This is a genomic window from Polaromonas sp. P1_F8 (genome assembly GCF_056405635.1).
The window spans coordinates 1-56,761 of the sequence record NZ_JBFUBS010000010.1 but is presented as its reverse complement, the minus strand read 5'-3'; the positions used below and the strand labels follow the sequence as shown (position 1 = coordinate 56,761).

The window sequence follows — 56,761 nt, the reverse complement described above, 5'->3', positions numbered from 1 at the left end:
CCAGGCGCATCGACATGCCGCTGGAATAGGTCCGCATAGGCAAGTGGAGATAGTCGCCAATCCCTGCAAATTCCGCAATGTTATCTAGCCGCTCTTCAATCTGCTTGCGGGTCAAACCCATGATTCTGCCGCGTAGATAGATGTTTTCAAGCCCGGTAACTTCAGAGTCCATGCCCAAAGTGATGCCCAGCATGGAGGTTACCCGTCCGTGGATTTCGAGGCTGCCACTCGTGGGTTCGTAGATGCCGGCCAGCGCTTGAAGCAAAGTGCTCTTGCCGCTCCCGTTATGACCGATCAGGCCAACCCTGTCTCCCTCGCGAAACTCGAAGTTTAGCCCGTCGAGAGCGCGAACCAGCACGCGATTTGCCGCATCTTTGGCCAATACGCCGCCGGTGGCAATATTCACCAAACTTTTCTTTAAAGACCGGTTACTGCTCATCCCGTAGATCGGGAACTCGACAACCAGATTACTCGCTTTAACAATGGTCATTTTTGATTTTCGGGCTGGTCAGCGCCGTTAAAGCCAATAGGCGACGCGGGAGCGAAAACGCGTGAAAGCGAGCAGGGTCAAACCAAATCCGACTACCAGGAGCCCTGCCGCCACTGCCCAGCTGATCAGGCGGATTGGCTCAGCCAGCAAGGGTGCCCGCACAATTTCCATGAAGTGGTATAGCGGATTGAAATCCGACAGAAACCTGACTCGCGGGCTCAGCATTTCCGGGCGCCAGAGAATGGGCGACAAAAAGAATGCAACCTGAACAATATTGGCGATCAGTTGGGGAATGTCGCGAAAGCGCGTGCTCAGTACGCCCAGCAAGAGCGTGAACCAGAACAGGTTGGCAATGATGAGAACCAGCCCGATAGGCACCATCCACAGGTTTTTGAGTGTGGCAGGTGGGAAAACATACAGCACGACCACAATGATCAGGGCGTTGTGTGCCAGCATGATCAGGTTTTTGGCCAGGCCTCTAAACACGAAAACTGACAGTGGCAGCGGCACCTGCTTGATATAAGACTCAGCGCCAATGAATACTGTGCCGGCATCGTTAACGGAGCTGGAGATGAATGTCCACAAGATCAGGCTAATGGCCAGATGCTGGACATAATTCCCGACAGGTTGCCCGAGCAGTGCACCATACAGCGGCCCCATGCCTGCCACCATCACACCCGTACTCAATGTGATCCAGAAAGGTCCCAAGAGAGAGCGCCTGTAGCGTTGTTTGGTATCCAGCCAGGCCAGTGCTCCCCACAATGAGTACATGGTCAAACCGCGCTTGATGTCCAGGATTGCCTTGGCTCGCTGGGAGAGTTGAGAAATAGGCATCGCAGCGCTCAAAACTGAACTCCTGAGTTTGAAGAAGGATCGACTGGTCTGCGTGTCATGCCCCTGAACAACCGACCCAGATCTGAACTGCTGCATGCCTGGCTAAACGGCGTCCACATGTGGGCGTTCGTTTGGGAACCAGAATCGTTGTTGGTAAAGCAAGTAGCGCCAGAGGCTGGCGTTACTGCTCTTAAAGGCTTGTTCACCCAGCTCCTCAAGTTAAATCTCCGGCTAAAAACCTGCAGATTTCTATCCGCGGCATCTTATTCAAGGGGGAGGGGAGGGTAAACGGCAGGCTTCACGAAGCCACCGCATCCCTTGCAAGGGCACTCAAAATAATCAACAATTATAACGCTGACTTCTGCGCCGCCGCCCTGAAGCACTGGCGCGTGCGCGACCCCTTTACACGAACCCACATTCATCGTCCGATCGGCGAGAGCAGAATCAATGCGCCTTATTATTCTGCAGGCTGTGTCATCAGGGCCAAAGGGTGATGATCTCCGGTGCGCCTGGCTTCCAGGCCCCCATTTCAATAAATTTCCTGAATTTAGAATTGTGAACTTGCCAGTTGCGCTGATGCAGGGAAAACCGCAGGAAATAACAGTTGGAAAATTCGGACGATCTACTAACCGGCAAAGTATGCATATCAGTGGTAAGCCATGGGCATGGAAATGAGGTCTTTCAACTCATTTCCACACTGGAGGCTTTGTGCATTGAAACGGTAAAGCACGTGGTGCTGACAATCAATATTCCGGAGCCTGACTTACTCAATTTGATCAATGCGAGAAGCTGGAAATTCAAGCTGTCAGTCGTACAAAATTTGACGCCAAAGGGTTTTGGCGCCAATCACAACTCTGCATTTTTGAAATGCGACTGCGAATACTATTGCGTGGTCAATCCGGATATTGTTTTAAGTAATGACCCCTTTCCGGCGTTGATCGGCCAATTCAGGGATGCAGCAGTCGGATGCTCGTTTCCAGTGCAACTTGCAGAATCGGGGGCGTTACAGGACTACGCAAGAAAACGTCCGTCGCCGTGGGCTTTGCTTTCACGTTATGTCGGGCCTGATCGGCAACAGGCGACATCTTCGCAGCCGGAATGGGTGAATGGCGCGTTCATGGTTTTTCCCACGAAAATATTTGAAGAGCTCGGGGGGTTTGATGAACGGTATTTTATGTACTGCGAAGATGTTGATATTTGCCTCCGGCTTCAGATCGCGGGGTACAGGCTTGGACAATCGAGAGTTACGGTAACGCATCCTGCCCACAGAAATAGCCGAATAAATTTCAAACACCTGGCATGGCATATGACCAGCCTTTTACGTCTTTGGTCAAGCGATTCATACCGAAAATTTTCTCGCCTCAATGGGGCTCCCCAAAGCGTTGACAATGGATAGTGCGTACCGTTGGTGCAGGAACCGTTAGAGGCATATTTATGGTGGCTTTGCTATTTTGTAGCTTTCTCGTGTCCCTGCTGGCGACTATCTTTGTCATACGCGCGGTGCGGGGGCGTACGGGCCACTATGGCGAAGCCAAGCCCCAGCGCTTCCATGCGGGGGATGTCCCGCGCTTGGGCGGTGTGGGCGTACTGGCTGGCATAGCGGTGAGCTGGCTCGCTGCAGCTCTGGCTGAAAGCGTCGGCGTTTCCATCAATGTCGGCGTCGACTGGAAATTTGCTGTGAGCTGGATTGTGGTCGTGCTGCCGGCCGTGTTGGGCGGGGTCTATGAGGACGCAACACAGCGTCTGTCGGTGCGTTACCGGCTCGTGCTGACAGGCATCTCGGCTGTGCTGGCCTGTGGACTGTTGGGTCTGTCACTCTCGCGTCTGGGCTTGCCCGGGATTGACAACTGGCTGCTGGCAATGCCCTGGCTCGGTATCGCGCTTGCGGTATTTGCGATCTGCGGCTTGCCCCATGCGTTCAATATCATCGACGGCTATAACGGGCTGGCAGGAACGGTTGCCCTGCTCGTGTGCATGGCGATTACCCATGTGGCATTGCAGCTCGGCGACAGGCAACTGGCCGCCATGCTGATTTGTCTGGTCGGTGCGACCGCCGGATTTCTTTACTGGAATTACCCGAGAGGGCTGATTTTTGCGGGTGACGGTGGCGCCTATTTGTGGGGTATCGTGATCGCTGTGGCGTCCATCCTGCTGGTTCAGCGCCATGAGTCTGTTTCGCCGTGGTTCCCGATGCTGTTGCTGATTTACCCGGTTTGGGAGACGATTTTTTCGATCTATCGCAAGCTTGCGCGCGGCAGTTCCCCGGGCCTCGCCGATGCCTTGCATTTTCATCAGCTTATCTTTCGCCGTATTGTGCGTGGTGTGTTCCATGATGATGCTTCGCGTCGCATGCTGATGCGAAACAACCGAACTTCACCATATCTGTGGAGTTTCACCCTGATGACGGTGGTGCCTGCGGTCCTGTTCTGGCGAAATACGCTGGTCCTCATGATGTTTTGCGCGCTGTTTGTGCTGTCGTATGTCGGTTTTTATATCGCGATCATCCGTTTCAAGGTTCCGCGCTGGCTGCGTCGCTGAGGCTGGCACGCTGGCCGCAGCGATGCGGCACAATTCGGGCAATATTTCCCGGCAATACCTGCTCCCTGTGTTCCTGTTCCCTGTTTCATCCTGACAAGGCCCCGCGAATGACCACCAATACCGCCAACGACCCAGACCTCTCCCATGTAGGCCCGCGCGACAAGGCCGAGATCCTGGCCCAGGCGCTGCCCTACATCCGCAAGTTTCACGGCAAGACCATGGTCATCAAATATGGCGGCAATGCCATGACGGACCCGGCCCTGCAGGCTGATTTTGCGGAAGACGTGGTGCTGCTCAAGCTGGTGGGCATGAACCCGGTGGTGGTGCACGGCGGCGGCCCGCAAATCGAGGCGGCGCTGAACCGCCTGGGCAAAAAGGGGCATTTCATCCAGGGCATGCGCGTCACCGACGAAGAGACCATGGAAGTCGTGGAATGGGTGCTGGCCGGCCAGGTGCAGCAGGACATCGTCGGGCTGATCAACCAGGCCGGCGGCAAGGCCGTAGGCCTGACGGGCCGCGATGGCGGCCTGATCCGTGCGCAAAAGCTCAAGATGGTCGACAAGGATGACCCGACGAAGGAGCATGACATCGGCTTTGTGGGCGACATCGTCAGCATTGACCCCAGCGTGGTCAAGGCGCTGCAGGACGATGCCTTCATTCCGGTGATCAGTCCGATCGGGTTTGGCGAGGAAAACGAGAGCTACAACATCAATGCCGACGTGGTGGCGGGCAAGCTGGCCACCGTGCTGAAGGCCGAGAAACTGGTGCTGCTCACCAATACCCCCGGCGTGCTGAACAAGGCCGGGGAGCTGCTGACGGACCTGAGCGCCCGCGAAATCGACGAGCTGTTTGCCGACGGAACGATTTCCGGCGGCATGCTGCCCAAAATTGAAGGTGCACTGGATGCCGCCAAAAGCGGCGTGAATTCGGTCCACATCATCGACGGCCGGGTGCCGCATGCCATGCTGCTGGAAATCCTGACCGACCAGGCCTACGGCACCATGATCCGCTCGCACTAGATACCGTGATTGCGCGCCCACCCCCCTTGCAAGCGGCCACCGTGGAGCCGGCTTTGCCGGGCCACAGGTGGCGCCCCCTTGAGGGGGAGGTGCCGAAGGCGCCTCGGGGGGGAGTCTAGATGCGACTCTTACTGGTTGAAGACGACGTGATGGTGGCCAGCGGCATCAAGCTGGGGCTCAGTGACGCCGGCTACGCCGTCGACTGGGTCGGCAGTGCCGAACGCGCGGAGGAAGTGCTGCAGGGCGAGACCTTCGATGCGGCGATCATCGACATCGGGCTGCCGCGCATTGACGGGCTGGAACTGACGCGCCGCCTGCGCCGCGGCGGAATGGCCATGCCGGTGCTCATCCTGACGGCCCGCGACGCGCTGCAGGACCGTGTCCAGGGGCTGGACCTGGGGGCGGATGACTACATGGTCAAGCCGTTTGAGCTGCCCGAGTTGCTGGCGCGCCTGCGCGCGCTGCTGCGCCGCTCCCAGGCCGCCACCAGCGCCACACTGAGTTTTGGAGCGCTGGAACTGGACACGGCCAACCGCGAGGCGCGCGCCAACGGCCAGCTGATAGAGCTCGGACCGCGCGAATGGACGGTGATGGAGTACTTGCTGATTCACGCGCCCAAGCCGGCCAGCAAAGACAAGCTGCTGCAGGCCATGACAGGCTGGGACAAGGAGATCACGCCCAATGCGATTGAGGTGTACATCTCGCGTCTGCGCGGCAAGCTGGAGCCGCACGGCATAGCCGTACGCTCCATTCGCGGCTTTGGCTATCGACTGGAGCTGGTGGAAGTTTCCCCGGGGATGCCGTCCAGCGCTGGCGCTGAATAGGCAGCGCAGGCATGAACCCTTTCGGCCGGTCCTGGGCCGTTCGCCTGAAAAATCGCCTGCGTGCGCTGGCTGCGCGCACGGGCGGCAACGCGTTCGTGCCTGCCGCCATGAAGTCCGGCCTGCAGCGCCGGCTGCTGCTGCTGCTGCTTTTCCCGCTGGGGACTTTTGCGCTGGTGAGCATTTACTTTGACTACCAGACGGCCGGCGATGTCGCCCTGCAAAAAGACCAGCAGCTGCTTCGGCTGATTCCCCTGCTGGCCGATTCGGTTGTGGCGCCGGGCGCCACCCCGGAAAGTGCGCCGGTGCTGCTGATGGCCCCCGCCGTGGATGATTTCCTCAAGGGCCGGCCTGGCTTTGCCGGCTTTCGCCTCGCCGATGCCGGAGGCGACTTTCTGGCCGGTGAGCCCTGGATTCCCGAGTTGCTGCCGGCCACGCACGAGCCGGAATTCCACAGCATCGAATACAACGGCGTGACCTACCGGATTGCCGCGCAGCGCATGAAGACTGCGGTGGGTGAGCTGATCGTCCAGCTGGCGGATGGATCCGATCCGCGCCAGCAATGGGTGCGCTCCGTGTTGTTCAAGGTGCTGCTGCCGAACCTGATCCTGGTCGTGGCGGCAGGTTTTGCCGTCAACTGGGCCGTCACGCGCGCACTCAAGCCATTGATTGAACTCAAGGATGCGGTGGAGCGCCGCAACCCGCGCGACTTGAGCGCCATCGACCCGCTGGCTACGCCGGCAGAGGTGCAGCCTCTGGTGAGTGCCTTGAACCGCCTTTTTGGCCTGGTGAACGACCAGGCGGAGGGGCAGCGCCGTTTTGTGGCCGATGCCGCGCACCAGCTGCGCACGCCTCTGGCCGGGCTGCAGGCCCAGGTCGAGGCCTGGGCACAGGCGGCCAAAGTGGCTGAGGCCGCGGGCTCGGACGGGGCGGTGACCTTGCCGGCTGAAAAAATCATCAAGCTGCGCAATGCCACACGCCGGACGTCGCAGCTGGCCAACCAGCTGCTGGCGCTCTCGCGCGCCGACGCGTCAGCCGCCGGCGCCCAGCCTATGCAGCGGGTAGATCTGAAAGACCTCTGTGAATCCATTCTGCCGCTGCATCTGGATGCCGCCATGCGCAAGGGCATTGACCTGGGACTGGAAACCCGGCCTTCACAGGTCAGTGGTTACGAGTGGCTGCTGCGCGAGCTGCTCGGTAATCTGGTGGACAACGCCGTCAAATACACACCGCCCGGCGGCACGGTCACGATCCGCTGTGGCCCGACGGCTGGCTTCGAAGCGCCAGGCACGCCAAAACAGCCGGGTCCTGGTGGCGCTGCCGCCGAGCACCAGCGCTGGCGCGTTTTCCTGGAAGTGGAAGACGACGGCCCAGGCATAGCCCCGGACGAGCGCAGCATGGCGCTGCAGCGCTTTTACCGCGTGCAGGGAACGGCGGGCGAGGGCAACGGCCTGGGCCTGGCCATTGCCAGCGAAATCGCCCGGGTTCACCATTCGCAGCTGGAGCTGGACCACACCGGAACTGGCCCTGCCGGACCGTACGGATTGCGGGTTCGGTTGAGTTTGTAGCTCGCCCACCACAGTAAGCGCTTGCTGTTACGGAACAGAACGTTGCGCCTTCGCCTCATGGGCGAAAACCCGGGCCTGGTGAGAGACGAACTGTCACTTGGCTGTGCGAGAATCAATTGCAACGATTCCCGGTTTTTTGAAACATTTCCTACTTCATCGCCTATGTCCGACTTAGCGTCTGAATCTGAACTGAGCCCGCACGCCACGCCAGCCGAGCCTGCGGTGCGCAAGCGCCCCAAACCGGGTGAGCGCCGGGTCCAGATCCTTCAGGCGCTGGCCACTATGCTGGAGCAGCCGGGCGCCGAGCGCATCACGACGTCCGCCCTGGCAGCCAAGCTGGATGTGAGCGAAGCCGCCCTTTACCGCCATTTCGCCAGCAAGGCGCAGATGTTCGAAGGCCTGATCGAATTCATCGAGCAAAGCGTCTTCACACTGATCAACCAGATTGGTGAACGTGAACCCGACCATTCAGCCCGTACCCGCAAGCTGGTGGTCATGATCCTGCAGTTTGCCGAAAAGAACCCCGGCATGACGCGTGTCATGGTCGGTGATGCGCTGGTGTTTGAAAACGACCGCCTGCAAGAGCGCATGAACCAGTTCTTCGACAAACTCGAATCCAGCCTCAAGCAAAGCCTGCGCGACGCAGCGGCCGCCAGCGGCGCGGCGACTCCCACGGTCGACGCCCAGGTGCGTGCCTCGGTCATCGTTGCCTTCATGGTCGGCCGCCTGCAGCGTTTCGCCCGCTCCGGCTTCAAGCGCCTACCGTCCGAGCACCTCGAAGCCAGCCTCGCGACGATCCTGGCCTAACGCCGCCTCAAGAGAGGGGCCTAATTCTTCTTCAAGCGGGGGCCGCGGAACGGGCTTTGCCCGGCCGCAGGTGCCAGTCCCCTGGAAGGGGAAAAGGCGCGACACGAAGTGCGCGTCCGATAGGGGTAAGTCAGTCCCTACCAATTCCAGAGGGTGCCGTCGTGCTGCAACCGGTTCACCGGCAGGTAGGCGCGCTGATACGGGTATTTCGCGGCCAGCTTCTCGTCGATTTCCACACCATGGCCCGGCGTTTCGCCGCAGTGCATAAAACCTTTGTCAAAACGGTAGCTGTGCGGAAACACCTCATCGGTCTGCTCGGTGTGGCGCATGTACTCCTGCACGCCGAAATTGGGCACCCAGGTGTCGAAGTGCAGCGCTGCGCCCATGCAGACCGGTGACAAATCGGTCGCACCGTGGCAGCCCGTGCGTACCTGGTACATCGCCGCAAAGTCGGCAATGCGCCGCAGGTGGGTAATGCCGCCGGCGTGCACCACCGTCGCGCGGATGTAGTCGATCAGCTGGTTCTGGATCAAGTCCTTGCAGTCCCAGATGGTGTTGAAAATTTCGCCCACGGCCAGCGGTGTGGTCGTGTGCTGGCGGATCAGGCGAAAAGCTTCCTGGTTTTCGGCCGGCGTCGCGTCCTCGATCCAGAACAGGTGATAGGGCTCCAGTGATTTGCCCAGCCGGCCCGCCTCGATGGGCGTCAGGCGGTGATGCACGTCGTGCAGCAAATGGATGTCCGGCCCGACGGCGGTACGCACTGCGTCGAACAACTTTGGCGTGTGCAGCAGGTATTTTTCGCTGCTCCAGTCGTGTTCGCTGGGCAGGTCGGCATCAGCCGGTTCGTAAAACAACGTGCCCTTGCCGACGCCATAAACCTTGTCCAGGCCCGGCACGCCGCTCTGCGCGCGTATGGCCTGATAGCCCATCTCCTTGTAGCGCAACACCTCTTCCACGGTCTGCGCAATATCTTTCCCATTGGCATGCCCATAGACCATCACGCCGGTGCGGCTCTTTCCACCCAGCAGCTGGTACAGCGGCATGTTGGCGGCCTTGGCCTTGATGTCCCAGAGGGCGGTGTCGACCGCGGCGATCGCGCTCATGGTGACCGGTCCGCGCCGCCAGTAGGCGCCCTTGTACAGGTATTGCCAGATGTCCTCGATCTGGTGCGCATCACGCCCGATCAGGCAGGGGATGACATGCTCGGTCAGGTAGCTCACGACAGACAGCTCGCGCCCGTTGAGCGTTGCGTCGCCGATGCCGGTCAGGCCTTCGTCGGTTTCAATTTTGAGCGTGACGAAATTGCGGCCGGGGCTGCAGACGATGACGCGGGCGTTGGTGATTTTCATGGTGTTCAGATGGGATGGGAGTGAAGTTGGTCCAGGGCGGCCAGCATGCCGCGCTGGTTGATCTGCGCCAGCCAGTGGGCGATGCGGACCAGCCATTGCGCTTGCTGCGGCAGGGCCTCGCCCCAGATGGCCGGCAGCGTCCCCAGGGCCTGCACCGTCGCTGTGGCGTCACCGGAATGGGCGAGGGCGAGGGCTTTCAGCGTTTCGGCCATCGGGTCGTTTAAGGCGTAGGGCTGCCCCTGCTCGTCGATGCCGCGCAGGTAGCGCATCCAGGCTGCCCCTGCAAAAGCCAGCCGTTCCACGGGCTGGCCCGCACGCAGGGCATCGACCACCGAAGGCACCCAGCGCTGCGGGATCTTCTGCGAGCTATCGGTGGCGATCTGGTGCACCCTGTGCTGCAACTCGGGGTTGGCAAAACGGGCCAGCAGCGCGTCGCGGTAGGCGGGCCAGTCCGGGCGGTTGAGCTGCGGGCCGATCTCCTGCGTCATCAGGCCGTGAATGAAGCGATGCACCGCAGGCCGCGCGATGCAGTCGCTGACGACAGCCCAGCCCGCTACCGGGCCCATGCAGGCCATGGCCGTGTGGCTGCCGTTGAGCATGCGCAATTTGGCTTCTTCAAACGGCGCCACGTCGTCCACCACCGTGACGCCCGCAGCGGCCAGCACGTCGCCATCCGCAGAGTCGGCAAAGCGGCGTTCAATTACCCATTCCCAGAAAGCTTCGGTGCCCAGTGCGGCCTGGTCAGCCACGCCGAGCGCCTGCCCGGCAGCCGCCAGACGCTCGCCGGTTGCGGCCGGCACGATGCGGTCCACCATGCTGTTCGGGAAGGCGCAGGCGGTGCTGATCCATTGCGCCAGCGCCGGATTTTCCTTTTGTGCGGCATCGATGCACAAAGCCTGCAACTTGCGGCCGTTGTGCGCCAGGTTGTCGCAGGAAGCCAGCGTCAACCCGGGCAGGCCCGCTGTGCGGCGCGCCGCCAGGCCCTGCACCAGCAGTTGGGCCAGTTCCGGGGCGTAGCCTTTTTCAGTGACCGTCAACGTGACCCAGCGGGTAGATGGCGCGGCCAGCGCCTGCACCACCTGCGCCGGCTCGCGGGCGGCCACGCAGGTCTTCCAGATGGCGCCACCGACCTGCCACTGCACACCGGTGCTGCTGGCAACCTGCACGGCATACAGGCCATCTTGCGCGGCCATGGCGTCGGCCAGCTCAGTGCTGCGCATGGCGACGCCCAGCACACCCCAGCGCGTATCGCCGCGCTGCAGCAGGGTATCGAACACCAGTGCCTGGTGCGCACGGTGAAAAGCGCCCAAGCCCAGGTGCACTACGCCCACAGTGCCGCGGCGTGGGTAAGTGGGGACGCCGATGCCTCGCATGGCGATTTCCGGCAAAGCGCGGGTGTTCAGCATCGCACGCTCAGTCAAACTGCAGGCCGCCGTTGAGGTCCAGCACTTCGCCGGTGATGAAGCCGCTCATCGGGTGGGCCAGGAACAGCACGCAGTGGGCGAACTCTTCGAGCTCGCAAAAACGGCCCACCGGTATCTTCTGGCGCAGCTCGGCTTGCCGCTCGGCACTGACCTGTTCGGTCAGCATTTGGGTCTTCACAAAGGTCGGAGCCAGCGCGTTGCAGGTCACACCAAACGCGGCGTATTCGCGGGCAAAGCTGAAGGTCAGCGAGATCACGCCGCCCTTGCTGGCCGCATAGGCGGGCAGCGGCGACAGCCCCCCGGTTTTGGCGCCGTAGGACGACACGTTCACGATGCGGCCGAAACCACGCGCCTTCATGCCGGGCGCCACGCGCTGGCTGACGTAGAAGACGCCGTCGAGGTTGATGCGCAGGGTCTTGTGCCAGAGCTCCGGCGTGGTCTGTTCGCAGTTGGCGTACTGCAGGAAACCGGCGTTGTTGACGCAGACGTCGATACGGCCAAAACGCGCTTCGATGGCGTCGCAGGCGGCATGCACCTGGGCCTGCTCGCTCACGTCCATGGTGAAGCACGCCAAACGGTCACCATACGCGGCAAGCTCGGCGGCCACACGTTCGGTGCCGAGGTCAGTGGCCGCCACTTTGTAGCCGGCGGCCAGCAGGGCACGCACCGTGGCCAGGCCCATGCCGGCATTGGCACCGGTGACAAGCGCAACCTGGTTTTGAATCGTTGGGGTCATGGTTTTCCGGCAAAGTTGATGGTAATTTTGGCCAGTAGACCTTATTCAGCGGGCGCGAGCAGCTACTGATTTGATAGCGTTCGGTGCTCAGTCCGACACACGCACGCCGACCTTCTGGCCGGCTGCGACGATCTCGCGCCAGGTTTCGCCGTCCATTTCAATGCCGCCCTGTTCGCGTTCAAGCCGCGCGCGGCGTTCCGGTTCACCGGCAATCTGCACAGCGTCCACACCGTCGGCCGGCGGGCTTTTGCGCAGCCACTCGACGAAAGCCAGCGCCTCGATTTCCATGGCCGACTGGGTGCCCAGCTTGCCGGGGTCGATCAGGATGGTGAGCATGCTGTTGTAGACCGCACGTGCGCTGCTTGTGGGGTGGTGCCAGGTGCCGCCGCCGGTGAGCGCGCCTCCCAGCAACTCGCATGCCACCGCCAGGCCGTAGCCCTTGTGCTCGCCGAATGGCATGAGCGCGCCAAAAAAACCGTTCGGCTGCGGCACCACCACCACGCCGGGGTTGGTGGTGGGCTGGCCGTGTTCGTCGATCAGCAGGCCCGGCTGGACGGATTTGCCCTGGTTGTGCGCCACGCGCATTTTTCCCTGGGCCACGCGGCTGGTGGCGAAGTCCAGCACAAAGGGCGGGCTGTCCTTAAGGGGTATGCCTATGCAGCAGGGGTTGGTGCCGTAGCGGCCGTCCGCGCCGCCCCAGGCAGCGACGACCGGCCGCGTCATCACGTTCACGAAGTGCAGCGACACCAGCCCTTGGGCCACGGCCATCTCGGCGAAATGGCCTATGCGCCCCAGATGGTGGGACTCGGCCAGCGCCATGACGCAGCTGCCGTGGGTTTTGGCACGTGCCATGCCGAGCGCCATCGCCTGCTCGCCGATCGACTGGCCGTAACCGCGCTGGCCGTTCAGGCTGAGCAGCGAGCCGGTATCGAGCAGGGTTTTGACCTGGGCGTTGGGCGTCAGGCCACCTTCGAGCACCGCATCGACGTAGCGCGGAAGCATGCCGATGCCGTGCGAGTCATGGCCGCTCAGGTTGGCCATGACCAGGTTGGCGGCGATTTTTTCCGCTTCGGCGGCCGTGCTGCCGGCTGCTATGAAAATGGTAGCTGCTTGCGCCCGAAGGTATTGGGCTTGAAGCACTTTTTGCATGTGAAAAGCCCTTACATCACCGCGCCGACTTGCCAGGGCACGAATTCGTTTTGTCCGTAGCCGTGTTTTTCGCTCTTACTGGGCTCGCCCGAAGCGGTGGCCAGCACCATCTCGAAAATGCGTTGTCCCATCTCCTGCACCGTCACGCCGCTGTCGATGATCTCGCCGCAGTTGATGTCCATGTCCTCTTCCTGCCGCTGCCACAGCGCCGAATTGGTGGCGAGCTTGAGTGAAGGCGAGGGCGCGCAGCCGTAAGCCGAGCCGCGGCCGGTGGTAAAGCAGATGATGTTGGCGCCGCCGGCCACCTGGCCCGTGGCGCTGACCGGGTCGTAGCCCGGCGTGTCCATGTAGACAAAGCCGTGATCCTTCACGGGTTCGGCGTATTCATAGACAGCCTCCAGGTTGGAGGTGCCGCCCTTGGCCACCGCACCCAGCGACTTTTCCAGGATGGTGGTCAGGCCGCCGGCCTTGTTGCCGGGCGACGGGTTGTTGTTCATCTCGCCTTCGTTGATCTGGGTGTAGTGCTCCCACCACTTGATGCGCGAGATCAGCTTTTCGGCGATATCGGGTCGCACGGCACGCCGCGTGAGCAAATGCTCGGCGCCGTAAATCTCGGGCGTTTCGCTGAGGATGGCTGTGCCGCCGTGGGCCACCAGCAAGTCCACCGCCGCGCCCAGCGCCGGGTTGGCGCTGATGCCCGAGTAACCATCGGAGCCGCCGCACTGCAAGCCGATGGTGATGTGCGCGGCGCTGCAGGGCTCACGCTTGACGGCATTGGCCTGCGGCAGCATCTCCTTGATCATGGCGATGCCCTTGGCCACCGTCTTGGCCGTGCCGCCCGTGTCCTGGATGCTGAAGACGCGCAGGGTTTCACCTTCGCGCAGGCTGCCGTGGGCCAGCCAGGCATTGATCTGGTTGGACTCGCAGCCCAGGCCTACCACCAGCACGCCCGCGAAGTTGGGGTGCGTGGCGTAGCCCGTCAGCGTGCGTTGCAGGATCTGCAGGCCCAGGCCGTCGCTGTCCATGCCGCAGCCGGTACCGTGCGTGAGCGCGACCACGCCGTCGACGTTGGGAAAATCTTTCAGCGCTGCAGGGTTGTTCTGCCGCGAGAAATGGTCGGCAATCGCCCGCGCGGCGGTGGCCGAACAGTTGACGCTCGAGAGAATCCCGATGTAGTTGCGCGTGGCGACGCGTCCGTCCGGCCGTTTTATGCCCATGAAAGTCGCCTCGCGCCTGGCCGGTGCCGGCTTCACGTCGGCGCCGAATGCGTAGTCGCGCGTAAAGTCGCCCTTGTCGGGGCCCATGTTGAGGTTGTGCGTGTGCACGTGCTCGCCGGGCGCGATGGGTTTGCTGGCAAAACCGATGATCTGGTTGTAGCGCCGCACGGGCTCACCCAGGGCCAGCGCGCGCGTGGCGATCTTGTGGCCGGCAGGGATCAGGCCGCGTACGGTGATGTTTTCGACCTCGGTGCCGCCCACCAGCTGGGCTCGGGCAATCAGGACATCATCGGCGGGGTGGAGGCGAATAAACGGGGTCATGGTCTGAGTTTCTGTGCTTTTATCGGGGGCCATCGCGGAACCGGCTTCGCCGGGCTGCAGGTGGCGCCCCCTCGAAGGGGAGGCGCCGAAGGCGTCTCAGGGTGATTGTTTCACTTTCAGTAAAACATCTTCGGCAACCAGAGTACCAATTTGGGGAAATAGGTGATGATGACCAGGCTGCCCAGCAGCGGGAACAGCCAGGGCAGGATGGCAATGGTGGTCCGTTCCACGGAAAGTTTGGCCACGCGGGCGAGCACAAACAGCACCATGCCCATGGGCGGGTGCAGCAGGCCAATCATCAAATTCAGCACCATCACCAGCCCGAAGTGGATGGGGTCGATCCCCAGCTGCGTGGCGATGGGAACGAGGATGGGCACCAGGATGGTGATAGCTGCGGTCGGCTCGAGGAAGCAGCCCACAAACAGCATCAGCAAATTGGCCAGCAGCAGGAAGACCCAGGCCTCTTTGGTGAAGTCCAGCACCCATTTGGCAATGTCGGTGGTCACGCCGGTGGCGGTGAGCATCCAGCCGAAGATCGATGCCGCGGCCACAATGAACAGCACGGTGGAGGTGGTCTCGACCGTATCAAGGCAGACCTTCACAAAGCTTTTGAAGGTCAGCGTGCGGTACCAGGCAAACCCGAGAATCAGCGCCCAGACGCAGGCGGCAATCGCACCTTCGGTGGGGGTGAAGATGCCGGTGGTCATGCCGCCTATCAGCAGCACGGGTGTCATGATGGGCAACACGGCCTGGAAATTGAAGGCTTTGTCGGCCGCAAACAGCGCTACCAGTGCAACGGCCACGGTGATCTGCGGCGGAAAGTTCAGTTTGCCGATCAGCAGCCACAACAGCAGCGGCCATCCCACGACCACGGCGGTCTCCACCAGCGCCTTGCTCAGGCGGCTCCAGGCGAAGGGGACATCGGCGCCCCAGTTGTTCTTGTGCGCGAAATAGGCCACCGTCAGCATCATCAGGATGGCCATCAGCAGGCCCGGCAGGATGCCCGCCAGGAACAGCGCGCCGACGCTGACATTGGCCATCATGCCGTAGATCACAAAGGGCAGGCTGGGTGGAATGATGGGGCCCAGCGTGGCCGAGGCGGCCGTCACGCCCACGGCAAACTCGGTGCTGTAGCCGTGGTCTTTCATGGCCTTGATCTCGATGGTGCCGAGGCCGGCGGCATCGGCAATGGCGGTGCCGCTCATGCCGGCAAACACCACTGAGCCGACGACGTTGACGTGGCCCAGCCCGCCCTTCATCCAGCCGACCAGCGCCAGTGCGTAGTTGTAGATCCGGTTGGTGATGCCGGCGTTGTTCATCAGGTTGCCGGCCAGGATGAAGAACGGCACGGCCAGCAGCGGAAAACTGTCGATGCCGCTGACCATGCGGTGAACCACCACAAAGGGCGGCGAGCTGTTGGTGAACAGGATGTAGACCAGCGACGCCCCGGCCATGGCCATGGCCACCGGCAGGCCGCCGCTCATCAGGAAGAGAAAAATAACCTTCAACATTCAGCGGTCCTCCATCGTGGATTCAGGGCGTTCCAGCACGCTGTAGCCGCGCTGCAGGTGAATACGCATGACCCAGACCGAGCGCACGGCCATGGCCGCAAACCCTACCAGGCAGACGCCGTACACCAGGTTCATGGGCAGATCGATGATGGTCATCTTGTAGTTGCCCATCTTGTCCATCATTTGCCAGGTCAGCACGACCATGGCGCCCAGGAAGGCGATGCGCAGCACGTCGGTCAGCAGGGCCATGGCCCGGGCCAGCCAGGTGGGCATGAAGCGGTAGAAGAAGTCGACCTGGATATGGTTGTTCTTGGCCACGCCGATGGCGGCGCCGACGAAGACCGTGGCGATCAGCAGGTAGCGTGCGATTTCTTCCGTCCAGGCGGCAGAATCGTTCATCACATAACGCGTGAAGAACTGGTAGAAAACCGTCAGGCCCAGTGCCCAGAAGAAAAACAGCGCCGCCCAGGCTTCAACGGGCGTGCCGGACAGGTCGACGGCTTCATCCGTGGCGTGGAACTCGCCGTCGTCGCCCATGACCTTGGGCAGTGCGTCAATGTCGGGAATGGAAGTCATGATGGTGGAGTAGTGGGTAATGAGGCCCTTCCCTCCGATGGAGGAAAGGGCGGGAAGCGCTAGCCCGGAGGGCTAGGCTTATTTGATGGCCTGGATGCGGTCCCAGTCCTTCCGGTCGTAGCCCATTGACGCCATGTCCACGGCCTTGACGATGTGATCGCGGAACTCGTCCTTGTTGACCGTGATCAGGTTGATGCCCTTTTTCTTGAACTCATCAACCAGCTCGCCTTCCCGCTTCTGGATGTCGGCCGTTGCTTTGGCCGCCGCTTCCTGCATCACATCCGTGAAGACTTTCTTGTCGGCATCGCTGAGCTTGGTCCAGACGTGAGGGCCGATCTGCGTGACCAGCGAATCGAGGATGTGGCCGGTCAGGATGATGTTCTTCTGGACTTCATAGAACTTCTTGGCTTCGATGGTGGGCAGCGGGTTCTCCTGTGCATCGACCGTGCCGTTTTGCAGCGCCAGGTAAACCTCGGCAAAAGCGATCGGCGTCGGGTTGGCGCCGCAGGCGCGCGGCAGGGCCATGTAGGCCGGCACGTCGGGCACCCGCATCTTCAGGCCCTTCATTTCTTCGCAGGTCTTGAAGGGTTTGTTGCTGGTGGAGTGGCGCGCGCCGTAGTAGGTGACGGCGACGGTTTGCACGCCGGTCTTCTGTTTGTAGCCGTCGGTCAGTTCCTTGAAGACATCGCTCTTCGCGTATTTCAGCAGGTGCTCCGGGTCGCGGAAGGTGTAGGGGTAGTAAGCCACGCCGATGCGCGGAAAGCTCCGGGCCGCAAACGATGCGCCCGAGATGATGATGTCGACGGTGCCCAGCTGCAGGCCCTGGTTGATGTCGCTTTCCTTGCCCAGCGTGGAAGCCGGGAACACCTGGATCTCGTAGCGGCCGCTGGTGCGCTTCTTGATTTCGTCAGCTGCCCAGACCGACCACTTGTGGTAGGCCTCGGAGGTCTCGTAGACGTGCGCCCATTTCAGCTTGGTCTGCGCCGACGCAATGCCGGAAAAGCCCACAGTGCCTGCCAGTAGGGCGCAAGCAGCTATGGTTTTGATAGCGAATCTCTTTTTGTCGAATGCGTTCATGTTGTCTCCTCGAGAGGGTGGTTGCTGGCAGGAAAGAAATCGGCGGTGCGCGCCAGCGCGCATGCCGTGAAGCCGAGGTCTTTGCCTCAGTTCTTCAGGTTGAGCTTGGTCACGAGTTGTTTGAAGTTGTCGTTGTCGCGCACCATTTGCGCCTTGAAGGCAGGGCCGTCGGCATAGGCGTAGCCGAGGTTCAGCTTGTCCATCACTTCGCGCATGATGGGCTCTTCGGCCGCCTTCTTGCTGAAAGTCCGGATGGTTTCCACGACTTCAGGCGGTGTGCCTTTGGCCACGCCCAGGCCGCGCCAGGTGCCGATGGACAGGTCGATGTTGCGTTCCTTGAGGGTGGGCACGTTCTCAAAACCCTTGACGCGCTGGTCGGCCATCACACCCAAAATCTTCAGCTTGCCGGCCGCCACATGCACGGCAACCTCAGCCGGGCTCACGCCTACCGCGTCCACATGACCACCCAGCAGGGCCAGCACCGCGGGGCCGGCGCCCTGGTAGGGGATGTGGTTGAACCTGGCACCGGTTTTTTCTTCCAGCGAGGCGGCCGCCAGGTGCCAAATCGAGCCATTGCCGGCGTTGCCAACCTTCACATCGCTGCCGGTTTTTTTGGCGGCGGCGAGGAACTCTTCAATCGTGTTGTAGGGCGAGTCCGCTTTCACGGTGATGGCAGCCGGGTCGGCATTCAGGCGGGCGATGGGGATGAAGTCGTCCTGCGTGATCCTGGTGATGCCCATGTGCGGCAGGATGGTCACCTCCACAAACAGCATGGCAATCTTGTAGCCGTCGGGCCTGGCATTGACCACGTCGGCCAGGCCGATAGCGCCGCTGGCGCCGGGTTTGTTGTAGACCACCAGCGACTGGGTGGTGTATTTCTTGGCGGCTTCGGCATAGGCGCGCGCCAGCGAGTCGGTGCCGCCGCCAGGCTGGAAGGCCACCATCACTTCAATAGGCTTGTTCGGGTAGGCCTGCGCCCAGGCGTTGCCGCAGAGGCTGGTGAGCGCCATAAGGGCTGTTGCCAGCAATTTGCGCGGTGTCAGAAACTTCATGCTTGTCTCGCTTTCGCTTTTTGTTGGAAGGGAAATCCGGGGTGAGGTGAGCGCTGAAAGAAATCGTGGCGACTCATTTCTTCTGCACCTCCTGGTTTTTGGTCCGGCTCCAGCTCACGCTGAAACGCTTGTGCGACTGGTCCATGTGCGCATGCATGGCCGCACGCGCGGCATCCGGGTCATGGTTGCGCACCGCATCAAAAATGGCCTGGTGCTCCGCAATCGCCGAGCGCCAGGATTCAACGGTTTCAAAATGCCCGCCCAGCCGCTCGAACAACGGGCCGCGGCGCGAGTCCCAGAAGCGCTGGATGGTTTCAATCAGCACCACGTTGCCGCAAGACTCGACGACGGCGGTATGAAAAGCGCGGTCGCCTTCGAGCGGCAGCACGCCGCGGTCGGCGTCAAGCTGCATGCTGGCGATGGCCTTGTCCATCGCGTCTATGTGTTTGCGCTTGGCCTGGGTGGCGGCCATGGCGGCGACTTCGCCTTCCACCACACGGCGGGCGCGTATCAATTCCAGAGGACCCCATTCGTCGGGCGAAATCTGCGCGGCCCGCCCATTTCCATTGCCGTCGTGGCTGGCGGGCTTGCTTCGGTCCAGAACATAGACACCCGAGCCGGTGCGTACTTCGACCCAGCCTTCGACCTCCATCGCGATCAGCGCTTCGCGCACCGAAGGCCGGCTCACGCCCAGCTGGCGCGCCAGGTCGCGCTCGGCCGGCAGGCGTGCACCCACGGCCCATTCGCCGGCCGAGATCAATGAGCGCAGTTGCTCGGCGATCTGGCGGTAAAGGCGTTGCGGTTCGACGGTTTGCAGGGGCATGGAGAGAAAAGGGTGAAAGGTGGGGCTTTAAGGGTTAGCCAGAATTGGACAAGTGGTAAGACCAATTGATAATCCCATGAAACCCCCGGGACAACATCCGGCAAAACCCTGTAGGAGTGAAGATGAGACTTGAAGGAAAAAAAGCGCTGGTGACCGCAGCCGGCCAGGGAATCGGCCATGCCACAGCACTGGCGCTGGCGGCCGAAGGCGCGCAGGTCTGGGCCACCGACCTGAAACCCGAACTGCTGGAAAGCTACAAAGGGGCGGCCAACATCACGGCGCTGCCCCTGGACGTGCTGGACAAGGCAGCCATTCAGAAACTGGTAGGCGGCCTGCCGCCCATGGACATTCTTTTTAACTGCGCCGGTTTTGTCCACGGGGGCACTGCCCTGCAGGCCACCGATGCCGATCTGGAGTTCGCCTTCAACCTCAATGTGCGCGCCCAGTTCTGGATGATCCAGGCCGTGCTGCCGGGCATGCAGGCCAAAAAAGGCGGCAGCATTGTCAACATGGCCAGCGTCTGCAGCAGCATCAAAGGACTGCCCAACCGGTTTGTGTATGGCACCACCAAGGCGGCCGTGATTGGCCTCACCAAAAGCGTCGCGGCCGACTTTGTGGGTGACGGCGTGCGTTGCAATGCGATTTGCCCTGGTACCGTGGACACGCCTTCGCTGCAGGACCGTATCAATGCCAACGAGGATCCCGTGGCGGCCCGCAAGGCCTTCATCGCGCGCCAGCCGCTCGGGCGCCTGGCGCAGGCTCATGAGATTGCCCCGCTGGTGGTCTTTCTGGCCAGCGACGAGGCTGCTTTCGTGACCGGCCAGGCCTACAACGTGGACGGTGGCATCACCATATGAACCAGCTTGACCTGAGGGGGCGCCATGCGGTCATCACCGGCGGTGCGGTCGGCTTGGGTTTTGCCGTGGCTCAGCGCATGCTGGCGTCGGGCGGCACGGTGACGCTGTGGGACATCAACCCCGAGGCACTGGCGACGGCCAGGGGCGCGCTGGGCGCCGGGGTACATACGGTGGCCGTCGATGTGGCCAGCCATGCCAGCGTGGTGGAGGCGGTCCAGCAAACCGTGGCGCACAACCCGGCCATCGATGCGCTCGTCAACTCGGCCGGCATCACCGGCCCCAACGTCAAGCTCTGGGACTACCCGCCCGAGCAATGGATGCAGGTGCAGCAGGTCAACCTCAACGGTCTGTTCTTCTGCTGCCGTGAAATCGTTCCGCACATGCGTGCGCGCAACTATGGTCGCATCGTCAATATTGCCTCGGTGGCCGGCAAGGAGGGCAACCCGAATGCCAGTGCCTACAGCGCCAGCAAGGCGGCAGTCATCGCGCTGACCAAATCGCTGGGCAAGGAACTCGCCGATACCGGCGTGCGCGTCAACTGCATCACACCGGCCGCGGTGAAAACGCCGATTTTCGAGCAGATGACACCCGAGTTCATACAGTTCATGCTTTCTAAAATCCCCATGGGCCGCTTCGGCACGCCTGATGAGGTAGCCGCCATGGTCGGCTGGCTGTGCACCGAAGATTGCTCGTTCTCAACCGGCGCCGTTTTCGATCTCTCGGGCGGCCGTTCTACCTACTGATGTAATGTTCATAAATCCGATGATTGGGCGCATGGCGGCGTTACGCGGTGCTCGGAATCCTCATGCACCCAAGTGCATTCCGGTTCCTGCGCTCCGGGCGCCTTGCCCTGCATCCCAAGCATCGAATTTCTGAACACCACATCGCCTCATTTGTCATCTGAAAAAAGGAAAAACCATGAAACTCGTTCGCTATGGCAACCCCGGCAAGGAAAAGCCCGGTCTCATCGACGCCAATGGCAAGCTGCGCGACCTGAGCGGCGTCATCAAAGACATCGGCCCCGACCAGCTGGGTGACGCAGCGATTGCCAAACTGCGCAAGCTCAAGACCGACAAGCTGCCGCTGGTCAAAGGCTCGCCGCGTTACGGCAGCCCGGTCAATGGCGTGCCCAAGTTCATCGCCATCGGCCTGAACTACGCCGACCACGCGGCCGAGTCCGGCTTGCCGATTCCCGCTGAGCCGGTGGTTTTCATGAAAGCCACCAGCTGCATCCAGGGCCCGAACGATCCCATCATGCTGCCCAAAGGCTCGGTCAAGACCGACTGGGAGGTTGAACTTGGCGTGATCATCGGCAAGACGGCGCGTTACGTGTCGCAGAAAGAAGCGCTCGACTACGTGGCGGGCTACTGCACCATCAACGACGTGAGCGAGCGCGAGTTCCAGATTGAGCGCGGCGGCACCTGGGACAAGGGCAAAGGTTGCGACACCTTTGGCCCGCTCGGCCCCTGGCTGGTCACGCGCGACGAAGTGCCCAACCCGCAAAAGCTGGGCCTCTGGCTCGAGGTGAACGGCAAGCGCGTTCAAAAGGGCAACACCAAGACCATGATCTTCAGCGTCGCCAAGATCGTCAGCTACGTGAGCCAGTTCATGACGCTGGAGCCCGGCGACGTCATCACCACCGGCACACCGCCCGGCGTGGGCTTGGGCATGAAGCCGCCTGTGTACCTGAAGAAGGGCGACAAAATCTCCCTGGGCATCGAAGGCCTGGGTGAGCAGCACCAGACTGTCGTTCCCTACAAGAAGTAGCCCCCACGCTCTCTAGCCGCGTATCCAGGGTGGGGTATTCCACCAGTGGGTGCCGAGGGTCCGGCTTCGCCGGCCCCAGGCGCCGCCCCCTGGAGGGGGAACAAGCCACACGCAGTGAGCTTGGACGGGGGTGAGCCAACATCCGAGGGTTTACCCGTGTTGGTCCTAGGCCGAATGCCCTAGAAAAGCCTATGGCCTTTGCATGGTCATCAAAGTGTTGCAAAATAGAACGACCGTTCGTTTTATTTTGTAGCACCTCATGGCCATCACAGAACTACCCGCTAAAGCCTCCCGCGCCCCGGCAACGGGCAGCGCCGTGGCCAAAAGCCAGCAAAAAGGCCAGCAGACCAAGGCCGCCATTGTGGACGCCGCCCTGGGCCTGGCCACGCAGATCGGGCTGGAAGGCCTGAGCATAGGCGCGCTGGCGGAGGTCATGCGCATGAGCAAGTCGGGCGTGTTCGCCCATTTCGGCTCGCGCGAAGAGCTGCAGATTTCCGTCATCCGCGAATACCACGTGCGCTTTGAAGAAGAGGTCTTCTTCCCGGCGCTGCAGCAGCCGCGCGGCCTGCCTCGTCTGGCGGCGCTGTTTCATAACTGGATGAAACGCACCTCGCTTGAAATCGACTCGGGCTGCCTTTACATCAGCGGCGCCGTTGAATTTGACGACAGGCCCGGCCCGGTGCGCGATGCGCTGGCGGGTTCGGTACGAACCTGGCTGGCCGCCATGTACCGCGCCGTGGTGCAGGCCAAAGAGGCCGGTCACCTGCATGCTGACGCTGACGAGCACCAGATGGCGTTTGAAATCCACGGCCTGATCCTGGCGCTGCATTACGAAGCCCGCTTCCTCAAGACGCCGGGTTCCATGGATCGCGCCAATACCGGCTTTGCCAACATCCTGGCGCGCTATGGCAGCGACGCCCCCCTTTCCACCTTGCCGAAGAAAGCTTCCGGCAAGGCATCCCCTTCCAAACCAGTTTAAGCAAAAGGAATCCACCATGCCCCAGTACAGCCCGCCCCTGCGCGACATGCAATTCGTCATGCACGAAGTGCTCAAGGTCACCGATGAATTCAAGGCCATCCCAAAGCATGCGGACGTCGATGTCGAGACCATCAACGCTGTACTCGAGGAGGCCGGAAAGTTTGCCGCTGAAGTGACTTTTCCGCTGAACATCAGCGGCGACGAAGAGGGTTGCAAGCTCGACAAGACCACGCACGAAGTCACGCCGCCCAAAGGCTTCAAGGAAGCTTACGCGCAGTACGTCGAAGGTGGCTGGGCCGCGCTCAGTTGCGACCCGGAATATGGCGGTCAGGGCCTGCCTTTTGTGTTGAACCAGTGCCTCTACGAAATGCTGAACTCGGCCAACCAGGCCTGGACCATGTACCCCGGCCTGTCGCACGGCGCGTATGAAGCCCTGCATGCGCACGGTACTGACGAGCAGAAAAAGCTCTACCTGCCCAAGCTCACCAGTGGCGAATGGACCGGCACCATGTGCCTGACCGAGCCGCATTGCGGCACCGACCTGGGCTTGCTGCGCACCAAGGCCGAGCCGCAGCCCGACGGCACCTACCGCCTGACCGGCAACAAGATCTTCATCAGCGCCGGTGAGCACGACATGGCTGCCAACATCGTGCACCTGGTGCTGGCCCGCCTTCCTGATGCGCCCCAGGGCAGCAAGGGCATCAGCCTCTTTGCCGTGCCCAAGTTCAACATCGGCAAAGACGGCGCTATCGGCTCGCGCAACGGCATTTATTGCGGCGGCCTGGAGCACAAGATGGGCATCCACGGCAACGCCACCGCGCAGATGGTGCTGGAAGACGCTGTCGGCACCATGGTGGGCGCGCCCAACAAGGGCCTGGCCGCGATGTTCGTGATGATGAACGCTGCCCGCCTGGGCGTGGGCAACCAGTCGCTGGGCCTGACCGAGGTGGCTTTCCAAAATGCGCTGGCTTACGCCAAAGACCGCATCCAGATGCGCTCGCTCTCCGGCGTCAAAGCCAAAGACAAACCGGCCGACCCGATCATCGTGCACCCCGACGTGCGCAAGATGCTGTTGACGGCCAAGGCCTATGCCGAAGGCGGCCGTGCACTGGCGATCTATTGCACGCTGTTGCTCGACAAGGAACTGCATCACCCCGACGAAAAAGTACGCAAGGATTCCGGCGAAATCGTCGCCCTGCTCACGCCCATCGTCAAAGCCTTCCTGACCGACAACGGCCACATCTCGACCAACGCCTGCATGCAGGTCTTCGGCGGCCACGGTTTCATCAAAGAGTGGGGCATGGAACAGTTTGTGCGCGACAACCGCATCAACATGATTTATGAAGGCACCAACACCATCCAGTCGCTGGACCTGCTGGGCCGCAAGGTACTGGGCAACAACGGCGCCACGCTGAAGAAATTCGGCAAGGTTATCGGCGCGCTGATCGCCGAGGAAGGCGTCAACGAGAAGATGGCCGAGTTCATCAACCCGCTGGCTTATCTGGCCGACCAGATGACCAAGTTCACGACCGAACTGGGTTTCAAGGGCTTCCAGAACCCCGACGAGGTGGGCGCCGCCGCAGTGGACTACCTGCGCGTGGCCGGCCACCTGGTATTCGGCTACTTCTGGGCATTGATGGCGCAAACCGCGCTGCGTGAAATTGCTGCCGGCAACACGGACAAGTTCTATGTCGCCAAACTGCAGACCGCACGCTTTTACTTCGCCAAGCTCTTCCCTGAAACTGCGACGCTGATGCGCACAGCACGCACGGGCAGCAAGGCGCTGATGGAAACCGACGAGGCACTTGCCTGAACTGTTTGAACAGATCAAGGGAGACACCATGAAACGCAAATTACTGCTGACCGTTCTGGGCTTGATGGCCATCCCGGCGCTGGCCCAGAACACGCCGGTCGGTCTCTGGCGCGGTTTCGACGAAAAAACTGGCGACCCTAAAGTCGAGATTCGTATCGTCGAAACCGGCGGCGTGCTGAACGGTAAAGTCGAAAAGCGCTTGTCACCCGGCGTCAAGCCTGACGATATCTGCACCGAGTGCTCGGATGACCGCAAGGACAAGCCCCGGCTGGGCCTTGAGATCATTCGGGGCGCCAAGAAGTCACTCGATGGCGACGTCTGGGAAGGTGGCAAGATTCTCGATCCGGACAATGGCAAAAGCTACTCCCTCAAGATGACCCCTATTGAGGGTGGCAAGAAGATGGAAGTCCGCGGCTCCATCGGGCCTTTTGGCCGCACCCAAACCTGGGTGCGTGTGCAATGAGCATGCTGAAAGCGAGGACTCGCCATGGGTGAAGCCATTTCCCGTTTGCGGTCACTGCCTTTCGGTGCCGGTGGCAGCACTGTGCCGGCCGCGCGCCGCTGGTATGGCCACCATCTTCTCAAAAAGCCGTTTTTCGGCCGCTTCATGAAACCCTGGCGTTGGCCGGCGGACGTGCCGCAAGAAGGCTGGGAACGGGTGCAGATAGCCAGCCGAAGCACCAGCCAGCTTGAGGCCATCGTGGCGCGTACACCGCTGGCACCGCGCGGTGTGGTGGTGTGCGCCCATCCCATGGGTTTTGCCTGCAAGGGTTTTTGGCTGCGCCACGGCCATGCCCAGGCGCTGCTCGATGCGGGCTTTCATGTGGTGGCTTTCGACTTCAACGGTTTCGGTGAAAGCCCGTCGACCAACTTCGATTACCCCGGTGACGTGATATCGGTGGGCTCCTGGGCGCGTGGCGCTTTTACCGGGCTGCCGGTGCATGCACTGACGGCGTCTTTCGGCGCGATCAACACGCTGAGTGCGATTGACGAAGCGGATTTTCCTTACGACAAGGTGGTGGCTGAAGCTTGCGCGCCCTCGCTGCCCGATTTCTGGAAAGCTTATCCTTTTGCCCATGCCGTGCTCAACATCAGCCGGCGCATTAACCCGCAAGGCGAGTTGCGCCTGCGGCCCGTACACCACCTTGCCAACATGCGCGACGTGGACGTGCTGCTGATCCACAGCCAGGGCGACCGCTGGACGCCGGTGCATTTCGGCGATGCCTTGCAGCAGGCTGCTTCACGTCCTGAACGCATCCAGCGCCTGATCCTTGAACGCGCCGACCACACCCACGGCATGCGCGACGAGCCACAGCGCTACTGGAGCGCCGTGCTTGAATTTTTCAACCAGATTCCCTCAACCAGGTCTTAACCATGTCCCGATTCCAAGTCAAAAAAGTCGCCGTCCTCGGCGCCGGTGTCATGGGCGCGCAGATCGCCGCCCATCTGGTCAACGTCAAGGTGCCGGTGGTGCTGTTTGACCTCGCCGCCAAGGACGGCCCGAAGAACGGCATCGTCATCAAGGCGGTCGAAGGCCTCAAGAAGCTCAAGCCGGCGCCGCTGGGTGTGCCCGAAGACGCGGCGATGATCCAGCAAGCCAACTACGAAGAGAACATGGAGCTGCTCAGGGAGTGCGACCTCATCATCGAGGCGATTGCCGAGCGCATGGACTGGAAGACCGACCTGTACCACAAGATCGCGCCCTTCATTGCCGAAGGCGCCATCGTGGCCAGCAATACCTCGGGCCTGTCCATCACCAAGCTCAGCGAGGCGCTGCCCGAATCCATCAAGCCGCGCTTTTGCGGCATTCACTTCTTCAACCCGCCGCGCTACATGACGCTGGTGGAGCTGATCAACACGCCGACCACCGAACCCAAGGTGCTGGACGACCTGGAGGCCTTTGTCACCAGCGCGCTGGGCAAGGGCGTGATCCGTGCCCACGACACACCCAACTTCATCGCCAACCGCGTGGGCATCGCCAGCATGCTGGCTACCATCAAGGAAGCCGAAACTTTCGGTCTGACCTATGACGTGGTCGACGACCTCACCGGCAAGAAGCTGGGCCGCGCAAGCTCAGGCACCTTCCGCACCGCCGACGTGGTGGGCCTGGACACCATGGCCCACGTCATCAAGACGCTGCAAGACAACCTCGGCCCCGGCAAGGTGGAAGATCCGTTCTCCGACGTCTACGGCACGCCGCCCGTGCTGGCCAAGCTGCTCGAGTCGAAAAGCCTGGGCCAGAAGACCGGCGCCGGTTTCTACAAAAAACAGGGCCGCGACATCCTGCGCCTGGACCCGGAGAGCATGGAATACGTGCCCGCCGGCGCCAAGGCCAATGAAGTTGTCGGCCGCATGCTGAAAAAACCTGCGGGCGAACGCCTCAAGCTCTTGCGCGAAGCCGAGGGCGCGGAAGCGCGCTTCCTCTGGGCCATCCTGCGCGACCAGTTTCATTACGCCGCCGTGCACCTGGAAAGCATTGCCGAAACCGCACGCGACATCGACTTCGCCATGCGCTGGGGCTTTGGCTCCAAACAAGGTCCCTTCGAGCTGTGGCAACAGGCCGGCTGGAAGCAGGTAGCTACCTGGATCCAGGAAGACATCGACGCCGGCAAGGCGCTGTCCAAGGCGCCGCTGCCAGACTGGGTGTTCAAGGGCCCGGTCGCCGATGCCGGTGGCGTGCACACGGCAGAGGGTTCCTGGAGCGCTTCAGCCAAAAAATTCATCCCGCGCCGCAAGCTGCCGGTCTATGAGCGCCAGTTCTTCCCCGAAGACGTGCTCGGCGCCAAGGCGCCTGCTTTTGAGACGGCAGGTACCACGCTGCATGAAGACGACGCGATCCGCCTCTGGACGCTGGACGGTGCGGATGGCGACGTGCTGATCGCCAGCATCAAGACCAAGATGCACGCCATCAGCCCGGACGTGGCCGAAGGCCTGGCGATGGGTGTGGACCTGGCCGAGAAAAGCTACAAGGGCATGGTCATCTGGTCGAATGACGAGATGTTCTCGGCCGGCGCCGACCTGCAGGCCATGCTGCCCGCCTTCATGATGGGCGGCGCCAAGGCGATTGAAGGGGCCGAGGCCGAACTGCAGAACGTGATGCTCAAGCTGCGTTACGCGGCTGTGCCCGTGGTGTCGGCGATTCGCGGCCTGGCGCTGGGCGGCGGTTGCGAAATGGCAGTGTATTCGGCCAAACGTGTCGCCGCGATGGAAAGCTATATCGGCCTCGTCGAAGTCGGCGTGGGCCTGGTGCCCGGCGCCGGTGGCCTGGCCTACATCGCCCGCCGTGCCGCGGAAAACGCCGGCACCTCGACCAACAAGGACATCCTGCCTTTCCTCACCGAAGGCTTCACGGCCGCCGCGATGGCCAAGGTGGGCACCAGTGCCATCGAAAGCCGCAAGATCGGTTACCTGCTCGACAGCGACGTGATCGTGCCGAACAAGGACGAGCTGCTGTTCGTCGCGCTGAATGAAGCGCGCGCGCTGTTCAACTCCGGCTACCGCGCACCGCACAAGCGCCAGTTCCCGGTGGTGGGCCGCAGCGGCCTGGCCACCATCAAGGGCCAGCTGGTCAATATGCGCGACGGCGGCTTCATCAGCGCGCACGACTTCCATATTGCGAGCCTGATCGCGAATGTGGTCTGCGGCGGGGACGTCGATGCCGGCACGCTGGTGACGGAAGAGTATTTGATGACCCTGGAGCGCAAAGCTTTCTGCTCTCTTCTTGAGCATCCAAAAACCCAGGAGCGAATCATGGGAATGATGAGCACTGGCAAACCTGTTCGTAACTGATGACCGGCCAAACCGCCATGAGCGACCACAAGCCCAACCGCCTGGCACGGCAACTGCAGCGGCTCGAGGAAGTACCGGCGTTTGCGCGCGGCTGGTTCCGCAGCGTGGTGCTGCGCCGTGCCGTGCCCTTTACCGGCACCGCCGGCCTGGACTTCATCGAAATGGGGACGGGCCGGGTCGAGATCGGCATCAAAAACGAGAAGAAGGTGCAGAACCACATCGGCGGCGTGCATGCCTCGGCGATGAACCTGCTGGCGGAAACCGCCACCGGCATGGTGGTCGGCATGAATGTGCGCGACGACTGCATCCCGCTGGCCAAGGAACTGAAGATGGCGTTCAGGAAGCGCGCCACCGGCGCCCTGCGTGCGGTGGCCACCTTGAGCGAAGCGCAACGCGCGGCCATGCAGGCCAGCGACAAGGGTGAAGTCACTGTGCCGGTCACCGTGACCGATGAAGCCGGCGTCAACCCGGTCGAATGCGAATTTGTCTGGGCCTGGATTCCCTCCGGCCCACGGAAAAGTTAACCGAGAAATTGAAGGAAACCATCATGGCCAAACAAGTCCAGGAAGCCTACATCGTCGCCGCCACCCGCACGCCCATCGGGCGCTCGGGCCGCGGCTATTTCCGCAACATGCGGCCCGACGACCTGCTGGTCAAGGCGCTGCAGGCCGCGTTGGCGCAAGTGCCCTCGCTGGACCCGAAGGCGATTGAAGACATCATCTGCGGCTGCGCAATCCCCGAAGGTCCGCAAGGCCTGAACGTGGCGCGCATTGGCGCGGTGCTGGCGGGCCTGCCCACCAGCGTGGGCGGAATCACCGTCAACCGTTTTTGCGCCTCCGGCCTCTCGGCCATCCAGATGGCGGCCGACCGCATCCGCGTGGGCGAAGCCGACGTGATGATCGCCGCCGGCACCGAGAGCATGAGCATGGTGCCCATGTCGGGCAACTCGCCGTCGCTGTCGCCCAATATGTTCATGAACGACGAGAACGTCGGCATCGCCTACGGCATGGGCCTCACGGCCGAAAAGGTGGCGCAACAGTGGAAGGTCTCACGCGAGGCGCAGGACCAGTTCGCGCTGGAGTCACACCTAAAGGCCATCAAGGCGCAGCAGGCTGGCGAGTTCAGCAACGAGATCACGCCTGTTGAAGTGACCGACCGCACGGCCAACCTGGAAACCGGCGAAGTCGTCGCCAAGACGCGCACCGTGAGCCTGGATGAAGGCCCACGGCCTGATACCTCGCTGGAAGGCCTGGCCAAACTCAAGACGGTGTTTGCCGCGCGCGGCTCGGTCACCGCGGGCAACAGCTCGCAGACGTCCGACGGCGCGGGTGCCCTGGTGCTGGCCAGCGAAAAAGCCGTCAAGGACTTCGGCCTGAAGCCGCTCGCCCGCTTTGTCAGCTACGCCGCCAAGGGCGTGCCGCCCGAGATCATGGGCATTGGCCCGATCGAAGCCATCCCCGCAGCCTTGCGTTATGCCGGCCTCAAGCAGGAAGACATCGGCTGGTTTGAATTGAATGAAGCCTTTGCCGCACAGTCGCTGGCGGTGATCAATACACTCAAGCTCGACGCCTCCAAAGTCAACCGCATGGGCGGCGCAATCGCCCTGGGCCATCCGCTGGGTGCGACCGGTGCGATCCGCGCCGCGACCGTGATCCATGCGCTGCATCGCCATCAGCTCAAGTACGGCATGGTGACCATGTGCGTAGGTATGGGTCAGGGCGCTGCGGGTATTTTCGAACGCGTGTAAGGCCGTCGGCGGCGACCCCGCTGTCGCGCTTGCGGCAGCGGTTATGGCAGCTGCGGGGCAGACTGGGCTTTTCCTGACTGGAGACAGAAGATGGAGCGAATCACGGTTCTGACCCAGGACTCCTGGGCGCTGGCAGCGACGGTATTTGCAGCGGATCTCGCGGGAGGCGAGGCCCGCGGCGGTGTACTGCTGGCCGGTGCAATGGCCACGCCCCAGCAACATTACGAGCCCTTCGCCCGCTGGCTGGCCGGGCAAGGCTTTACCGTGCTGACGCTCGATTACCGCGGCACTTTTGCCTCCGGCGGTGAGCGCGTGGCGTCCACCGATGCCACCTTCGATACCTGGGGCCAGCAGGACGTGAGCGCCGCTGCCCGGTTCTTGCGGCAACGCGTGCCGGGCCTTCCGCTTTACTACCTGGGGCACAGCCTGGGCGGGCAATTGTTTGCCAGCTCCGAAACTACGCACTTCTTTCAGCGTGCCGTGCTGGTTGCCAGTGGCAGCGGTTACTGGCCGCGCCTGCGCAACGCCGTGCCGCGTTGGGGCCTGTTTGCCGCCACGCAGATCTGGGCGCCCTTACTGGTACCGTTGTTCGGTTATTTCCCGGGCCGGAAACTGCGCAAGGTTGGCAACATTCCCGCAGGTGTGATGCGGCAATGGACGCGCTGGTGCCGCCATCCGGACTACCTGGCGCGTGATGCCCATCAGCGTGAACGTTTTGAACGCGTGCAGACGCCCATCACCTACTTCAACTCAAGCGATGACGAGGTCTTTTCACAGTGGTCGTCAGACCGGTTTGTGGCCTTGTTCGGTGCGCGAAGTGAACCGGTGCAATGCATGACCCTTGACCCGGGAAATCTGGGTGTCAGGCATATAGGCCACTTCGGCTACTTTCGCGACAAGCTGCGTGCCAGCTTCTGGCCGCAGCTTGTGCAACATCTTCACGCCTGATGCGTGTGCCCGAGTTCAGTTCATCCATTTCCAGGAGCATGTGATGCAGATGCAGATCCTCAGTTCAGGCACGGCGCAACTGTCCACTCGCGTCTATGCGCCTTCTTCGCCTGCGCGTGCCAGCGTGGTCATCGGTGGCGCCATGGGGGTGCGGCAAGACTATTACGCACCGTTTGCGCAATGGCTTTCTGCCCAGGGCTTTTGCGTCACCACTTTTGACTACCGCGGTTCGGGCGAATCCTTGCCCAACACCGCCAGCGGCAGCCTGCGTGGTTTCAAGGCCGACCTGCTCGACTGGGCTGCCGACTATGAGGCTGTGGTAGATGCCGCCAAGGCAGCTTTACCGGATGCACCGCTTTACCTGCTGGGTCACAGCCTGGGTGCGCAGCTGCCGGGTTTCCTGAAGAATCAGGACAAGATCGATGGCCTCGTCAGCATCGCGGCAGGAAGCGGTTACTGGCGCGACAACGCACCGCAGCTCAGGCGCCTGATTCTGTACTTCTGGTATGTGCTGGTGCCTTTGGCCACGCGTCTTTGCGGTTATTTCCCCGGGCGCAGGCTCAAAAAAGTCGGCGACCTGCCAGCCGGCGTGATGCTGCAGTGGCGCAAGTGGTGCCTGGATCCGCACTACAGCGTGGGGGCCGAGGGAGAAAGCGCACGGCTGAGTTATGGGCGGGTCAGTTTTCCTGTGACCGCGCTGTCCATGACAGACGACGAGCTGATGACCTGGCGCGGCACGCAAAACCTCATCAACCTGTACACCAATGCACCGCGCAGCTTTGAACGCATCGCGCCGGCAGATCTCAAGGTCAGGCGCATCGGGCATTTCGGCTTCTTCCGGGAACAGTTCAACCAGACCTTGTGGCCGCGCGTCCAGCAGATCATCGACGGCATGACCGGTGCCGCCAAAGCCCCGGTTTGAAACGGAAAGCCCCATCACACCTGCCGACATGACAAGCACGCATACTTTTGACGACGCGCTCAGGCTGGAAGCCGCCGGCAGCGACAGGCCCGACACCTGGCTGGGTCACAGCAGCCCTGAGTACTGGAACATGGTGGGCCCCTTCGGCGGCACTACAGCGGCCACGGCCCTGCGGGCCATTCTGCTGCATCCGGCCCTGCTGGGCGAGCCGGTGGCGTTGACGGTGAACTACGCGGCGGCCATGGCAGAAGGGCCGTTCACCGTCACGGCCAGGCCGGCCCGCACCAACCGTTCCACCCAGCATTGGGTGGTGGAGTTGTCGCAGGACGGCGATGCCGCCGGTGCCGTGATGACAGCCACAGCCGTCACGGCCGTGCGGCGCGAGACCTGGAGCCTCAACGACACGCCCATGCCCGCGGTCACGCTGGCCGACGCTGCGGGCAGGCTGCGGTTTTCAACATCCGCGTGGACGAATCGCTACGACATGCGGCCGGTACGCGGCGTGATTCCGCAGGTGTGGGACGGCAGTGGCGTAGACAGCCTTACGCAGCTGTGGGTGCGCGACGATCCACCGCGGCCGCTCGACTTCCCGGCACTGGCGGCCATGTCCGACGTGTTCTATCCGCGGGTCTGGCTGCGCCGTGCCACACGTGTACCCGCCGGTACGGTGTCGATCACCACGTACTTCCACGCCGACGGGCGGCAACTGGCTGAATGCGGTGAAGGCTATTTGCTGGGGCAAGCCAGGGCTCAGGCCTTTCGCAATGGTTTCTTTGACCAGACTGCGCAGCTGTGGAGCGAAGCGGGTGTACTGCTGGCTACCAGCACGCAGATTGTTTATTACAAAGAATAGGCCCGCAGGGCAGCATGCATGGCTGGCCCCTACACTTGCGTCTTAACGGAAAACACATGAACACTCCCACCCCTATTTCCACCGGCAGCATTCCCGAAATCCTGAGCCACGTCGACGCGTGCGTGATGACCGTCACGCTCAACCGTGTGGACAAAAAAAATTCCATCACCTCCGCCATGTATGGCGCCATGGCCGATGCGCTGGAGTCGGCCCACCACGATGCAGCCGTGCGTGTGGTGGTGATCCAGGGACATGAAACCATTTTTTCCGCCGGTAACGACATCGGCGACTTCCTGAACAAGCCGCCATCAACGCCCGATTCGCCGGTCTTCCGTTTCCTGCGCGGCATCAGCAGCTTTCCCAAACCGCTGATAGCCGCTGTGTGCGGCCCCGCAGTCGGCATAGGCACCACGCTGCTGCTGCATTGCGACCTGGTCTATGCCGGAGACAACGCTGCGTTTTCCATGCCTTTCGTCAACCTGGGCCTGTGCCCTGAAGCCGCGTCGAGCTTTCTGGTGCCGCAGCTCATGGGTTACCCGCGCGCCGCCGAGGCACTGCTGCTGGGCGAACCCTTCATGGCCGAGACCGCACTGGAGATCGGCTTGATCAACCGCATCGTGCCGCCCACCGAAGCCAATGCACTGGCCCAGCGCCAGGCGCAAAAGCTGGTCGCCAAACCGCTCAGCGCGCTGATGGAAACCAAGCGTCTCATGAAAAAAGGCAACGCCACCCTCGTGGCAGAGCGTATGGCCGAAGAAGGCGTGAGTTTCGGCCGCATGCTGGGTGAGCCCGCGGCGCGCGAAGCCTTCTCTGCCTTCATGGAGAAGCGCAAGCCGGATTTCAGCGCCGTCTGAGTTTCTCGCTCCTTCCCCCGCTGGGGGAAAGAGAGGGGACTCGCGACTTTTAGATATCGAACCGGATCCCTTGTGCCAAAGGCAGGCTGCTGCCGTAGTTGACCGTGTTGGTCGCGCGGCGCATATAGGCCTTCCACGAATCGGAGCCCGACTCGCGTCCACCGCCGGTTTCTTTCTCACCACCAAAGGCACCACCGATTTCCGCACCGCTGGTGCCGATATTGACGTTGGCAATGCCGCAGTCGGAACCGCGCGCTGAGGTGAACTGTTCGGCTTCCCGCAAGTCCTGCGTGAAGACGGCCGACGACAGGCCGTGTGCCACGGCGTTGTTCAGTGCGATGGCTTCGTCAAAATTGTCGTAGGGAACCACATACAAAATCGGCGCAAAGGTCTCGTGCAGCATGGGGCCGGCCTGCTCCTTCAGTTCCACGATGGCGGGGCGCACATAGTGGGCTGATCCGTCGCCCGGTTGGCGCTCGCCGAAATGCACCGTGGCGCCCAGCTTCTTCGCTTCGCCCAGGGCCGACTGCATGACGTCAAATGCGCGGCCATCGATCAAGGGGCCGACCAGCGTGCCGTCTTTGAGCGGGTTGCCGATGGGAAGGCGTTCAAAGACGGCCACCAGGCGTTTGACCAGCTCCGGGTAGATCGAGCGGTGAACGATCAGGCGGCGCAGGCTTGTGCAGCGTTGGCCCGCAGTGCCCGCCGCCGCGAACGCCGCGCCGCGCACCACCAGCTCCAGATTTGCCGACGGGCAGACGATGGCCGCGTTGTTGCCGCCCAGCTCCAGCAGCGAGCGTTTGAAAAGGCCGGCGCAGGCAATCGCCACGTTCTTGCCCATGGCGGTGGAGCCGGTGGCGCTCACCAGCTTCACATGCGGGTGCTTGACCAGCACCTCGCCGGTGGCGCGCTCGCCGATCAGCAGCTCGCTCAGTCCTTCGGTGGCCAGGCCGAGGTCTTTCGCCGTTTGCAGCAGCAGGCCGTTGAGGGCGATGGCCGACAGCGGTGTTTTCTCTGACGGCTTCCAGGCCAGCGTGTTGCCGCATACCATCGCCAGCGCGGCGTTCCAGGCAAACACCGCCATCGGGAAGTTGAAGGCCGAGATGATGCCGACCACGCCCACGGGGTGCCAGGTTTCCAGCAGCTTGTGGTCGGGCCGCTCGCTGGCAATCGTGAGGCCGTAGAGCTGGCGCGAAAGGCCCACGGCGAACTCGCAGATGTCGATGACTTCCTGCACCTCGCCCAGGCCTTCCTGCAAAATCTTGCCGGTCTCCAGCGAGATCAGCCGGCCCAGCTCGGTCTTGTGGCGGCGCACGGTTTCGCCAAAGGCGCGCACCAGTTCACCGCGTTTGGGTGCGGGCACATTGCGCCAGGCTATGAAACGCTGGTGTGCGCCGTTCAGTGCGCTGTCGACTTCGTTGGCGCTGTGGATGGCTACGCGCGCCAGGAGGCTGCCGTCGATGGGGGTGACCACTTCGATGGCCGCGGACGCCTTGCTGCCGAGGTCGGCGTTGACGCCCAGGGTTTTAAAGAGGGATGAAACGTCGCTGGAATGACTCATGCGGAAGTCCTTTCGTGGGTTGTCCTGAAATCGGAAGCTGTGTGGGTGGCGAGGCTTTGCAGCCCGCGGCCCAGGCGCTCGGCGCCTTGTTGCAACGCGGCCGGTGATGGGTTGGCAAAACTCAAACGCAACCAGGGTTGTGCGGCGTTGCTGATGCTGAAGGCGGCGCCTGGTACTACCAGCACTCGATGCCGAAGCCCGAAGTCCACCCAATCTTTTGTCGGCAACAGGGGCAAGTCCCTGCGCAGTCGTGCCCAGACAAACATGCCGCCTTGCGGCGCATCGAATTCGAGCAACCCGCCGGCATGCGCGCGCAAGGCGTTGGCCAGCGTGGCGCCTTTGGCCGCGTAGGCTGTGCGCAGCGAGGCCAGGTGCGACGCGAGGCGGTAGGAGCCCAGCATGGTCGCCAGCGTGAGCTGCTCCAGCGAACCGCTGTGCACGTCGGACGCCTGCTTGGCCAGCACCACCGCGCGCAGAATGTCCGCCGGTGCGAGGAGCACACCCAGGCGAAGGGCAGGGGCCACCACTTTGGAGTAGCTGGTCATGTAGGCGACCTGCGCGGGCGAGCCGGCCTGCTGGTTGAGTTGTGCGAGCGGAGGTGGCGGCGCCTCGCCAAACCACAACTCACCATACGGGTCGTCTTCCATCAAGGTCACGCCGTATTGCGCGGCCAGTTCGAGCAGGCGCACGCGCCGCGCCAGCGGCATCACGGCGCCGGTCGGGTTGGCAAAGTTGGGCACCACATACAGCACGCGCGGGCGTTCGGCCTGCAGAATGGATTCGAGCCGGTCGATATCCATGCCCTTTGCGTCGGTTGGGACTTCAATCAGCCGCGCGCCCGCAAAACGAAAAGCCTGCAGTGCCGCAGGATAGTTAAACGACTCGACCGCGATGCCTTCGCCCGGTTCGATGAGTACGCGGGCCAGCAAATCGATGGCCTGCTGCGAACCGGTGGTAATGAGCAACTCGCTCGCCTTGGCCGCCAATCCGCGGTGTGTGAGCAGGGCCGCGCTGGCTTCACGCAGCTCGGGCAGGCCTTCGGTAGCGCCGTACTGCAGGTTGCGGCCTTGCAGTTTGCCGGTCACGTCCTGCAGCGATTCACGCAGCCAGTCGGCAGGCAGCAGGGCCGGATCGGGATGCCCGCCGGCCAGCGAAATCATGCCCTCCTGGCCGGCCAGTGCCAGCATGGCGCGTATCGGTGAGCCGCTGGCCTGTGCGTACAGCGCACGCACAGCGCTCATGCGCGTGCAGCCGTCATGCCGAAAATGCCGGTGGCGTTGCCGGCGTCAAAGGCCAGGTCCAGCCGCGGCGCCTGCACGGGGTCGTTTGCGGCGATGGGTATCAGTGCATCACGTGTGATGAATTCATAGAAGGATCCCGGCACGTCGCGCGTGACGCGGCCCTGCGCGGTGATGAACTCGCGCTGCACCGTGGCCGCACGGAAGGCCGTCTGCCGCACACGCCCGCTGGCCGACACCTCGACCTTGTCCTTGATGGGCCGGCCCAGCGCGCGCTGGCGTTCGGCCACCGCGTCCACGTCACTCACACGGTCGGTGGCATGGTTGAAGGCATTGCCTTCGGTGGCAATCCACGCCATCTCGGCGGATTCGGCCAGCAGCAATTCATAGTCGTCCATGCCAAACACGCCGTGCTGGCGGTCAAAGCATTGCAGCAGCTGTGGTAGCAAGCGCAGTGCCTGTGCCAGGGGCAGCATGCCATCGCGTGTGAGCTGCTCCAGGTCGGCCACGTCCTGCGGGCCCAGTGGATCGCGCGAGGTCGACAGCACGCGTGTCACGGCCGACTGGAAGGGCGTGGAGAACTGCTCGGGGTGCAGTTCAGACACAAAAAACTGCGCGATGTCTTCAGGAAAATCGCGGTGGCTGTAGGCGCGGCCGGTCATCTTCAGGCGCGGCAGCGGGTAGGTGCCCTGCAGTTCAAAACCCAGCGGGCGCAGCACGCGGGTGAAGGCCGCTTCGCCCGCGGGCAGGGCGCCGCTGGCCCAGCGCACGGTACGCAGCGCGCCGTGGTCAAACACCACCTGGCGCTTTTGCGCCACCACGTCGCTGGCGATATAGTCCTGCCCGGCCGGCACACGCTGCACCAGGCCGTGAAACAGCGCCATGTTCAGCGCCTGGGCCAACTCGGCCCGGGTGACGATGCCCGAAGCGGCTTGCTGTAGCGACGGGTGAACGTACATCTGTTCATGGATATTTTTGACGGCTTCGGCTGGCAGGCAGCAGGCGAGGAGCTTCTTAAGATGGGTCATATCAGTCGTGTAATTGGCAGGTGAAAGCCAGATTTTCGGCAGTTTCAGCGCCACGCACAAAGGATGTATTTCGATGGAGTCATGAGATATATTCATGCGATGCGCCGAAAAATCCCCTCCACCCAGGCCCTGCTGGCCTTTGAAGCGGCGGCCCATCGCGGCAGCTTTACGCTGGCGGCGCAAGACCTCTCGGTGAGCCAGAGCGCGGTCAGCCATCAGATCCTGGGGCTCGAGCAGGACCTGGACGTGAGCCTTTTCCTGCGCCTGCCTCGCCAGCTGGAGCTGACCGACGCCGGCCGCTCGCTGCTGGCGCGCGTCAGCCCCGCGCTGGATTCGCTCGAGGCCGCCATGCTGGACCTGGTCTCGTCCAAAGGCGAGGGCGGCACGCTGGAGCTGGGCGTGGTGCCCACCTTTGCCACCAAGTGGCTGATTCCGCGCATGCCGTCTTTCTTGAAAGCGCATCCGCATGTGACGCTGAATCTGGCCACGCGCCTGCAGCCTTTTGATTTTTCATTGACGGGGCTGGACGCCGCCATTCATTACGGTCGGCCCGACTGGCCGGGTACTGAATCGGAATACCTGATGGGTGAAGACAGTGTGGTGGTGTGCAGCCCGGCGCTGATGAAAAAACGCCAGCTGCGCCGCCCGGCCGATGTGTTGAAGTTCACGCTCATCCACCAGAGCACGCGTTCGCATGCGTGGCGCGACTGGTTTCAGCTGGCTGGCATCGACGACGCGCAGGGCGCAGGCACCGGCCCCAAGTACGAACTCTTTTCCATGATCGCGCAGGCTGTGAAGGCCGGGCTGGGGCTGGCGGTGCTGCCGCGCTTTCTGGTGGCCGATGACATCGCCGATGGTACGCTGGCTGTGCCCTTTGATCTCTCGCTGAGTTCAGACTTCGCCTATTACCTGGTCTGGCCTTCGCAAAAAACCAGCTGGCGGCCGTTGGTGCAATTGCGCGGCTGGTTACGCGAGCAGGCTTCAGGGATTGCTGAGCCCTGAAGCTTTTACGCGTTGTCAGTCGGCGCCAGGCTCTGCGCGGGCCGCCGCAACGTACTGTCAAACGGATTGATCTGCGCACTGATCGCTGTGGCCTCCCGCTTGAGCAGTTCCACCACGGTGGGCAGGCGGTCGGGGCTCAGGCGTGACGAGATCGTGCCCACGCTGAGCGCGGCGACGGCGCGGCCTTCGCGGTCCAGCACCGGCACGCCGACGCCGGCCATACCATCGAGCAGGTTGGTGTTGCGCCCGGCGTAGCCAAGCTCGCGCACGCGCTCAATCTCGGTGCGCAGATACACCTCGTCGTACACACCGAACTCGCGCACACGCGGCAGGTTGTAGCGGATCACTTCTTCACGCTCTGTCTCGGGCAAGAAAGCCAGGATGGCCAGACCGCCCTGGCCCATGCCCAGCGCCACGCGCCCGCCGATGTCGCCGGTGAAAGAGCGGATGGGAAAGGGCCCTTCGCTGCGGTCCAGGCAGACGGCGTCAAAGCCGCTGCGCACCAGCAAAAAGATGGTGTCGCCCAGGCTGGCGCACAGCCGCAGCATCGACGGCCGGCACAGGCTGCGCAGGTCCATGGTGTTGCCAGCCTGCGCGGCCAGCGCGAAGAAATCAATGCTCAGGCGATACAGCCTGGAGCCGGTTTCCTGCTCGACCACACGCTCGGCCACCAGGCTTTGCAGGATGCGGTGGGTGGTCGCCTGGGTGAGGCCCGTAGCTTTGGCGATGTGCGTGATGCGCCCACCCTTGGCTTGCGTGGCCGCCAGCGCCCGGATGATGGAAAAGGCGCGTTGCACGCTGCTGGAGATATTGTCATCGTCTTTCACGGCGTCTCCTTTGGCGGAATCAGATTAATCATAAGTGTATATAAATTCCGTTCAACGGAATAAATCAAATAAAGATATCTCTATACGGAATAACCTATTGACGATTTTTTATAGGATGCCATAGCATGAAGTCATCAGGGTGTCATCGTTTGCACATCGTTTTGCATGTGCGGCGTTGGTCCTTCCCCTTGTTGCAGAGGTGCTCCCCATGTCTTTTTTGACCCTGGCGAATGTGAACAAGTCTTACGGCGCCACCCGCGCCGTGGCCGACATGAACCTGTCGGTGGAAAAGGGCGAATTCGTCTCGCTGCTCGGTCCTTCGGGCTGCGGCAAGACCACCACCTTGCAGATGATTGCGGGCTTTTGTGAGGTGACGTCGGGTCAGGTCACGCTGGACGGCCGCGACATCACCCACGCCAAACCCAATTCGCGCGGCCTGGGCATCGTGTTCCAGAGCTATGCGCTCTTCCCCCACATGAGCGTGTACGACAACGTCAGTTTCGGCCTGGAGATGCGCCGTGTGCCCAAAGAAGAACGTGCCGAGCGCGTGAAAGCCGCGCTGGCTCTGGTGCATCTTGAGGCGCACGCCACACGCTACCCGCGTGAGCTGTCGGGCGGCCAGCGCCAGCGCGTGGCCCTGGCGCGTGCGTTGGTCATTTCGCCGCCGGTGCTGCTGCTGGATGAGCCGCTGTCCAATCTCGACGCCAAGTTGCGTGAAGAGATGCAGTTTGAGCTGCGGCAGATCCAGCGCAAGGTCGGCACCACCACCGTGATGGTCACGCACGACCAGACCGAGGCGATGTCTATCAGCGACCGCGTGGTGGTGATGGAAGCCGGGCGTGTGACGCAGATCGACGAGCCGTACCGCCTGTATGAACACCCGCAGACACGCTTTATCTCCAGTTTTGTCGGCAAGGCCAATTTGCTGGAAGGCCGTGTGATGGCCACCGGCCCTTGGGCCACCGTGCATGTGGGCGGCAACGTGCCGCTGGAAGTCGAAGCGCCCGGTGTGTCAGAGGGCGATGCCGTGGTGCTGAGCCTGCGTCCCGAGAAAATCCGCCTGGTGCCTGAAGCCCAGGGCCGTATAGGCGGCACGGTGCATGAACGTTTTTTCCTCGGCAGCCAGTGGCTTTACCAGGTGTCGACGGCAGCCGGCAAGCTCGCGGTGGTCTGCCCTAACGATGGCACGTCGCCCGCCGAAGAAGGCTCGAACGTCGGTCTGGACTGGACCGCCCAGCAGGTGCGCCTGCTGCCCGGCACGCAAGGGGTGCCAGCGTGAACAGTACGGCCGTGGCTGCACCGATGGCACCGGCCCGGGCCAGTGCATCCCGCACGCCCTGGCTGTTGTCAGCGCCGGCCTTCACGCTGTTTGCCTGCCTGTTGCTGGTGCCGCTGGCGCTCACCGCGGTGCTGTCGTTCCAGGTGTTTGACCACGCCACCGGCGTGAAGAACAGTTTCACCCTGGCGCATTACGCCGCCGTGCTGACGGACGACTACTACCACGGCATCTTCTGGCGCACGCTGTGGATTTCGGCGCTCACCACGCTGATCTGCATCGTTGTCGGCGCGCCCGAAGCCTATGTGCTCAGCCGCATGCGCAGCCCCTGGCGCTCGATTTTGCTGCTGGTGGTGCTGGCGCCGCTGCTGGTGTCGGTGGTGGTGCGGGCGTTTGGGTGGAGCATGCTGCTCGGCCCCGAAGGCGTGGTCAACCAGGCCATGCGCGCCGTGGGCCTGCCGTCGATGCGCATTCTCTACACCGAAGCCGCCGTGGTCATCGCGCTGGTGCATGTGATGCTGCCTTTCATGGTGATCCCGGTATGGACATCGTTGCAGAAGCTGGACCCGGGTGTGGAAGACGCGGCGCTGTCGCTGCAGGCCTCGCACTTCACCACCTTGCGCCGCATCATCTTTCCGCAGGTGCTGCCGGGCATCCTGTCGGGCAGCCTGATCGTGTTCGGCCTGAGCGCCAGCGCCTTCGCCATCCCGGGCCTGCTGGGCGGGCGGCGTTTGAAGATGGTGGCGACCGTGGTGTATGACGAATACCTGCACGAGCTCAACTGGCCGCTGGGCGCGGCGATCTCGCTCACTCTGCTTCTGGCCAACCTGGCCATCATGCTGAGCTACAACCGCGTGCTCGAGCGTTCGTACAAGAAATCGCTGGGATAAGGAGCGCGCCATGTCCAAGAACGGTCCTCTCGCTCTGCTCTTCAACGCACTCGTCATCACCTTCATGCTGGCGCCTCTGGTCATCGTGTGCGTGGTGGCCTTCACGCCCGGCAACACGCTGGCCATTCCGACCACGGAGTTTTCATTGCGCTGGTTTCGTGCGGTGTTCGCGCATTCGGACTTTGTGCAGTCCTTCAAGAACAGCCTCTGGCTGGCGTCGATATCTGCGACGCTGGCTACGCTGCTGGCTGTACCGGCCGGGCTGGCGATTGCCCGCCATACCTTCCCAGGCCGTGATTTTCTCAATGGCCTGTTTCTTTCGCCGCTGATCATTCCACATCTGGTGTTGGGTGTGGCCTTGCTGCGCACCTTCTCGCTGATCGGCGCGACCGGCAGCTTTTTCTGGCTGGCGCTGGCGCACGTGGTCATCATCACGCCCTATGTGCTGCGGCTGGTGCTGGCTTCGGTTGAAGGCAGCGACCGCAGCGCTGAGCAGGCGGCCCTCTCGCTGGGTGCGAGCCAGGCGACGGTGTTTGTTCGCGTGACGCTGCCGATGATCCTGCCTGGCGTTACCGGCGGCTGGCTGCTCGCTTTTATCAACAGCTTTGATGAGGTGACCATGTCGATCTTTGTCACTGCGCCCTCCACCGTGACCTTGCCGGTGCGGATGTACATGTATGCGACCGAGTCGATAGACCCCTTGATGGCGGCCGTCTCGGCCCTCATGGTGGCGCTCACGGCTGTGGCCATGCTGGTGCTGGACCGCATCTACGGCCTCGACAAGATCCTGGTCGGACACAAATGAAATCAACCATTGAAATTGCCCGGGTGAGCCACAAGCCTGCAGCCCTGCTTCACCGCCTGGCCGAAGGCAACCGCAAACCGGTGAACTTTGTGCTCAATGGGCAAGCCCTGAAGGCCCTGGCCGGCGACACCGTGCTGACGGCGGTGCTGACGCACAGCGCGCAGTTGCGCTTCAGCGAATTCAGCGGTGAGCCGCGCGCCGGCTTTTGCCTGATGGGCGCCTGCCAGGACTGCTGGGTCGCGACCGAATCGGGCCGGCGCCTGCGTGCCTGCAGCACCTTCATCGAAGAAGGCATGCGGCTGGTGACTGGCGCGGAGGGACCGGTATGAGCACGCAGGCGGTGATTGTGGGCGCCGGCCCGGCAGGCGTGCGCGCTGCCGAGGCGCTGGTGGCGCACGGCCTGCGTCCCGTGGTGGTGGACGAAGCGCCGCGCTGGGGCGGGCAGATCTACCGCCAGCCGCCCGCGGGTTTCTCGCGGCCCAAAGAGGCTCTTTATGGTTTTGAGGCCGGGCGCGCCGATGCGGTACATGAGGCCATGGCCGGCATCCTGGACAAAGTCGATTACCGCCCCGACACACTGGTCTGGAGCGCTGAAGGCGGCAAGCTCGACTTGCTTCATCACGGGGTGATGAGCATGCTGCCCTATAGCCACCTCATCGTTGCCACCGGTGCGGCGGACCGTGTCCTGCCTTTTCCCGGCTGGACTTTGCCCGGCATCTACACGCTGGGCGCCGCGCAGGTGGCCCTGAAATTCCAGGGCTGCGCGATCGGTTCGCGCGTGGTGTTTGCCGGCACGGGGCCGCTGCTGTATTTGATTGCTTACCAGTACGCCAGGGCCGGCGCCAAAGTTGTGGCGGTACTTGATACGGCCAGTTTTGCAGGCAAGGCTGCCGCCGTGCCCGCCATGCTGCGCCAGCCGACGCTGTTGGCCAAGGGCCTTTATTACCTGGGCTGGTTGCGCATGCATGGCATCGCGGTGCACCAGGGCGTGGAACTGGTACGCGCCACAGGCGACGAATGCGTGCAGGCTATGCACTGGCGCAAGGCCGGCCGAACGCACGAGATCGCCTGCGACGGCGTGGGTTTTGGCTACGCGCTGCGGCCCGAGACGCAACTGGCCGATTTGCTGGGCTGCCATTTTCGCTATGACAGCTTGCAGCGTGGCGCATTGCCCGAGCGCGACGCCATGGGCCGCTCCAGCGTGGCAGGTGTTTACCTGGCCGGCGATGGTGCCGGCATCATGGGCGCTGATGCCGCGGAATGGGCTGGCGAGCGTGCCGCGCTGGCGCTGCTCGCGGACACCGGACACAGGATCGATGTGGCACGCGCGGCCTCGCTCGAAAACCAGCTTTCGCGTACGGCGGCCTTCCGGGAAGGACTGGAGCGGGCCTTTCCATTTCCCGCTGGTTGGGCTGCAGCCGCCCCTGATGAACTGGTGGTCTGCCGCTGTGAAGAAATCACCGCGGGCGAGTTGCGCCAGTGCGTGGCCGACACCGGCGCGCGCGAGATGAACCGCCTCAAGGCGCTGACGCGGGTGGGCATGGGGCGCTGCCAGGGGCGTACCTGCGGCGTGGCCGCGGCGGAAATCCTCGCCCAGGCCTGCGCTGCGCAGCCTGACGCCGTGGGCCGGCTGCGCGGGCAGTCACCTATCAAGCCGTTGCCGTTTTCAGCCATGGCCGCCCAGGTGATAACGCAGGAGGGCGTCTGATGGAACGCATTGCGGCCGACGTTGCCATTGTGGGCGGCGGCATCATGGGCTCGTCGGCGGCGCTGTTCCTGCGCCGTATGGGTTTGTCGGTCGTGCTGCTCGAGCGTGACCTGTGCGGTTCGCGCTCCAGCGGTGTCAACTACGGCGGCGTGCGCCGCCAGGGCCGGCCGATCAGCCAGCTGCCGCTTTCGCAGCGCGCGCAGGGCTTGTGGACGCAATTGCCCGAACTGATCGGCATCGACGGCGAATATCTCCCTTCGGGGCACCTCAAGATCGCGCGCAGCGAAGCCGACATGGTCTCGCTCGAAAGCTACCGTGAGCGCACGTTGGGCTTCGGCATGGATTTGCAGATGCTCTCCATGCGGGCCTTGCGCGAACGCTGCCCGTGGCTGGGAAAAGCTGCCATAGGCGCGTCGCTGTGCCCTGGTGACGGACAGGCCAACCCGCGCCTCGTGTCGCCGGCCTTTGCAATGGCCGCGCGCAAGCTCGGCGCCGACGTACGCGAACAGACCCGTGTGGACGAGGTGGCGCGCGACGGAGCGGTGTTTGTGCTGCGTTCGGGCGATGCGCTGGAGGTTCGCGCCAAACACCTGCTCAATTGCGCGGGCGCATGGGCAGGCGCCCTCGCGGCGCAGTTCGGTGAGCCCGTGCCCATGGAGTCCGGCCATCCCGAGATGTCGGTGACCGAACCGCTGCCCGCATTCATGAACCTCAGTCTCGGCGTGGAAGGCGGCGGTATCTATGCCCGCCAGGTCGCGCGGGGCAACTGCGTCATCGGCGGCGGCCGGGGTTACGCGCTAGACGACCAGCGTGCCCGCGCCCAGCGCAGCGGCCTGGCCGGCCTGATGCAGCAAGCCGTCGAGCTGCTGCCGGCGCTGAAACACGCGCACATCATCCGCACCTGGAGCGGCACCGAAGGCTACCTGCCCGACCGCCAGCCGGTGATAGGGCCGAGCGCCACCACACCGGGCCTGATTCATGCATTCGGATTCGCCGGGGGCGGCTTCCAGCTGGGGCCGGGCGTGGGTGCGGTGCTGGCCGACCTGGTGTGTGAGGGCCGCAGCGCCACGCCAATTGACGCTTTTTCGATTGAACGCTTTTCCGCAAACCCGCGTGCGACAACCGCCGGGCTCGTTTCTTCCTCCGTTGTCTAGTCCTCTTTCACAGTCCTCCTTGATTTCACTGCCTTCACTTCACCAACGCCACCAGGAGCTTTCCATGAACATCTCCCTACGATTCCTGACCGCCCGCGCTACAGCGGTGTCGCTTGCCGTTGCAGCCGCCGGCCTGGCCGGCCTGACTACCGGTAGCGCCATGGCCCAGACCAAGACGCTGTACATCGGCATGAACGGCGGCACCATGGAGAAAACCTACACCGAGAACGTCTTCGGCGCGTTCGAGAAGGCCAACAACGTCAAGGTCGTGGTCGTGCCCGGCACCTCGTCAGATATCCTGGCCAAGGCGCAGGCCAACAAGGACAACCCGCAGATGCATGTGATGTTCCTGGACGACGGCATCATGTACCGCGCCATCGGCATGGGCCTGTGCGAGAAGATGCAGGCCACCCCTGCGCTGAATGACCTGTTTCCCACGGCACGCTTCAAGGGCGACATGGCCGCCGGCGTCAACATCGGCATGACCGGCATCGCCTACAACAAGAAGATGTTCACCGAGAAGGGCTGGGCGCCGCCGACTTCGTGGATGGACATGGCCAACCCGAAATACAAGGGCAAGGTAGTGTTCCAGTCGCTGTCGTCGTCGACCTTCGGCCTGCACGGCTTCCTGCTGTTCAACCGCATCCAGGGCGGCAACGACAAGAATGTGGAGCCCGGCTTCAAGGCCTGGCCCACCACCATAGGCCCCAACGTGCTCGAGTACATCCCGAGCTCGGCCAAGATCGCTGAAATGGTGCAGACCGGTGAGGCCGCGATGTTCCCGCTCACGCCCACCGCCGTCGGCGTGCTCAAAGACAAGGGCTTGCCCGTGGAATACGTGCAGCCCAAGGAAGGCTCGGCCGTGCTGACGGTGGGTGAATGCGTGATTGCGAAGAACAGCGAACCTGCGCTGGCTCACAAGCTGGCCCAGTACCTGCTGTCGCCTGAGGCGCAGGCCGCGGCGCTGGAGTTTGGCGACCAGATACCGTCCAACCCCAAAACCAAGGCCAGCGGCAAGGCTGCCGCGCTTGTGACCCAGATGAACACCTACATGAAGACGGCGACTACGGTGGATTGGGATGCCATCAACGAGAACCGCCCGGCCTGGAATGCGCGCTGGAACAAGACGGTCGAGCGCTGATCATCCATTGCCAGCGCCTTTCGCAGGCGCATGCAAAAACCCGAAGCGGGCTTTTCCGGGCCACTTCGGGTTTTATGCTTTTTGGGCCTCCAGCGCAGTCGGAATGAGCGCAGGCAGCTATTAAATTTATAGCATCCTAGTTGTGCCGATGGCGCAGCAAACGCAAGCCATTGCCCACCACCAGCAGGCTGGCGCCCATGTCGGCAAACACTGCCATCCACATCGTCGCCGTGCCGAAGATGGCCAGCAGCAGGAAGATGCCTTTGATGCCCAGCGCCAGGCTGATGTTCTGCCACAGGATGGCGTGCGTGCGTTGTGACATCCGCACTGTTTCGGCCACCCGCTCCAGGTTGTCGTTCATGATCACCACGTCGGCCGCTTCCATGGCCGTGTCGGCGCCGGCGCCGCCCATGGCGAAGCCGATGTCGGCCTGCGCCAGTGCGGGCGCGTCGTTGATGCCGTCGCCTGTCATGCCGGTGGCGCCGTAGTGCTGCTGCATTTCGCGGATGGCGTCGAGCTTGGCCTCGGGCAGCAGGTCGCCGCGCGCATCGCTGATGCCGGCCTGGGCGGCGATGGCGCGCGCCGTAGCAGTGTTGTCACCGGTCAGCATCACGGGCGTGACACCCAGCGCCTTCAGGTCGGCAATCGCCTGCCGGGACGTTGGCTTGATGGTGTCGGCCACCGCGAACAGGGCCAGCACACGTGTGTTGTCGGCCAGCAGCGTCACGGTGCGGCCTTGCTGTTCATGCCGGGCGAGTTCGGCTTCCAGTTCCACGCTGCACAAGCCCAGCTCGTGGATGAGGCGGTGATTGCCTAACACGAGGCGCTGGCCCTGGGCCGTTCCCTCAACGCCCCGGCCCGGCAGGGCCTTGAAGGTTTGCACGTCGGCGGCGTCGGTGTTCAGGCCCGCCGCAATCGCTTTGGACACCGGATGATCAGACCGTGAGGCCATGCCGGCGGCCAGCTGTACGGCCATCGCTGCGTCTGCGTTGCCCCAGGTACGCCAATCCACCAACCGGGGCTTGCCCTCCGTGATGGTGCCGGTCTTGTCGAGCGCGACGGCTTTGAGCAGGCGCGCCTGCTCGAGGTAGGTGCCGCCCTTGATCAGGATGCCCCGGCGCGCGGCGGCCGAGAGCCCGCTCACCACCGTGACGGGCGTGGAAATCACCAGCGCGCAGGGGCAGGCGATGACCAGCAGCACCAGCGCCTTGTAGATCGACTCCTGCCAGCTCAGGCCCGCCAGCAGCGGCATCAACACGGCGACCGCAACGGCGATGGCGAACACGGCCGGCGTGTAGACGGCGGCAAAGCGGTCGACAAAACGTTGCGTGGGTGCGCGGCTGCCTTGCGCCTGTTCGACGGCGTGGATGATGCGTGCCAGCGTGGTATTCCCGGCAGCCGCCGTGACGCGCACTTCGATCTCTCCGGTTTGATTGATGGTGCCGGCAAAGACGGCGGCACCGGGTTCCTTGTCGACCGGGATGCTTTCGCCCGTGATCGGCGCCTGGTTGACGGCGCTGTTGCCCAGGGTGACTACGCCGTCCAGCGGTACACGCTCGCCGGGGCGTATGCGCACCAGGGCCTGCAGCGGCACGGCGGCCACCGGCGTGTTGGCCCACGCGCCGCCTTCGCCCTGCATCAACGCCTGCTCTGGCGCCATGTCCAGCAGGCCCTTGATGGCATTGCGCGCGCGGTCTACGGCTTTGGCTTCGATCAACTCGGCAATCGCATAGAGCGCCATCACCATCGCGGCTTCCGGCCACTGGCCGATCAGGAAAGCGCCGGTGACGGCGACGGACATCAGCGCGTTGATGTTGAGCCTGCCGCGCCGCAGGGCGGCCATGCCCTTTTTGTAGGTGTCCAGGCCGGCCAGGCCAATGGCCAGCGCCGCCACCGCCATGCCGGTGATTTTCCAGGCCAGCAGCTCGGGTGCGAAAAACGACACAGCCTCGGCGCCCACGGCCAGCACCAGCGCCGCGGCCAGGCGGGTGGCGCCGCTGCCAAAACCGTCAAAACCGCCATCATGAGCGTGGTCGTGCCCATGCCCCTCATGGTCATGGCCGCCTGTTTGCGTGCCGGCACCAGCCTGGGCAGGCTGAGGGTCAAACCCTGCCTTGCGGATCGCGTCCAGGGCTGGCGCGTAGGCTTCTTCGCTGGCTTCTATCCTGAGCGTGCGTGCACCCAGCTGGAAGCCCAGCGACCGGATACCGGTAATCGGCTCCAGCGCCCGGCGGATGTCAGACTCTTCGGCGCTGCAGTCCATGGTGGCGATGCGGAACATCCGCCCCGCGGCACCGGCGGTTATGGACACAGGTGTGTGTGCGGCATGAGCGCCGCCGCAGCAGTCGCCGGTAGGGGCATCCGGGCCGGAAACATGGTTTTTTTCAGATTTCATGGCCTAATTGGAAACCCTGTAGCGGCCTTAGAGTCAAGCTGGCTGCTGAAGTGACCCTACAGCGATGTGGGGACGATGTTCAAGGAGTCGCCATGAAAATCGGAGAACTGGCCAAAACCGCGCAGACCCAGACGGAAACCATCCGTTACTACGAACGTGAGGGTCTGTTACCCGAAGCGGCGCGCACCGACGCCAATTACCGCATCTATGACGAAAGCCATGTGCAGCGCCTGGCCTTCATACGCCACTGCCGGTCGCTGGACATGACGCTGGCGGAAATTCGCGCGCTGCTGAACTTCAAGGACGCGCCGGCCGGCAGCTGCGACGACGTCAACAGCCTGCTGGACGAGCACATCAGCCACGTCGCCACACGCATCCGCGAACTCAAGGCGCTGGAAAAAGACCTCAAGGTTCTGCGTGAGCAGTGCGCCAGCGGCCAGGCCGCGGGCGACTGCGGCATCCTCAGCGGCCTGGAAAAAGCCGCGCTGCGGCAAAGCCAAAACCGCACCCAGGCCGAGCGCGGCCATGCAGCGCATATCCACGGCGCGCACCCGCAGGTCGGCGTGCCCGGGAAAGAAGAGGGCCGCCAAAAGCCCGCCCTCGGCAAGGCGGCTGCCACGCGCAAGTGATGAAACGCGGGCAGTATATTTTTACAAAGCACTTGCTTGCTAAAAATACAGGGTTTTGCTAAGGTCCGTCCTTATGGACAAACCTGCCGCGCGTTCGCGCCCTGCCACACGCGCTCATACCTCTACGAAAACCGCAACCGACAGTGCTGAAAAGCGTCCGCGCGGCCCGGCCCCCAAAACCCTGGACGAACGCGACGACGGCAATCGCCGCGTCGAACTCGTCAATGCCGCCGCCCGGCTGTTTCGCCAAAAAGGTTTTGACGCCACAAGCACCCGCGACATCGCAGCGGCCGTCGGCATGCACAGCGGCTCGCCCTTCTACCACTTCAAAAGCAAGGGCGCGCTGCTCCATGCCGTGATGGAAGAGGGCATGCGCTCGGCGATTCAACGCCAGGCTGCGGCCCTGCAGGCGGCGGGGCTCTCTACCGTTGAGGCGCCAGCGCTGCTGCGCGTGCTGATCCGCAACCACTTTGACGTGCTGCTGGGCCCCGGCAGCGACTTCATCCCTGTGATGCTTTACGAGTCGCGTTCCATCACAGCCCGGCAGCGCAACCTGCTGGCCAAGCTGCAAAGCGACTACGAAGCCGTGTGGGAGCCGGTGCTGGAGGCGCTGGCCACCGCAGGGCAACTCAAGGGGCCGGTGAAGCTGTCGCGCCTTTTGATTTTTGGCGCGCTCAACTGGTCGGTGCAGTGGTTTGACGCCAAAAAAGATGCATCGCTGGATGATCTGGCGGATGCGGCCATGGCGCTGTTCATTGGAGAAAAAACTCCGAAATTCCCGGCAAGAAAGGTCCGCGCATGAGTTACCAATCCGTGTTCCGCCCCGGCCTTTTTTCCGGCCAGGTCATCGTTGTCACCGGTGGTGGCTCCGGCATTGGCCGCTGCATCGCGCATGAACTCGCTGCGCTGGGCGCGCATGTGGTGCTGATAGGCAGGAATATCGAGAAACTTCACAGCGTGGCCGGGGAAATCGTGGCGCAGGGCGGTCGCGTGAGTTTTCACCCCTGCGACATCCGCCAGGAAGAGGCCGTCAAGACCACCATCACCGCCATCGTGGTGGCGCAGGGCCGTATCGATGGGCTTGTCAACAACGCGGGCGGCCAGTACATCACGCCGCTGGAGTCCATCAGCGCCAAGGGCTGGGAGGCCGTCATCAACACCAACCTGACCGGCGGCTTCCTGATGGCGCGCGAATGCTATTTGCAAGCCATGCAGGGCAAAGGCGGCAGCATCGTCAACATCGTGGCCGACATGTGGGGTTCCATGCCCAGCATGGGCCACAGCGGCGCGGCGCGCGCCGGCATGGTGAGCTTCACCGAAACCGCGGCGGCCGAATGGGCCCATAGCGGCGTGCGGGTGAATGCGGTCGCGCCCGGCTACATCGCCTCCAGCGGCATGGACCACTACCCGCCTGAGGCCGGCCCCATGCTGCGCGAGATGCGCCACACCGTGCCGCTGGGCCGCTTCGGCACCGAAAGTGAAACCTCGGCGGCCGTCGTCTTCCTGCTCAGCAAAGCCGCCAACTTCATCAGCGGCACGACGCTGCGGGTGGATGGCGCCCGGCCCCAGGTGCGCATGGGCTGGCCCATGCGGCGGCCCGATGCCGAAGCGCTGCAGCGTGAGGCGATCAAGCCCTTCGACGGCTTTCACCTGGCAGAAACCCCCAAGGTCTTCCAGTCATGACGCTGTTCCAGTCTGCGTGGAATGCGCAATCGCCACAAGCCTCGCAGCGGCGTGAGGCGATGCTGTCGCGCATCGCCGCACTGCGCGCGCTGGAAGAACGCAGCGCTGCCGCCTCGGCGAAGTCGCGGCCCGCCTTCGACAAGCGCGGCCAGTTGCTGCCGCGTGAGCGTGTGGCCTTGCTGCTGGATGCGGGGGCGCCCTGGCTGGGCCTGTGTTCCCTCGCGGGTTATTTGCAGGACAGCAAGGAGGCCGGCCAGTCGGTGCCGGGTGGCGGCGTGGTGGCCGGCATCGGCTTTGTGAGTGGCGTGCGCTGCATGGTGGTGGCCAGCGACTCGGGTATAGAAGCCGGCGCCGTCCAGGCCATGGGGCTGGAAAAGATCCTGCGCGTGCAGGAGATCGCGCTGCAAAACAAGCTGCCCTTTATCCACCTGGTGGAAAGCGCGGGCGCCAACCTCATGCGCTACCGGGTCGAAGGCTTTGTGCACGGCGGCAGCCTCTTTCGCAACCTGGCGCGCCTGTCGGCGGCGGGCATTCCCGTGATCACCGTGCAGCACGGTTCGGGCACGGCGGGGGGCGCCTACATGCCGGGCCTGAGCGACGTCGTCATCATGGTGCGCAAGCGTTCCCGCGCTTTCCTTGCCGGCCCGCCGCTGCTGATGGCTGCCACCGGCGAAGTCGCCACCGAGGAAGAGTTGGGCGGCGCCGAAATGCACACCGGCGTGTCGGGCCTGGGTGAGCATCTGGCTGATGACGATCGCCATGCGCTGGGGCTGGCGCGCCAGGTAGTGGCCCGAACTTCATGGTCAAATCGGGCGGCAGGCAAAGCAGGACGGGCGCAAGCAGCTACTAATTTAATAGCAGGTAAGGATTCCCCCAGCGAACCTGTTTACCCGCCTGACGAGCTGCTGGGCCTGGTCCCCAGCGACCTGCGCCAGCCGCTGGACATGCACGAGGTCATCGCGCGGCTGGTGGATGGCTCCGATTTTCTGCCTTTCAAAGCGCTCTACGGTGAGGCCACGGTGTGCGTGCAGGCATCGATTGATGGCTATGCGGTCGGCATCATCAGCAACAACGGCCCGATTGATGTGGCCGGCGCCAACAAGGCCACGCACTTCATCCAGCTGATGTGCCAGTTGGGCCACCCCCTCATCTACCTGCAGAACACCACCGGCTACATGGTGGGCAAGGAGAGCGAGCAGGCCGGCATGATCAAGCACGGCTCCAAGATGATCCAGGCCGTCACCAACGCCTCCGTCCCGCAAATCACCATCCAGTGCGGTGCGTCCTTCGGCGCGGGCAACTACGGCATGTGCGGCCGTGGCTACGCGCCGCGCTTTCTCTTCAGCTGGCCCGGTGCCAGGACGGCGGTGATGGGCGGCGAACAGGCCGCGCGCACCATGCAGATCGTGGGCGAGGCGGCCCTGGCGCGCAAAGGCATCACGCCGGATCCGGCCCAGGCGAAAGCCCAGTACGACAAGATCGTCGCCATGTTCGAGGCGCAGGCCGATGTGTTCTACACCTCGGGCCTGATGCTGGACGACGGCGTCATCGACCCGCGCGACACGCGCGCAGTGCTGGCACAGTGCCTGGCGATGTGCGCCGAGGCCGATGCGCGGCAGCTCAGGCCCATGCAGTTTGGCGTGGCGCGTATGTAGACCGCCTGAAAAAAACGGAGACAAAAATGCAGTACACCCACGAACACCTTGAAATCCAGAAAACCCTGAAACGGTTCATTGACGCCGAGATCAATCCGCACGTCGATGAATGGGAAGCCGCTGAAATCTTTCCCGCGCATGAAGTGTTCAAGAAACTCGGCAACCTGGGCATGCTGGGCCTGACCAAGTCTGAGGAATACGGCGGCGCTGGCCTGGACTACTCCTACGCCATGGCCATGGCCGAGGCGCTGGGTCATATTGACTGTGGCGGCGTGCCCATGGCCATCGGCGTGCAGACCGACATGTGCACACCGGCCCTGGCGCGCTTCGGCAGCGACGAACTCAAGCGCGAGTTTTTGGTGCCCGCAATTTCCGGCGATGCCGTGGGCTGTGTCGGTGTGAGCGAGCCAGGCGCCGGCAGCGACGTCGCCTCCATCAAAAGCCACGCCCGCAAGGACGGCGGCGACTACGTCATCAGCGGCCAGAAGATGTGGATCACCAACAGCCTGCAGGCCGACTGGATGTGCATGCTGGTCAACACCGGCGAGGGCCCCGTGCACAAGAACAAGAGCCTGGTCATGGTGCCCATGCGCGACAAGGGCAAGCTGCGAAAAGGCATTGAAGCGGCGAAGAAGATCAAGAAAATCGGCATGAACTCATCCGACACCGGCCTGATCTACTTTGACGAAGTGCGTGTGCCGCAGAGCTACCTCATCGGCAGCGAAGGCTCGGGCTTTGTCTACCAGATGATGCAATTTCAGGAAGAGCGCCTGTGGTGCGCGGCCAGTTGCATCCAGTCACTCTCCAACTGTATTGAATGGACAGTCGGGTGGGCGCACGAGCGCAAGCTTTTCGGCGCCACCCTGGCCGACCAGCAATGGGTGCAGTTCAAGCTCGCCGAGATGAAGACCGAAGTCGAGAGCCTGCGCGCCATGACTTACCGCGCCTGCGAGCTCTATGTGCAGGGCCAGGATGTGACCGAGCTCGCCTCCATGGCCAAGCTCAAGGCCGGGCGGCTCAACCGCCTGGTGCCCGACACCTGCCTGCAGTTCTGGGGCGGCATGGGCTACACCTGGGAAAACAAAGTGGCGCGCATGTTCCGCGACGGCCGGCTCGGCTCCATAGGCGGCGGGGCCGACGAAGTCATGATGGGGATCATTGCCAAAATGATGGGTGTGGCCAAGTCCGGCAAGAAGGGTGGCTGAGTTCATGACCGTGCCTGGCATACGGAGCGGGGCGTCTGCATGAAAAATATCCGCTGCCTGCTGGTGGCCAACCGCGGGGAGATTGCCCGCCGCATCATGCGCACCGCACGAACCATGGGCATGCAGACGGTGGCGGTGTATTCAGACGCCGATACCGGTGCGCTGCATGTGCAGGAGGCGGACATCGCCTGTGCGCTGGGAGGTGTCAGCTCGGTCGATTCCTATCTGCGCATCGACAAACTGGTTGCTGCGGCCAAGACCAGCGGCGCCGATGCGGTGCATCCGGGCTACGGCTTCCTCAGCGAGAACGCCGCCTTTGCCGACGCGGTGATTGCTGCGGGGCTGACCTGGGTGGGGCCACCGCCGGCCGCGATCCGGCAGCTCGGCAGCAAGTCGGCCGCCAAGCTGCTCGCAACCGCCCAGGGCGTACCTTGCCTGCCGGGCTACCAGGGCCATGACCAGTCCGACGCGCGCTTTGAAGCCGAAGCTGCGCGCATCGGTTACCCGCTGATGGTCAAGGCCGTGGCCGGTGGCGGCGGGCGCGGCATGCGGCTGGTGCGGGATGCTGCACACCTTTCGGCGGCGCTGCAAAGCGCCCGTTCGGAAGCGCTCTCGACCTTTGGCAGCGGGGAGCTGCTGATGGAACGGGCTTTGTTGAATCCACGCCATGTCGAGGTGCAGGTATTTGCCGACGCCCACGGCCATTGCATTCACCTGGGAGAGCGCGACTGCTCGGTACAGCGCCGCCACCAGAAGATCATTGAAGAAACGCCCAGCCCGGCGGTGGATGCTGCGCTGCGTGCGCGCATGTGTGGGGCGGCGGTAGCGTTGGCGCAGGCGGCGGGGTATGTCGGTGCGGGTACGGTGGAGTTCCTGCTTGACGGACCAGATTTCTTTTTGATGGAAATGAATACGCGACTTCAGGTCGAACATCCCGTCACCGAAGCGATGACCGGCCTGGATCTTGTTGAGTGGCAGCTGCGCGTGGCGCAAGGAGAGCCGTTACCTATTGCGCAAGAAGAAGTGGTGTTCACCGGCCACGCGATTGAAGTGCGTCTGTGCGCCGAGGACGAAAATTTCACGCCGCATACGGGCACGGTTCAGCGCTTCCGTGAGCCCGGTGGCGTGCGTTTTGACCATGCCCTGTTTGAGGGCCAGGTCGTGTCGCCGCACTACGACTCGATGTTGGGCAAGCTGGTGGCCCATGCCGCGACACGTGAGCAAGCCATAGACCGGCTGGTGGCGGCGCTGGGCCGCACCGAAGTGCTGGGCCTGCCCACCAACCGGCAGTTTTTGTCGGCTTGCCTTGTCCATCCGGTGTTCCGCGCCGGGCACGCACTGATTCCTTTCCTGGCGGAGCAGGGCGATGCGATACGCGGAGCGCTACAAAAAGAGGAGCTGCTTGCGCTCGTCCCTTATGGCCTGGCGGCCATTTTCTCTCAAGATATTGACTCAAACAGCGCCGTAAACAGCCTGCCGTGCCCGTTTCCCAGGCCGGTCCGGCTACGCCATCGCGCGCAGCTGCTGGACTTGCGCGTGCGTGAGCTGGGCGGGGGTGCACTGGAAATCGAAACGGGTGGCGAGGTGTCGCAGGCGGTGATCACGCACGGAGCCGATGGTGCTCTGGCGGTACGCACGGGCCAGGCAGGGCAGCGCGTATCGGCGGTGCGCCTGAAGGAATCTGCCGGGCAACCCGGTGCACGCTGGCATGTGCAGACGGGCGCTGTCGACCTGTTTCTGGAAGATTCCACCTTTGCGCCGCCGGCATCCGGCGGTGTTGCAACCGCGCGGGAGTTGCGGGCGCCCTTCAACGGCAAGGTGATCGCGGTCCATGCGGTCCCCGGCCAGGCCGTGAAGCGCGGCGACACGCTGCTGGTGATTGAATCCATGAAGCTGGAGCACGCGGTCAATGCCCCGCACGATGCTGCGGTGGCTGCCGTGATGGCAGAGGTGGGCCAGCAGACCAGTCCCGGGCAGGTGTTACTGAGGTTCGACGAGGTGAAAGCATGAGCATCCGGAAAATCAGGAAAGATTTCGCTGCACGACAATGGACGCCATGACCAAAGCACAGCCCACCCCTACCGGCGCGATTGAGTTCGAGCCGGAATTTGTCGCCAGCCTCAAAGAGCTGTTCGAGGAAAAAATCGTTTTCAACAAGTTGCTGGGGCTCAAGATCACCTCGGTGACGGCGGAACGGGTCACCGCCCGCATCGACATGCGCAACGAGCTGATCGGCCACTACGCCCACAACCGCATCCACGGTGGCGTGATCAGCGCCGGTCTGGACGCCATGGGCGGACTCGCCGTGATGGCGGCCATAGGCGCGCGCCACATGGACGAATCGCCGATGCAGCGGCTGCACCGCTTTGCCAAGCTGGGCACCATCGATCTGCGGGTGGATTATTTGCGGCCTGGCATCAGTGAGTTTTTTGAGTTGCGGGCTGAGGTGATGCGGCTGGGGTCTCGGGTGGCGAGTACGAGGATGGAGTTTCTGGGGGCTGACGGTAAGTTGTTTTCTACTGGGGCTGGGGCTTATATCGTTTCTTAAGGATCTGCTTTTTGCTGAGGGTTGCTGGCCGGGGGTTGCCCGGCATGCAACTCACTTTCTTTTGCTTCGCCAAAAGAAAGTAAGCAAAGAAAAGGCGACCCTGGTTCCTGCGTCCCCTGCGCTTCGCTCCGGGGCAACCTGCGGTGCTCGGTCCAGCCGGGGTCAAAAACAACTC

52 protein-coding genes (1 of these 52 cut by a window edge) are annotated in these 56,761 nt (G+C 63.0%); 35 read left to right on the top strand and 17 right to left on the bottom strand.

What is annotated here, in order from left to right:
- Both AC1D1J_RS22225 and AC1D1J_RS22220 read right to left on the bottom strand, forming a co-directional pair.
- Positions 1-490, bottom strand: the 5' portion of a protein-coding gene (locus AC1D1J_RS22225; protein ID WP_477695890.1) for an ABC transporter ATP-binding protein. 227 nt of this gene lie to the left of the window's left edge; only the first 490 of its 717 coding nucleotides appear in the window; the start codon lies at positions 488-490; the stop codon falls past the left edge of the window.
- A gap of 27 nt (positions 491-517) precedes the next feature.
- On the bottom strand, positions 518-1,336 hold the full coding sequence (locus AC1D1J_RS22220; protein ID WP_477695889.1) for an ABC transporter permease: 819 nt from the start codon (positions 1,334-1,336) through the stop codon (positions 518-520).
- A gap of 592 nt (positions 1,337-1,928) precedes the next feature.
- Between AC1D1J_RS22220 and AC1D1J_RS22215 the strand changes: the two genes are divergently transcribed.
- From AC1D1J_RS22215 to slmA, 6 genes are all read left to right on the top strand, one after another.
- Positions 1,929-2,720, top strand: coding sequence for a glycosyltransferase family 2 protein (locus tag AC1D1J_RS22215; protein ID WP_477695888.1), 792 nt, complete (start codon positions 1,929-1,931; stop codon positions 2,718-2,720).
- 38 nt (positions 2,721-2,758) lie between these two features.
- Positions 2,759-3,862, top strand: a complete 1,104-nt coding sequence (locus AC1D1J_RS22210; RefSeq protein ID WP_477687183.1) for a glycosyltransferase family 4 protein — start codon at positions 2,759-2,761, stop codon at positions 3,860-3,862.
- Positions 3,863-3,969: 107 nt separating this feature from the next.
- On the top strand, positions 3,970-4,881 hold the full coding sequence (argB, locus tag AC1D1J_RS22205; RefSeq protein WP_457281195.1) for an acetylglutamate kinase: 912 nt from the start codon (positions 3,970-3,972) through the stop codon (positions 4,879-4,881).
- A gap of 119 nt (positions 4,882-5,000) precedes the next feature.
- On the top strand, positions 5,001-5,705 hold the full coding sequence (locus AC1D1J_RS22200) for a response regulator (RefSeq protein ID WP_457281194.1): 705 nt from the start codon (positions 5,001-5,003) through the stop codon (positions 5,703-5,705).
- Between the two features lie 107 nt (positions 5,706-5,812).
- Positions 5,813-7,270, top strand: coding sequence for a sensor histidine kinase (locus AC1D1J_RS22195; protein WP_477687397.1), 1,458 nt, complete (start codon positions 5,813-5,815; stop codon positions 7,268-7,270).
- Positions 7,271-7,432: 162 nt separating this feature from the next.
- Entirely contained in the window at positions 7,433-8,077 is a 645-nt protein-coding gene (gene slmA, locus AC1D1J_RS22190) for a nucleoid occlusion factor SlmA (RefSeq protein ID WP_477695887.1), read from the top strand.
- A gap of 137 nt (positions 8,078-8,214) precedes the next feature.
- On the opposite strand, the gene manD is transcribed toward slmA, so the two are convergent.
- From manD to AC1D1J_RS22140, 10 genes are all read right to left on the bottom strand, one after another.
- Complete coding sequence (manD, locus tag AC1D1J_RS22185; protein WP_457281192.1) at positions 8,215-9,426, bottom strand: D-mannonate dehydratase ManD; 1,212 nt, start codon at positions 9,424-9,426, stop codon at positions 8,215-8,217.
- A gap of 5 nt (positions 9,427-9,431) precedes the next feature.
- Positions 9,432-10,832, bottom strand: a complete 1,401-nt coding sequence (locus AC1D1J_RS22180; protein WP_477695886.1) for a mannitol dehydrogenase family protein — start codon at positions 10,830-10,832, stop codon at positions 9,432-9,434.
- 7 nt (positions 10,833-10,839) lie between these two features.
- Positions 10,840-11,586: an SDR family NAD(P)-dependent oxidoreductase gene (locus tag AC1D1J_RS22175; RefSeq protein ID WP_477695885.1), complete on the bottom strand. Its 747-nt coding sequence runs from the start codon at positions 11,584-11,586 to the stop codon at positions 10,840-10,842.
- An 87-nt stretch (positions 11,587-11,673) separates the two neighbouring features.
- Entirely contained in the window at positions 11,674-12,735 is a 1,062-nt protein-coding gene (locus tag AC1D1J_RS22170; RefSeq protein ID WP_477695884.1) for a malate/lactate/ureidoglycolate dehydrogenase, read from the bottom strand.
- A gap of 11 nt (positions 12,736-12,746) precedes the next feature.
- Positions 12,747-14,273 carry a UxaA family hydrolase gene (locus AC1D1J_RS22165; protein WP_477695883.1) on the bottom strand — a complete coding sequence of 509 codons (1,527 nt, stop codon included), beginning with the start codon at positions 14,271-14,273 and terminating at the stop codon, positions 12,747-12,749.
- A 116-nt stretch (positions 14,274-14,389) separates the two neighbouring features.
- On the bottom strand, positions 14,390-15,784 hold the full coding sequence (locus AC1D1J_RS22160) for a TRAP transporter large permease (RefSeq protein ID WP_477695882.1): 1,395 nt from the start codon (positions 15,782-15,784) through the stop codon (positions 14,390-14,392).
- A complete protein-coding gene (locus tag AC1D1J_RS22155) occupies positions 15,785-16,360 on the bottom strand; it encodes a TRAP transporter small permease (protein ID WP_477695881.1) in 576 nt (191 codons plus the stop codon).
- 78 nt (positions 16,361-16,438) lie between these two features.
- A complete protein-coding gene (locus tag AC1D1J_RS22150; protein ID WP_477695880.1) occupies positions 16,439-17,437 on the bottom strand; it encodes a sialic acid TRAP transporter substrate-binding protein SiaP in 999 nt (332 codons plus the stop codon).
- 86 nt (positions 17,438-17,523) lie between these two features.
- Positions 17,524-18,489 carry a Bug family tripartite tricarboxylate transporter substrate binding protein gene (locus AC1D1J_RS22145; protein ID WP_477695879.1) on the bottom strand — a complete coding sequence of 322 codons (966 nt, stop codon included), beginning with the start codon at positions 18,487-18,489 and terminating at the stop codon, positions 17,524-17,526.
- A gap of 73 nt (positions 18,490-18,562) precedes the next feature.
- A complete protein-coding gene (locus tag AC1D1J_RS22140; protein WP_477695878.1) occupies positions 18,563-19,312 on the bottom strand; it encodes a FadR/GntR family transcriptional regulator in 750 nt (249 codons plus the stop codon).
- Positions 19,313-19,434: 122 nt separating this feature from the next.
- Between AC1D1J_RS22140 and AC1D1J_RS22135 the strand changes: the two genes are divergently transcribed.
- From AC1D1J_RS22135 to AC1D1J_RS22070, 14 genes are all read left to right on the top strand, one after another.
- Positions 19,435-20,169, top strand: a complete 735-nt coding sequence (locus AC1D1J_RS22135) for an SDR family oxidoreductase (RefSeq protein WP_457281182.1) — start codon at positions 19,435-19,437, stop codon at positions 20,167-20,169.
- Positions 20,166-20,912 carry an SDR family NAD(P)-dependent oxidoreductase gene (locus tag AC1D1J_RS22130; RefSeq protein WP_477687192.1) on the top strand — a complete coding sequence of 249 codons (747 nt, stop codon included), beginning with the start codon at positions 20,166-20,168 and terminating at the stop codon, positions 20,910-20,912. Before AC1D1J_RS22135 ends, AC1D1J_RS22130 begins: the two co-directional genes overlap by 4 nt.
- Positions 20,913-21,087: 175 nt before the next feature.
- Positions 21,088-21,936, top strand: coding sequence for a fumarylacetoacetate hydrolase family protein (locus AC1D1J_RS22125; protein WP_477695877.1), 849 nt, complete (start codon positions 21,088-21,090; stop codon positions 21,934-21,936).
- Between the two features lie 259 nt (positions 21,937-22,195).
- Positions 22,196-22,915 carry a TetR/AcrR family transcriptional regulator gene (locus AC1D1J_RS22120; protein WP_457281179.1) on the top strand — a complete coding sequence of 240 codons (720 nt, stop codon included), beginning with the start codon at positions 22,196-22,198 and terminating at the stop codon, positions 22,913-22,915.
- A gap of 16 nt (positions 22,916-22,931) precedes the next feature.
- Entirely contained in the window at positions 22,932-24,728 is a 1,797-nt protein-coding gene (locus tag AC1D1J_RS22115; protein ID WP_477695876.1) for an acyl-CoA dehydrogenase C-terminal domain-containing protein, read from the top strand.
- 28 nt (positions 24,729-24,756) lie between these two features.
- On the top strand, positions 24,757-25,191 hold the full coding sequence (locus AC1D1J_RS22110; RefSeq protein ID WP_477695875.1) for a DUF2147 domain-containing protein: 435 nt from the start codon (positions 24,757-24,759) through the stop codon (positions 25,189-25,191).
- 24 nt (positions 25,192-25,215) lie between these two features.
- A complete protein-coding gene (locus AC1D1J_RS22105) occupies positions 25,216-26,100 on the top strand; it encodes an alpha/beta hydrolase family protein (protein WP_477695874.1) in 885 nt (294 codons plus the stop codon).
- 2 nt (positions 26,101-26,102) lie between these two features.
- Entirely contained in the window at positions 26,103-28,517 is a 2,415-nt protein-coding gene (locus tag AC1D1J_RS22100) for a 3-hydroxyacyl-CoA dehydrogenase/enoyl-CoA hydratase family protein (RefSeq protein ID WP_477695873.1), read from the top strand.
- The gene (locus AC1D1J_RS22095) at positions 28,517-29,041 is read left to right on the top strand and encodes a DUF4442 domain-containing protein (protein WP_477695872.1); all 525 of its coding nucleotides are present in this window, start codon (positions 28,517-28,519) and stop codon (positions 29,039-29,041) included. Before AC1D1J_RS22100 ends, AC1D1J_RS22095 begins: the two co-directional genes overlap by 1 nt.
- Positions 29,042-29,064: 23 nt before the next feature.
- Positions 29,065-30,264, top strand: coding sequence for an acetyl-CoA C-acyltransferase (locus tag AC1D1J_RS22090; RefSeq protein ID WP_477695871.1), 1,200 nt, complete (start codon positions 29,065-29,067; stop codon positions 30,262-30,264).
- A gap of 90 nt (positions 30,265-30,354) precedes the next feature.
- Complete coding sequence (locus AC1D1J_RS22085; RefSeq protein ID WP_477687199.1) at positions 30,355-31,212, top strand: alpha/beta hydrolase family protein; 858 nt, start codon at positions 30,355-30,357, stop codon at positions 31,210-31,212.
- 43 nt (positions 31,213-31,255) lie between these two features.
- Positions 31,256-32,134 (top strand): alpha/beta hydrolase family protein, encoded by an 879-nt coding sequence (locus AC1D1J_RS22080; protein WP_477695870.1) that lies wholly within the window; start codon positions 31,256-31,258, stop codon positions 32,132-32,134.
- A 28-nt stretch (positions 32,135-32,162) separates the two neighbouring features.
- Complete coding sequence (locus tag AC1D1J_RS22075) at positions 32,163-32,987, top strand: acyl-CoA thioesterase (RefSeq protein WP_477695869.1); 825 nt, start codon at positions 32,163-32,165, stop codon at positions 32,985-32,987.
- Positions 32,988-33,043: 56 nt separating this feature from the next.
- On the top strand, positions 33,044-33,841 hold the full coding sequence (locus AC1D1J_RS22070; RefSeq protein ID WP_477695868.1) for an enoyl-CoA hydratase: 798 nt from the start codon (positions 33,044-33,046) through the stop codon (positions 33,839-33,841).
- Between the two features lie 49 nt (positions 33,842-33,890).
- Here the strand turns inward: AC1D1J_RS22070 and amaB are convergent, their stop codons facing one another.
- Genes amaB through AC1D1J_RS22055 form a run of 3 tightly spaced genes read right to left on the bottom strand, consistent with a single transcriptional unit; the run spans position 33,891 to position 37,668 of the window.
- Positions 33,891-35,402: an L-piperidine-6-carboxylate dehydrogenase gene (amaB, locus tag AC1D1J_RS22065; protein ID WP_477695867.1), complete on the bottom strand. Its 1,512-nt coding sequence runs from the start codon at positions 35,400-35,402 to the stop codon at positions 33,891-33,893.
- The gene (locus AC1D1J_RS22060) at positions 35,399-36,643 is read right to left on the bottom strand and encodes an aminotransferase-like domain-containing protein (protein WP_477695866.1); all 1,245 of its coding nucleotides are present in this window, start codon (positions 36,641-36,643) and stop codon (positions 35,399-35,401) included. The genes amaB and AC1D1J_RS22060 overlap by 4 nt, the downstream gene beginning before the upstream one ends.
- Positions 36,640-37,668, bottom strand: coding sequence for a 2-oxoadipate dioxygenase/decarboxylase family protein (locus AC1D1J_RS22055; RefSeq protein ID WP_477689641.1), 1,029 nt, complete (start codon positions 37,666-37,668; stop codon positions 36,640-36,642). The genes AC1D1J_RS22060 and AC1D1J_RS22055 overlap by 4 nt, the downstream gene beginning before the upstream one ends.
- A gap of 99 nt (positions 37,669-37,767) precedes the next feature.
- On the opposite strand from AC1D1J_RS22055, the gene AC1D1J_RS22050 reads away from it, so the two are divergent.
- A complete protein-coding gene (locus AC1D1J_RS22050) occupies positions 37,768-38,670 on the top strand; it encodes a LysR family transcriptional regulator (protein WP_477695865.1) in 903 nt (300 codons plus the stop codon).
- A 5-nt stretch (positions 38,671-38,675) separates the two neighbouring features.
- On the opposite strand, the gene AC1D1J_RS22045 is transcribed toward AC1D1J_RS22050, so the two are convergent.
- Entirely contained in the window at positions 38,676-39,497 is an 822-nt protein-coding gene (locus AC1D1J_RS22045) for an IclR family transcriptional regulator (protein ID WP_477695864.1), read from the bottom strand.
- Between the two features lie 208 nt (positions 39,498-39,705).
- Here AC1D1J_RS22045 and AC1D1J_RS22040 point away from each other — a divergent pair, with 208 nt between their 5' ends.
- The 7 genes from AC1D1J_RS22040 to AC1D1J_RS22010 all read left to right on the top strand — a co-directional run bounded on the left by AC1D1J_RS22040 (position 39,706) and on the right by AC1D1J_RS22010 (position 46,471).
- Entirely contained in the window at positions 39,706-40,776 is a 1,071-nt protein-coding gene (locus tag AC1D1J_RS22040) for an ABC transporter ATP-binding protein (protein ID WP_477695863.1), read from the top strand.
- Positions 40,777-40,799: 23 nt separating this feature from the next.
- Entirely contained in the window at positions 40,800-41,663 is an 864-nt protein-coding gene (locus tag AC1D1J_RS22035; protein ID WP_477695894.1) for an ABC transporter permease, read from the top strand.
- A gap of 10 nt (positions 41,664-41,673) precedes the next feature.
- Positions 41,674-42,468 (top strand): ABC transporter permease, encoded by a 795-nt coding sequence (locus AC1D1J_RS22030; RefSeq protein ID WP_477695862.1) that lies wholly within the window; start codon positions 41,674-41,676, stop codon positions 42,466-42,468.
- Positions 42,465-42,797: a (2Fe-2S)-binding protein gene (locus AC1D1J_RS22025; protein ID WP_477695861.1), complete on the top strand. Its 333-nt coding sequence runs from the start codon at positions 42,465-42,467 to the stop codon at positions 42,795-42,797. The genes AC1D1J_RS22030 and AC1D1J_RS22025 overlap by 4 nt, the downstream gene beginning before the upstream one ends.
- Positions 42,794-44,176 carry an FAD/NAD(P)-dependent oxidoreductase gene (locus AC1D1J_RS22020; protein ID WP_477695860.1) on the top strand — a complete coding sequence of 461 codons (1,383 nt, stop codon included), beginning with the start codon at positions 42,794-42,796 and terminating at the stop codon, positions 44,174-44,176. The genes AC1D1J_RS22025 and AC1D1J_RS22020 overlap by 4 nt, the downstream gene beginning before the upstream one ends.
- Positions 44,176-45,330, top strand: coding sequence for an NAD(P)/FAD-dependent oxidoreductase (locus tag AC1D1J_RS22015; protein ID WP_477695859.1), 1,155 nt, complete (start codon positions 44,176-44,178; stop codon positions 45,328-45,330). Before AC1D1J_RS22020 ends, AC1D1J_RS22015 begins: the two co-directional genes overlap by 1 nt.
- A 64-nt stretch (positions 45,331-45,394) precedes the next feature.
- On the top strand, positions 45,395-46,471 hold the full coding sequence (locus AC1D1J_RS22010; RefSeq protein WP_477695858.1) for an ABC transporter substrate-binding protein: 1,077 nt from the start codon (positions 45,395-45,397) through the stop codon (positions 46,469-46,471).
- A gap of 136 nt (positions 46,472-46,607) precedes the next feature.
- On the opposite strand, the gene AC1D1J_RS22005 is transcribed toward AC1D1J_RS22010, so the two are convergent.
- Positions 46,608-48,866 carry a heavy metal translocating P-type ATPase gene (locus tag AC1D1J_RS22005; RefSeq protein WP_477695857.1) on the bottom strand — a complete coding sequence of 753 codons (2,259 nt, stop codon included), beginning with the start codon at positions 48,864-48,866 and terminating at the stop codon, positions 46,608-46,610.
- A gap of 92 nt (positions 48,867-48,958) precedes the next feature.
- Between AC1D1J_RS22005 and cadR the strand changes: the two genes are divergently transcribed.
- The 7 genes from cadR (at position 48,959) to AC1D1J_RS21970 (ending at position 56,586) form a co-directional block, all read left to right on the top strand.
- Entirely contained in the window at positions 48,959-49,495 is a 537-nt protein-coding gene (gene cadR, locus AC1D1J_RS22000) for a Cd(II)/Pb(II)-responsive transcriptional regulator (RefSeq protein ID WP_477695856.1), read from the top strand.
- 73 nt (positions 49,496-49,568) lie between these two features.
- Positions 49,569-50,297: a TetR/AcrR family transcriptional regulator gene (locus AC1D1J_RS21995; RefSeq protein WP_477695855.1), complete on the top strand. Its 729-nt coding sequence runs from the start codon at positions 49,569-49,571 to the stop codon at positions 50,295-50,297.
- On the top strand, positions 50,294-51,178 hold the full coding sequence (locus AC1D1J_RS21990; RefSeq protein ID WP_477666601.1) for an SDR family oxidoreductase: 885 nt from the start codon (positions 50,294-50,296) through the stop codon (positions 51,176-51,178). The genes AC1D1J_RS21995 and AC1D1J_RS21990 overlap by 4 nt, the downstream gene beginning before the upstream one ends.
- Entirely contained in the window at positions 51,175-52,833 is a 1,659-nt protein-coding gene (locus AC1D1J_RS21985) for an acyl-CoA carboxylase subunit beta (RefSeq protein WP_477695854.1), read from the top strand. The genes AC1D1J_RS21990 and AC1D1J_RS21985 overlap by 4 nt, the downstream gene beginning before the upstream one ends.
- A 26-nt stretch (positions 52,834-52,859) precedes the next feature.
- Positions 52,860-54,038, top strand: a complete 1,179-nt coding sequence (locus tag AC1D1J_RS21980) for an acyl-CoA dehydrogenase family protein (protein ID WP_477695853.1) — start codon at positions 52,860-52,862, stop codon at positions 54,036-54,038.
- 48 nt (positions 54,039-54,086) lie between these two features.
- A complete protein-coding gene (locus AC1D1J_RS21975; RefSeq protein ID WP_477695893.1) occupies positions 54,087-56,048 on the top strand; it encodes an ATP-binding protein in 1,962 nt (653 codons plus the stop codon).
- Positions 56,049-56,094: 46 nt separating this feature from the next.
- Positions 56,095-56,586, top strand: a complete 492-nt coding sequence (locus AC1D1J_RS21970) for a thioesterase family protein (protein WP_477687399.1) — start codon at positions 56,095-56,097, stop codon at positions 56,584-56,586.
- Positions 56,587-56,761 lie beyond the last annotated feature (175 nt).

Bases quoted from the DNA above. Each gene is read 5' to 3' on its own strand.
- AC1D1J_RS22210 (WP_477687183.1), top strand. From the start codon at position 2,759: ATGGTGGCTTTGCTATTTTGTAGCTTTCTCGTGTCCCTGCTGGCGACT.
- argB (WP_457281195.1), top strand. From the start codon at position 3,970: ATGACCACCAATACCGCCAACGACCCAGACCTCTCCCATGTAGGCCCG.
- AC1D1J_RS22200 (WP_457281194.1), top strand. From the start codon at position 5,001: ATGCGACTCTTACTGGTTGAAGACGACGTGATGGTGGCCAGCGGCATC.
- AC1D1J_RS22195 (WP_477687397.1), top strand. From the start codon at position 5,813: ATGAAGTCCGGCCTGCAGCGCCGGCTGCTGCTGCTGCTGCTTTTCCCG.
- slmA (WP_477695887.1), top strand. From the start codon at position 7,433: ATGTCCGACTTAGCGTCTGAATCTGAACTGAGCCCGCACGCCACGCCA.
- manD (WP_457281192.1), bottom strand. From the start codon at position 9,426: ATGAAAATCACCAACGCCCGCGTCATCGTCTGCAGCCCCGGCCGCAAT.
- AC1D1J_RS22180 (WP_477695886.1), bottom strand. From the start codon at position 10,832: ATGCTGAACACCCGCGCTTTGCCGGAAATCGCCATGCGAGGCATCGGC.
- AC1D1J_RS22175 (WP_477695885.1), bottom strand. From the start codon at position 11,586: ATGACCCCAACGATTCAAAACCAGGTTGCGCTTGTCACCGGTGCCAAT.
- AC1D1J_RS22170 (WP_477695884.1), bottom strand. From the start codon at position 12,735: ATGCAAAAAGTGCTTCAAGCCCAATACCTTCGGGCGCAAGCAGCTACC.
- AC1D1J_RS22165 (WP_477695883.1), bottom strand. From the start codon at position 14,273: ATGACCCCGTTTATTCGCCTCCACCCCGCCGATGATGTCCTGATTGCC.
- AC1D1J_RS22160 (WP_477695882.1), bottom strand. From the start codon at position 15,784: ATGTTGAAGGTTATTTTTCTCTTCCTGATGAGCGGCGGCCTGCCGGTG.
- AC1D1J_RS22155 (WP_477695881.1), bottom strand. From the start codon at position 16,360: ATGACTTCCATTCCCGACATTGACGCACTGCCCAAGGTCATGGGCGAC.
- AC1D1J_RS22150 (WP_477695880.1), bottom strand. From the start codon at position 17,437: ATGAACGCATTCGACAAAAAGAGATTCGCTATCAAAACCATAGCTGCT.
- AC1D1J_RS22145 (WP_477695879.1), bottom strand. From the start codon at position 18,489: ATGAAGTTTCTGACACCGCGCAAATTGCTGGCAACAGCCCTTATGGCG.
- AC1D1J_RS22140 (WP_477695878.1), bottom strand. From the start codon at position 19,312: ATGCCCCTGCAAACCGTCGAACCGCAACGCCTTTACCGCCAGATCGCC.
- AC1D1J_RS22135 (WP_457281182.1), top strand. From the start codon at position 19,435: ATGAGACTTGAAGGAAAAAAAGCGCTGGTGACCGCAGCCGGCCAGGGA.
- AC1D1J_RS22130 (WP_477687192.1), top strand. From the start codon at position 20,166: ATGAACCAGCTTGACCTGAGGGGGCGCCATGCGGTCATCACCGGCGGT.
- AC1D1J_RS22125 (WP_477695877.1), top strand. From the start codon at position 21,088: ATGAAACTCGTTCGCTATGGCAACCCCGGCAAGGAAAAGCCCGGTCTC.
- AC1D1J_RS22120 (WP_457281179.1), top strand. From the start codon at position 22,196: ATGGCCATCACAGAACTACCCGCTAAAGCCTCCCGCGCCCCGGCAACG.
- AC1D1J_RS22115 (WP_477695876.1), top strand. From the start codon at position 22,932: ATGCCCCAGTACAGCCCGCCCCTGCGCGACATGCAATTCGTCATGCAC.
- AC1D1J_RS22110 (WP_477695875.1), top strand. From the start codon at position 24,757: ATGAAACGCAAATTACTGCTGACCGTTCTGGGCTTGATGGCCATCCCG.
- AC1D1J_RS22105 (WP_477695874.1), top strand. From the start codon at position 25,216: ATGGGTGAAGCCATTTCCCGTTTGCGGTCACTGCCTTTCGGTGCCGGT.
- AC1D1J_RS22100 (WP_477695873.1), top strand. From the start codon at position 26,103: ATGTCCCGATTCCAAGTCAAAAAAGTCGCCGTCCTCGGCGCCGGTGTC.
- AC1D1J_RS22095 (WP_477695872.1), top strand. From the start codon at position 28,517: ATGACCGGCCAAACCGCCATGAGCGACCACAAGCCCAACCGCCTGGCA.
- AC1D1J_RS22090 (WP_477695871.1), top strand. From the start codon at position 29,065: ATGGCCAAACAAGTCCAGGAAGCCTACATCGTCGCCGCCACCCGCACG.
- AC1D1J_RS22085 (WP_477687199.1), top strand. From the start codon at position 30,355: ATGGAGCGAATCACGGTTCTGACCCAGGACTCCTGGGCGCTGGCAGCG.
- AC1D1J_RS22080 (WP_477695870.1), top strand. From the start codon at position 31,256: ATGCAGATGCAGATCCTCAGTTCAGGCACGGCGCAACTGTCCACTCGC.
- AC1D1J_RS22075 (WP_477695869.1), top strand. From the start codon at position 32,163: ATGACAAGCACGCATACTTTTGACGACGCGCTCAGGCTGGAAGCCGCC.
- AC1D1J_RS22070 (WP_477695868.1), top strand. From the start codon at position 33,044: ATGAACACTCCCACCCCTATTTCCACCGGCAGCATTCCCGAAATCCTG.
- amaB (WP_477695867.1), bottom strand. From the start codon at position 35,402: ATGAGTCATTCCAGCGACGTTTCATCCCTCTTTAAAACCCTGGGCGTC.
- AC1D1J_RS22060 (WP_477695866.1), bottom strand. From the start codon at position 36,643: ATGAGCGCTGTGCGTGCGCTGTACGCACAGGCCAGCGGCTCACCGATA.
- AC1D1J_RS22055 (WP_477689641.1), bottom strand. From the start codon at position 37,668: ATGACCCATCTTAAGAAGCTCCTCGCCTGCTGCCTGCCAGCCGAAGCC.
- AC1D1J_RS22050 (WP_477695865.1), top strand. From the start codon at position 37,768: ATGCGCCGAAAAATCCCCTCCACCCAGGCCCTGCTGGCCTTTGAAGCG.
- AC1D1J_RS22040 (WP_477695863.1), top strand. From the start codon at position 39,706: ATGTCTTTTTTGACCCTGGCGAATGTGAACAAGTCTTACGGCGCCACC.
- AC1D1J_RS22035 (WP_477695894.1), top strand. From the start codon at position 40,800: ATGGCACCGGCCCGGGCCAGTGCATCCCGCACGCCCTGGCTGTTGTCA.
- AC1D1J_RS22030 (WP_477695862.1), top strand. From the start codon at position 41,674: ATGTCCAAGAACGGTCCTCTCGCTCTGCTCTTCAACGCACTCGTCATC.
- AC1D1J_RS22025 (WP_477695861.1), top strand. From the start codon at position 42,465: ATGAAATCAACCATTGAAATTGCCCGGGTGAGCCACAAGCCTGCAGCC.
- AC1D1J_RS22020 (WP_477695860.1), top strand. From the start codon at position 42,794: ATGAGCACGCAGGCGGTGATTGTGGGCGCCGGCCCGGCAGGCGTGCGC.
- AC1D1J_RS22015 (WP_477695859.1), top strand. From the start codon at position 44,176: ATGGAACGCATTGCGGCCGACGTTGCCATTGTGGGCGGCGGCATCATG.
- AC1D1J_RS22010 (WP_477695858.1), top strand. From the start codon at position 45,395: ATGAACATCTCCCTACGATTCCTGACCGCCCGCGCTACAGCGGTGTCG.
- AC1D1J_RS22005 (WP_477695857.1), bottom strand. From the start codon at position 48,866: ATGAAATCTGAAAAAAACCATGTTTCCGGCCCGGATGCCCCTACCGGC.
- cadR (WP_477695856.1), top strand. From the start codon at position 48,959: ATGAAAATCGGAGAACTGGCCAAAACCGCGCAGACCCAGACGGAAACC.
- AC1D1J_RS21995 (WP_477695855.1), top strand. From the start codon at position 49,569: ATGGACAAACCTGCCGCGCGTTCGCGCCCTGCCACACGCGCTCATACC.
- AC1D1J_RS21990 (WP_477666601.1), top strand. From the start codon at position 50,294: ATGAGTTACCAATCCGTGTTCCGCCCCGGCCTTTTTTCCGGCCAGGTC.
- AC1D1J_RS21985 (WP_477695854.1), top strand. From the start codon at position 51,175: ATGACGCTGTTCCAGTCTGCGTGGAATGCGCAATCGCCACAAGCCTCG.
- AC1D1J_RS21980 (WP_477695853.1), top strand. From the start codon at position 52,860: ATGCAGTACACCCACGAACACCTTGAAATCCAGAAAACCCTGAAACGG.
- AC1D1J_RS21970 (WP_477687399.1), top strand. From the start codon at position 56,095: ATGACCAAAGCACAGCCCACCCCTACCGGCGCGATTGAGTTCGAGCCG.